Here is a 57671-nt window from a genome sequence, read left to right as displayed (position 1 = left end):
CTCGACTTCGATCTCAAAGGTTCCGGTGTAGACGCCCGGTGCCTGGTTGTTGCGGATCAAAAGGCGACCGCCGACGAAGAATTCGAACGCCCCGTCAGGGTCGGTGACGGTGAAGTCGAAGTTGCGATTGACACGCCGTATGAAGGCAAGACCGTCGCCCGCGCCGACTTCCATCCGGCGCAGGCGCAGGTTCTGTCCCGGCCCCGTGAGCTCGATGCGTCGACCCGCCGGGACTCGCACGCGGATCTGGAAGCCTGATCCCGCAACGCCTTCAAACCCCGCGCTCTGGCATCCGTCGAGGACTTCGAGCGCGTTGTTGGGCGTGCAGATCGCAACCTCGCTCGCGGTCATGTCGATGCGTCCGTTCCCCGGGGCGATAATCCGGCCGAAATCCATTTCGCGGGTGTTGATAAGGGTCACATCGTCATGGATCCGAGCGCTCGCGTTGGCGCTCTGCGTGTCGTTCGCCAGTGCGCTTTGCGAAACCAGCGCTAGCGACGCGGCGATTGCGATCATCACGCCTTTGCCCGCGACCGCGAGCGCATTGGGGAAGGTGGCACCACGTCTCATGACCGCGCTCGATAGCCGGAGAGACACGAAGCTTTGATCAAGTTCTATGGTTAAGCCTTTGCGCACTTGTGCGGCTTCTCTATGGCGACGCCATGCCCGAAAACAGCGCTCGCGAACCCGCCATAAGCATCGAGAATCTGACGAAGCGCTACGCGCCTCCCAAAGGCGCCACCGGTGCGGACGCCGAGGGAAAGCTGGCCTTGGGCGGCGTAAGCTTTGGCGTGCCGGAAGGGTCGATCTTCGGGCTGCTTGGCCCTAACGGTGCGGGCAAGTCCACCCTGATAAACATTCTCGCCGGCCTCGTTAACAAAACGGCAGGAACCGCGCAGATTTGGGGCTTCGACATCGATCGGCAGCGCCGCAACGCCAGCCGCGCGATCGGGATTGTCCCGCAGGAGATCGTCTTCGATCCCTTCTTCACCCCGTTCGAGGTGCTTGAGAACCAGGCGGGTTTTTACGGCGTTCCCGCCGCGCTGCGCCGAAGCGAGGAACTGCTCGAAGCGGTGCGTCTCGCCGACAAGCGCAACGCCTACGCGCGCACGCTTTCGGGCGGTATGAAACGGCGCCTGCTGGTCGCCAAGGCGATGGTGCATTCGCCGCCCATCCTTGTGCTCGACGAGCCGACGGCGGGCGTCGATGTCGAACTGCGCCGGCAACTGTGGGAACTGGTGACCGTGCTGAACCGCGAAGGCGTGACCGTGGTCCTGACCACCCACTATCTCGAGGAGGCCGAGGAATTGTGCGACCGGATCGCGATCATCAATCACGGCCAGCTCATCGCCAACAAGCCGACGCAGGAGTTGATCGAGATGGCGCGCGAGAAAGTGGTCGAGGTCACGGTCGACAAGGACCCGGCCAAAGCGGCCGACAGCGGCGCTTTCGATCGCGAATTCATCGCCCGCCACGAACTGCTCGAAGGCAATCGCATCTCGCTGACCTATGACCGCGACCAGGTCAGCGCGGGCCAGATGCTCAACCATGTGCAGGCCATGGGCTTTACGGTTGAAGATGTGACGACGCGCGAGGCGGACCTGGAGGATGTGTTTGTCCAGCTGACGGGATCGGGCGCGTGAGATACGCTGCGCATGGCTCGCCCCCGGCGGCGCGGCGGCGATCGCGCTGAACGAGGCGGGCGCTGCCGGAATCGCCGCGTCTCTTGGCCGTCTGTCGCTCCAGACGGCCAGCGGAAACCAGGCTTTGGAACCTCGTTCTCTTGCCTGCGAACCGATAGGCGTTCATGGAACGCGCCCTATGACTGAAACCCCCTCCACTCCCGGACAGGCCTTGGCCCACGATGTTATCGTCATCGGTTCGGGCGCGGCTGGCCTGACCGCAGCGCTCGAATTGGCCGAAACCAAACGCGTCCTTGTTCTTGCCAAGGGGTCGCTCACCGGTGGATCGACCGCCTGGGCGCAAGGGGGCATCGCAGCGGTGCTGGACGCGGGCGACACGTTCGAGAACCATGTGCGCGACACGATGGTCGCGGGAGCCGGGCTCAACGATCGTGAGACGGTGGAGTTCGTTATCGAGCGCGCTCCGGCAAGCGTTGATCGCCTGTGTGAGCTGGGCGTGCCCTTCAATCGCGACGAGGATGCGTTGCACCTGACGCGCGAAGGCGGGCATTCGCACCGCCGCATCGTTCACGTCGATGACGCGACGGGTTGGGCGGTGCAGGAGGCGCTGCTAAACGCCGCCGAAGCCTCGCCCAACATCACCATGCTGGGCGCTCGCACCGCTATCGATTTCATCACCGATCGCCACCGCGAGCAGTTCTCCGCTGCCGGTCGCGTGTGGGGCGTCTACGCGCTCAACGAGGAGACGGGCCGGGTTGAACGCCACGTCGCGCGCGCCACGGTCCTGGCTGCGGGCGGCGCGGGCCGCGTCTACCGCTTCTCGACCGCTCCGCGCGGCGCGACCGGCGATGGCATCGCGATGGCGTGGCGCGCGGGCGCGCGGGTCTCCAACATGGAGATGATGCAGTTCCACCCAACCTGCCTCTATAATCTTGAGGTCAAGAACTTCCTCATCACCGAGGCCGTGCGCGGGGAGGGCGGGCATCTCAAGCACCCCGAAACCGGTCATCGTTTCATGGTGGACTATGACGCACAGCGCATGGAGCTCGCCCCGCGCGATGTTGTGGCGCGCGCCATTGACGATCAGATCAAGCGCTATGGCCTCGACTACGTCCATCTCGATATCAGCCACCAGCCCGCCGACTTCGTGAAGGAGCATTTCCCGACAATCTACGACAAGCTGTTCGGGCTCGGGATCGACATGACGAGGGAGCCCATCCCGGTGGTCCCCGCGCAGCACTACACCTGCGGCGGGGTGGTGGTGGACCTCTACGCACGTACCGATCTGCCGGGCCTGTGGGCGGCGGGCGAATGCACCGAGAGCGGGCTGCACGGCGCCAATCGCCTCGCATCCAACTCGCTGCTCGAATGCTTCGTCTTTGGCGAAGCGGCGGCCTCCGACATTCTCACCATGTGGGATGAGCTCGAAGAACCGCCTGCGATCCTGCCATGGGATGAAAGCCGCGTGACCGATTCGGACGAAGAGGTCGTCATCAAGCAGAACTGGACCGAAATTCGACGCTTCATGTGGAACTATGTCGGCATCGTGCGCACCACCAAGCGGCTGGAACGCGCCAAGAACCGCATCGATCTGCTGATGAAGGAGGTGGACGATTATTACGGCGCCTTCCGCGTGACGACCGACCTGATCGAGCTACGCAACCTGCTGCAATCAGCCCAGCTGATCGTGCGCTCAGCGCTCGCGCGCAAGGAAAGCCGCGGGCTTCACTACACGCTCGATTATCCCGAGACGGATGAGACAGAAGAGCCACGCGATACGGTGTTGGTGCCGTGAGCGATCTCTCCGCTCCCCGTCATTCCCGCGCACGCGGGAACCCAGAGCGGTGAGCGCCAAACTCCAGCCTACGGTCTACCTCCTCGCCTCCCAGCGTAACGGCACCCTCTATGTCGGTGTCACGTCCGATCTGATTTCTCGCATCACCCATCATCGGAACGGGACCTTCCGCGGCTTCACTGCGGAATACTCCGTGAAACGCTTAGTCTGGTTTGAGTGCCACGCGACAATGGAGGCCGCAATTTTGCGCGAGAAACGGATCAAGAGATGGCGCCGCGCGTGGAAGCTTGAGTTGATAGAGGCCGAAAACCCGCAATGGTGCGACCTCGCAGAGCAGTTCGGATTTGAAACGCTGCCGCAGTGATGTACCACTCTGGGTTCCCGCGTGCGCGGGAATGACGATATTGGAATAAACGGCGCTTCAATGTTCACCCGTGATGCAAGTTTGTCGCGGTAAAACCTACCGCCATGATACATAAAATGCGAAGCCTTGGATTTGCTGTTCTCGCTGGTGCGTTCAGCATGGCATCCGTCGCTCAGGAACCGCCGCCCGAACCCCCCACTCAAAACTCCATCGTCGTCACAGCCCAGCGCTCCGGCGCGCCGATGTGGACGATCGATACCGACGAAGGCTCCACCGTCATCCTCGTCGGCGAAATCCGCAACGTGCCCGAGGTAACGCCCTGGTTCCCGGATCGCCTGAAAGAGGCGACCAGCGAAGCCGACCGCGTTATCATTCGCGCGCGGCCCAAATTCTCTCCGGGCGATTTCTTCCGCGTGATGTTTCGCAGCGGGCGCTTTCTCAAGCTTCCCGACAAGACCGTCGCCGGCGATTATCTCGACGAGGCGCAGCGCGCCCGGCTCGCTGCGCTTGAGGAGAAATACGACAAGGATTACGATCGCGGCTCGTTCCTGATCACCAGCTTCAACCTCCTCGCGCGCCAGCTCGATTTCGACGACGATACGCTCGACGACGATGCGACCGACATCGTGCGCAAGGCAGCCGACAAGGCGGACATTCCAATCACACGGCCCGAACGCTTTCGCGGTGAAGACCTGCTCGACGATCTCGCCGACGCCGATCCCGCCAGCCACATCCCCTGTCTTGAAGCCGCAATGACCGCGACCGAGGCGGGGCCACCGATCATCGAGGCGCGCGGGCTGTCCTGGACGAGGCTCGACGTGCCCGCTGTCATGGAAAACCCGCTCGAAATCGCGCTCGGCACCTGCTGGCCCTGGGCCGACCCCGAAGTCGGCACGCAAATCCGCGACAGCTGGACCGGCATGATTGCCGAAGCGACCGCGCAGCCCGGCGTCACCGTCGCGGTCGTCCCGCTGCGCGTCTTGGCCGAAGGCGATGGCGTGCTCGACCAGCTGGAAGAGAGCGGGTTCGCCATCGCCGGTCCGGAGTGGCGCAGCGGCTGAGGATCGCGTAGCCCCTCGTCGATGAGCGTTGTTCGTTTATCGCGAACGAAGGGTCGTTGAGCGACATATTACGTCGCAGGTCGACCTGCCATTGATAGAAAAGTACAAGCTGGCATCTTGGGTCCGACGTCACGGGTTTGGTCCTACACCGCCCCGGACGTTGGATCGACCAATTACGCCGACCGCTTGCGGACATGGGCTGATGCTCTGCTGCTCGACGCTAACCGGCCGATCATCCTGGAGGACGTTTTGGAAAGGATGATCCAATGACCCATTCGACGATAAAGACCGCGCGCCGCCTTGCGGCCCCTGCGCTTGCTCTCGCAGCGACACTATCGCTCGCTGCGACACCGGCAATGGCGGGCGAAGACACCCCTATCGAAGTCACTTCGCACAGCGAGATGAAGCGCTGGAAAAGCGATGTCTCCAAGCAGCTCGATCGCGCGCTGGTGCGCGCTCCGGGCCGGGTCACCGCGGTGCCGGGAAGCGGGATCGTGCAAATCGCATTCACGCTGGGTAAGGACGGTCGGCCTGACAATTTGAAGATCCACTCCAACAGCGCGGGCTGGATGGCAGAGCGCATGGCGAAACACGCCGTGAAGCGGATCGATACGATCGCCGATGCGCCTGTGACCGACGTAAGCAAGGCCCGGTTCCTCGCCAATATCATCTTTGCCGATGATCGAGCCGAGCATGAGGAGCTTACACGGGCCTTGGCTCAATCCGAGCGCACCCGGTTGGCGTCCGGCGGCGAGTCTGAGGACGAGGTGATCGTCCTCGGGGGTTAGCAGCCCCTATCCCCTTACCCGCTTGCCGTCGGTCCGAGCGACCGTCCCGCCTTCCGGCTCCCCTTTGCGCCCGGATGGTCGGGGCGGTCGTTCCCCGATCGCGCGCTTGCGATGGCCGAAGCCGCCCGATAGGCAGGCGCCAAGACATTCTTGGGAAGAAAATCGGCCATGCCAACCATCACCACGCCCAACACCGGGCTTAAGATCTGTTACGACGAAGCCGGGGACCGCGCGAATGAGACGATCCTGCTCATCATGGGGCTGGGCGTGCAGCTCACGCACTGGCCCGACGAGTTCATTGAGGCGCTGGTCGAGCGCGGGTATCATGTCGTGCGTTTCGACAACCGCGATATCGGGCTGAGCGAGAAGATGGGGGAGGCCAAGCCTCCGCACTTTGCCTGGCAGCTCCTCGCCTCCCGGATCGGGTGGAAGCCCAGGGTTCCCTATAAATTGGCCGAGATGGCCGCCGACGCCGCGGGGCTGCTGGACGCGCTCGAAATCGACAAGGCGCACGCCGTCGGCGCGTCGATGGGTGGGATGATCGGGCAATTGCTTGCGATCAATCACCGCGACAAGCTTCATTCGCTCACTTCGGTCATGTCGACCACGGGCAATCCGAAGGCACCGCGCGCGGAGAAAGAGGCGATGAGGGCGTTGACCTCCAAGCCCGCCTCGCTGGATGAGGATGTCCTGGTCGAACACGGCCTGATGATCGCGCGCGCCATCGGCAGCCCCGGTTTCCCGCGCGATGAACAACGCGCCCGCGAGCGCACGCGCGCGAACGTGCAGCGCAGCGTCTATCCGATGGGCCTCCCGCGCCAGCTCGCCGCGATTATCGACGATGGCGACCGCCGCAAGCGGCTGGCCGGCGTCACCACGCCCACGCTTGTCCTGCACGGTGAGGACGATCCGCTGGTGAAGGTGGGCGCGGGCGAGGACACGGCCAAAGCCATTCCCGGCGCGCGGCTGGTCACCATACCGGGATGGGGCCATGATTTCCCGTTGCAACTGGTCGAGCGGATCGCGGACGAGATTGCGGGGCATGCGAGCGGTGTGTCGGCAAAGGTAAGTGTAGCGGCTCAATAGAGCGGCGTCCGGCCGCGACGCTCTGGAATCGGTTGATCAGCGCGAAGCGCCTTTACGGCGCCGTTATAGGTGTGTTACTGACATAATACTCTCAATCAGAACACGAGTGTGATCATGTCTGCCAGGCCCGCGCTTTCCTCCATTCTCATCAAGACCATTGCTGTTTGTAGCGCCACCCTGGGCGTTTTGGTCACACCCGTTGCGGCGCCCGCCCAAACGGTTCCGGCTGATTTTGCCGAACGTGTGGACAGTCTTCTCGAACGCTCCTTCGAGGCGGATGGGCCAGGGGCTATGGTCGTGGTGACAAAGGATGGCGAAGTCATCTATCGCGGCGCGCGCGGAATGGCAGATGTCGAGGGGGAAACACCGATCAGAGCCGAAACGGTTTTCCGCTACGCCTCGATTACCAAGCAGTTTGCAGCCGCCACTATGCTTAAACTGGCCGAACAGGGCCGGGTGTCCCTCGATGATCCGTTGTCGAAGTACCTCCCGGACTTTCCGGCTCCGGGAAGCGATGTGACGCTTGCTCAGCTGCTGAACCACACGTCCGGGATCAAGTCCTACACCAACATTCCGGGATGGATGACCGAAGAAAACACCTCGCGTGCCTACACAACCGCGGAGCTGATCGCCGAGTTCGCCGACCAGCCCGCAGATTTCGAGGCGGGCACGGCCTATTCCTACAACAACAGCGCCTATGTGCTGGTGGGCGCTGTGATCGAGGCGGTGACGGGCAAGCCTTGGTACGAGGCGATGGTCGATGAAGTGACCGGGGCGATGGGAATTCCGACCATCACCGCTTTCATGGACGAAGCCTCGATCGCCAACATGGCCACCGGCTATACGCGCGGTGAAGATGAGAAGGTCACCCTCGCGCAGAAAATCCACGCCAGCGTGCCTGGGGCGGCGGGGGCGTTGCGCGGCACGGCGGACGATCTGATCCGCTGGACCGAAGCGCTCCACGCTGGCGACGTGCTGAAGGCGGGCTCGCTCAAGGCGATGACAACGCCGACTGCGCTGCCGCAGGGCAAGGTCGAGAATTACGGCTATGGCCTTGGTCTCAATCCCCTGCGGGGCCGTTCAGCGATCGGGCACTCCGGGGATATCTTCGGGTTTGCAACCGATGTGATGCACCTGCCCGAAGAACGGGTAAGCGTCGCCATGCTGGCCAACTCCGATACCACCTCGGCCCCGGTGTCGGGGCTCGTGGCCCGGATCGCCGCGCTGGCGATTGGCGATCCGTTTGAGGAATTCACCAAGGTCGAAACTGACCTCGCCTCGCTGGAGGCGTATTTCGGCGAATACGCCATTGGCGAGAACGATCGCCGCAAGTTCTACGCCCGCGACGGGAAACTCTACACTTTGCGCTCGGGCAATTCGGAAAGCGAAGTGTTCGCTGCGCAGGGCAACCGGTTCTTCTATGGCCCCGGCTCGCTGACCTGGTTCGAGTTCGGAGCCGAGGATGATGGCAGGCCGGTCATGCGCATGCACCAGAATGGAGCCAAGGAAGCCGAACTCGCCACTTATGCCGGCCCGATTGAGCCTGTCGTCGCCGTGACAGTGCCACGCACGACGCTCGCCAGTTACGCCGGAACCTATGCGACGCAGTATGGCAAGGCGGTCTTTACTCTCGGCGAATCGGACGATTTGCTTCTGACTTTCGCAGGCCAGCCCACCACGGCGCTCATCGCGCTGGATACGGACCGTTTCACCGCCGAAGGCGTGGATGTCACTATCATCTTCGCGCCGGTCGAAGGCTCGATGACCATGACGCTTATGCAGGGCGGGGTAACATTGGAGGCCGAGCGGCAGGCGGACTGAAACCGCGCAACATTCTTGCCGCCACATTGCGGAAAGATTCAGCGATTGATTCACATGATTCAATCACCAAATTTTTCTTCACAGATTCAATTTGGGGCTTGCGCACCGCGCGACTCAAGCTTTGTCCACGCGTCGCGGCGCGTGAGGTCTCCCATGCGGGGCCTCGAACCGGAGAATCGTGGTTAATACCCCGTTGACGAGATTCGCCGCGCGATTCATGATCTAGTGGTCAGGTTGTTGGGGACCCCACAAGGCTTGGTGATCTCTCCTGCGTTCAGGGCACGGGTGTCAGGGCGCAGCCGGGAGAGGAGTCACTGCATTTGGTGGGCAACCGCGAGACTTTACAAAGTTCGACGGGTGAGCCGGTCGACACGGTGGGCAACGCTCTGCGGTGTTGACGAAACAGGGGGCAAGGCTGTCGAAAGGGTGTTGAGAACAGATTTGGAACATTGGCGCTTACGCCGGGTTTCGATTCATGCGATGAATGGGTGCTGATAATGGATTTCAAGGCGAGTGACGGCGTGACCAGCGAAAACGATACAAACGACGTTCTGGACGACGTGGACACCGGTGAGACGCGCGCCGCGCCCGCCACGACGAAGAAGGCGATCGACATGAACAAGGCAGACGCGGGCAGCGAAGCCCTGATTGCGGCCAAGGGCGCCGAAGCGCTGGCGGGCGCCATGGCGGCAGCGGCCAAGGAGCAGGCTCAAGAACAGGCCGTGCCCGACAGCAAGAAAGTCAACGATCGCCGCTTCGACATTCAGATCGACCCATCGCGCGATGCGAACCTCACTGAGTTCGGCAAGGAAACGCTCACCGACCGCTACCTGCTTCCCGGCGAGCGCTACCAGGATCTCTTTGCGCGCGTCGCCGACGCCTACGCCGACGACGCCGAGCACGCCCAGCGACTCTACGACTACATCTCGAACCTGTGGTTCATGCCGGCCACGCCCGTCCTTTCGAACGGGGGCACCAGCCGCGGCCTGCCGATCAGCTGCTACCTCAACTCGGTCGAAGACAGCCTGGGCGGCATTGTCGGCACCTGGAACGAGAATGTCTGGCTCGCCTCGAAGGGCGGCGGCATTGGCACATATTGGGGCAATGTGCGCGGCATTGGCGAGCCGGTTGGCCTGAACGGCAAGACCAGCGGCATCATCCCCTTCGTGCGGGTGATGGACAGCCTGACGCTGGCGATCAGCCAGGGCTCACTGCGGCGCGGTTCGGCCGCATGCTATCTCGATATCAGCCACCCGGAAATCGAGGAATTCCTCGAAATCCGCAAACCGAGCGGTGACTTCAACCGCAAGGCGCTCAACCTGCACCACGGCGTGCTCTTGACCGACGATTTCATGGAAGCGGTCCGCAATGGTGACCGTTTCGAACTCAAATCGCCCAAGACCGGCGAGGTTCGCGGCGATGTTGACGCGCGCTCGCTGTTCCAGAAGCTTGTCGAGACCCGCCTTGCGACCGGAGAGCCCTATGTGATCTTCGCCGACACGGTGAACCGCATGATGCCCAAGCATCACCGCGATCTGGGCCTCAAGGTCTCGACCTCGAACCTGTGCTCGGAAATCACGCTACCCACCGGTATCGATCATCTGGGCAACGATCGCACGGCGGTGTGCTGCCTGTCTTCGCTCAACCTTGAAAAGTGGGACGAGTGGAACGGCGACAAGATGTTCATCGAGGATGTGATGCGCTTCCTCGACAACGTCCTGCAGGATTATATCGATCGCGCGCCGCCCGAAATGGAGCGCGCCCGTTATTCCGCCAGCCGCGAGCGTTCGGTCGGCCTTGGCGTCATGGGCTTTCACTCCTTCCTTCAGCAAAAGGGGCTCGGCTTCGAAAGCGCGATGGCCAAGGCGCACAATCTGAAGATGTTCCAGCACATTCAAGCGAAGGCCTCCGAAGCCTCGATGCTGCTCGCCCAAGAGCGCGGACCGTGCCCCGACGCCGCCGAAATGGGCGCGATGGAGCGCTTTTCCTGCAAGATGGCGATCGCGCCGACCGCGTCGATCAGCATCATTTGCGGCGGCACATCGGCGTGCATCGAGCCGATCCCGGCGAACATCTACACGCACAAAACGCTGTCGGGCAGCTTCATCGTCAAGAACCCGTATCTGGAAAAGCTGCTCGACAAGAAGTCGAAGAACTCGACCAATGTCTGGAACTCGATCCTCGAAAACGGCGGCTCGGTCCAGCACCTCGATTTCCTGAGCGCGGAAGAAAAGGCGAGCTTCAAGACCAGTTTCGAGATCGACCAGCGCTGGCTCCTCGAATTCGCCGCCGACCGCGCGCCCTATATCGATCAGGCGCAGTCGCTGAACCTGTTCATCCCGGCGGACGTCGACAAGTGGGACCTGATGATGCTGCACTTCCAGGCGTGGGAGAAGGGGATCAAGTCGCTCTATTACCTGCGCTCGAAATCGGTCCAGCGCGCCGGCTTCGCGGGCGGCGTCGAAGCCGACAACACCGGCGAAGCAGCGAAAATCGAGCTGAGCGCGACAGTGGGCGAACAGACTGACTATGAGGAATGTTTGAGCTGCCAGTAGACGGATAGAAACGGAACCAGGTCTATGCGTGCTGCTGGAATTTGGCTGGTCCTTAGCGTTCTTGGGCTTCTGCTGATCCCTTTAACAATGTGGGCCTACCCGCAATATCGACTGTATTCTCAGCGCCTTGCCGGTGAAGCGCGGTTGGCGGAGGCGCAGTCTTCACGGCGCATTGCCATCCTCGAAGCGGAAGCTCGAAGGGAGAGCGCGGTGGCCTTGGCCGAAGCCGAAGTCCTCCGCGCGAAGGGCGCTGCTGAGGCAAACCAAATCTTGCAGGACTCTCTCGGAGGTCCAGAAGGGTATCTGCGCTATCTTCAGATTCAAGCGCTCGAAGAAACGAAGGCTTCGTTGATTTATGTGCCGACCGAGGGCGGCTTGCCGATGACCGAAGCGCGGCGACTGAAGAACTGAAGCGCATTTGCGAATACAGAACTTGCACCATCTCCGAGCGAAGCCCCGAGACACCTAGTGCCCTTGGGGCTTCTTCTTAACCTTATTCCAACCCCCTCACGCTAGGCCTGCGCGCTATGCAGACGCGTAAGGACAACCGCATCTCCACCGCCACCGACGCGACCTATCGCACCAATCTTGGGCGCGAATGGGAAGTCGAGGTCGCCGATCTCTCGCGCGGCGGGTGCCGGGTGGATGATCCGCATGGCGGCCTCAAGCTTGGCGAATATGTCGAGATCTCCATCGGCGGCACCGGCCCGCACAAGGCCGAGGTAGCCTGGCGCCAGAGCGTGCGCGTGGGCCTCGAATTCGTCCAGCCGATCGCGCAAAGCGTGCTCGCGCGCATCGAGCAGAACGATTGGGACGGCGCGGCGAGCGAATTCAGCAAGACCCGCCATCAGGGCTTCGTGCGCCGCTTCTGCTGATCCCCTCCCGCACCCGACCAAGGTCGCCCTCGCGCTGGACGGCCAAGTGTGTCATACAGGCTGGACAGCGCGCGCAGTGTGGCGCTGTCGAAAGGGATGGGGAATTATGGATATGCCGTTATGGGCGGGCGTTTTCGGCCTGGTGACCTGCATGGTGTTCTTGGTTAACGCGGTGCGCGAATTGCGGCGCGGTGAGGAGGGGCACGCGCGCAACGCCGCGATGATCCATGTCGGTATGGTCTCTATGTTCCTGCCCTTTTCCGTGGTCGTCATTATCACCTCGCTGGTTTAGGTCAGGCGGGCTGGTGTAGGTCAGGCGGGCTGGTGTAGAGACACGGGCATGACCCGCACGAACCCATCCGCCCGCACCATCTCCCGCCCCCTTTACCGCATCGCTCCACGCGTTCTTGGCGCTGCCGCGCTGGCGCTGCTCGTCTCAGCCTGCGCGAACCAGATCGACGCCGGGGTCAGCCGCGAGGCGGGATCGCCCGGTTTCCTGTGGGGACTGTGGCACGGCTTCATCTTCCCCTGGGCCTGGATCGGGTCGCTGTTTTCCGACGACATCGCGGTCTACGCCGTGCCCAACAAGGGCGCCTGGTACGACTTCGGCTTCTTCCTCGGCATCACGGTGCTGGGAGGAGGCAGCTTCTTCGGGTCGAAAAAGGCGCGAGACTAAGGGGGCGCCCGGTCGCTTGCGCGCCATGCACGTTAAGATGGTGAGGCCCCTGCAAGGGCCAGCAATCTGTGCTATCCACAAGCTCAGCTCGACTCGGATTTTGCACGGTTTATCCCCGCCGAATCATACCCGCTTGCCTTCGTTTTCGTAGTTTGATTCCCTACATTGGTAAGCCAACTCGAAACCAAGGAACCACAAGATGTCGTTGCTAGAAGCCCGCAAGACCTACAAGCCGTTCGAATATCCGTGGGCTTACGACTTCTGGAAACGCCAGCAGCAGATCCACTGGATGCCCGAGGAAGTGCCGCTGGGCGAGGATTGCCGCGACTGGGCGCAAAACCTCACCGATCACGAGCGCAATCTGCTCACCCAGATCTTCCGTTTCTTCACCCAGGCCGATGTCGAAGTGCAGGATTGCTACCACGACAAATACGGCCGCGTGTTCAAGCCGACCGAGATCAAGATGATGCTCGCCGCCTTCTCCAACATGGAGACGGTGCACATCGCCGCCTACTCGCACCTGCTCGACACGATCGGCATGCCCGAAAGCGAATACTCCGCCTTCCTCGAATACGAGGAGATGGCCGACAAACACGATTACATGCACCAGTTCAGCGTCGACACCGACGAGGATATTGCGCGCACGCTCGCCATGTTCGGCGGCTTTACCGAAGGGCTTCAGCTGTTTGCGAGCTTTGCCATGCTGATGAACTTCCCGCGCCACAACAAGATGAAGGGTATGGGCCAGATCGTCAGCTGGTCGGTGCGCGATGAAAGCCTGCACTGCGAAGGCATCATCAAGATGTTCCACACCTTCTGCGCCGAGCGCGACTGCCTGACCAAGGCGGTGAAAGAAGACATCATCGACATCTGCCAGAAGACGGTGCGCCTCGAAGACGCGTTCATCGACCTCGCCTTCGAAATGGGCCCGGTCGAGGGCATGAGCGCGAAGGAGATCAAGAAGTACATCCGCTACATCGCCGACTGGCGCCTGAAGCAGCTGGGCCTGTCCGAGATCTACATGATCGACGACCACCCGCTGCCCTGGCTGACGCCGCTCCTCAACGGTGTCGAGCACGCCAACTTCTTCGAAACCCGCGCGACCGAGTATTCGAAGGGCGCCACCCGCGGCGACTGGAACGACGTGTGGTCCAGCTTCGACAAGCGCCAGAAGGCGAAAGCGGTCAACGAGGACTGCGAGGCCGACGGCGGCCCGGATATGTTTGGGGAAGTTCAGGCGGCGGAGTGATCCCCCCCCCCTCTGTACTTGCACACCTTGGAAGCGAATGAGAAGGTAATTACCATGAGTGGCACAGACTGATGTATACTGTATCAGTATTTATCAGCCATTCTTGGTCTTACTCTGGTCATTATGACAAACTCGCTGAATAGATTTTTGAAACTCCGTGGAGCTTAAGCGGCACTCCAATTCAATTCGGAAATGTCTCAGTTCCCAAGGAGAATCCAATCCATTACGCTCCAAATGAGCAAGCGCTTCGCGAGGCGATTTTCGAGCGTATCAATCAGGCAAACGTAGTGGTCATCCCTACCGGAATGTACGCGAACCACAGTAAGTGGATCCAAAAAGAGATTGATGGTGCAAATGCTTTTGGAAAGCCCATCCTAGCCGTAAACCCTTGGGGGCAGGAAAAGAAGTCAGCTCATGTGACTCTTGCAGCCCGGGAAACGGTAGGCTGGACCAGCGATAGTGTCATAAACGGCATTTGGAGACTTCGCAGTGGATGATGATCATGCACAGCTACTCGCTATGCATGCTACCCTTGTCGAAACTGCGTGCGCATCGGAGACAAAACGTCAAAATATCTCAGTGGTATCCATGACGGTAATCTCGGCTGGGATTGCCGTGTTCGCGTCCGATGCGAATTTTCCTTTTATCGCGATTGTGCCGCCGATTCTCATTGTTTCTTCGATTTGGTTTATCACTGTGCGCTACTACCAGCAGCTCGCTGCGGTCAAATGGCAAGTGATACACGAAATAGAAGAAAAACTAGTATTTCAGCCATTCAAGCGTGAATGGGATGAGTTTACTTCTCGAAAAGGGTGTCTGACTTTCGGGCCATCGACGCTCGAGCAGGTGGTGCCGGCGTGCATCTTTATCGCTGTCTTTGCCTACTCAGTTTATTGAGGCCAAACAGAGATTGTTCTTAAGAACTAGGCTCCCAGTCACCAAATTCTTTCGCACGACCATAAGTCTCGGCACGCATCCTGATTGTTCCAGAGCTTATTCTTGTCACCCCGGACTTGATCCGGGGTCCAGCTACCTCCCTAGCCGTCATTGCATTCCGCTCTGGATCCCCGCCTGCGCGGGGATGACGATGAACTTGGGGGCTGACGAAGAAACACCCGCGCCCCTGTCACCGGAAACGCGGGTGTTTCATTCAGCCCACACAAAGTCGGGCTTCGCTACAACTTGCCAGTCGTCTCGATAAAGCAACTGGCCCGGTTCGCGGGTCCAGTTGCGGGTTACGGGCACGCCGCAATCTTCAAGCAGCGAGACCATCACTTCCATATGCGCGATCGGCTCGCGCGCGCTGTCACGAAACCAGCACACGCCATCCGACCACCAGCGACCACGCGCCTTCACGCCAAACCGCTTGGGCACCGGAAGCTCGGCGTTGAACCAGTCGAGTTCCTGACGGATCGCGGCCAGCACCGGATTGGTCTCTGGGTCGCCATCCCAGTACAACTCACTGGCGGTGCGGAAGGGCCCCGGCGCCAGATTAGCGCGCGTGACCGTCCCTGCGTGCTGCTTGGGCACGGTGAAACGCAGGTACATTTTGGAATTTCCCTTGCAGGAGAGATTACGAGCGAGCCGGGGGCGCGCTCGCTTCTCTCAGGAAGGGACAGGGGTGCCTCTAGCGGTTCGCCGGTTTCGCGCAGCGCTCAGCGCGTAGGCTGGCTGCGTGGTCTGATCTGCTCGGTGGCAGGAAGTGTGCAAACATGTCTTGCCTCCATTCGCGCGTCGGGAGGCGCGCTCCTAGATTGACGTTACGGAAGGCGCAAGGCCTTCTTGCCCGTGCGCTAAATTGACTCTCATCAAATACGCCGCCCCCGCTCCGGCCTAATCCTCTCCCACACGACCCAAGGGAGGACCGCCAGCCATGTCACAGCACACGCCCAACGAGCTTACCGAAGTCTTCAAGCGCGACCGCGATCTTATCACGCGGCTCAAGGGAACAGACGCGCATTTTGCGCGGCTTGCGGATGAATATCACGAGATCAACCGCCAGGTGCACCGGATCGAGTGCGAGACCGAGGCGGCGAGCGATGAGCGCGCCGAAGCGCTCAAGAAGCAGCGGCTGGGCCTGCTCGACGAAATCACCGCGATTGTCACGAGGGAGCGCGCCGCTCCCGCCTGACCGAGGCCCTAAACCCCAGCCAGCAGCGCCTTCGAATACCACACATGCGCGCCCTGGAACTTCTTCCAGCGCGACTCGTCGAGGTTGCCGACCCACGATCCAAAGTAAAGTCGTGTGTGTCCTACCGCTGCGCTGCCTGAGGACGGGCGCGTGCCGTCCTCGATCGGCTCGGCCCCGAACCAGCTGGCGGTGTTGGTGTCCGCGGATTCGAGCAGGATCTCATCGTCGTCGCGCTCGACCACGCGCCAGGCGGCAAACCGGTCGCTGATACCGCGCGCCACCGCCCGTGCGTGCTCGTTCGAGGCGCGGCGGGTGATGAGGCCGAGCAGCAGGCGTTCGGGCAGGAACGCCTTGCTGGTGTAGAAGCTCTCGACAAAGACGCTGAGCGACACCTCGCCCGGCACGTCCTTGTAATAGCAATCGCGATAGTCTTTCGGCCCGCCATACAAGGACAACAGGCTGCGCTCAGGCACTTTGCACGGCTTTACCGCGGACATTCATCCCCCCGTTTCAACTTTCAGCGACCCGCCACCCTCACCGCAACCAGCGGCATCGCTCCGAACGCGAGCTGACCAAGAAACCCGTAAAGGTGCGGCGGGCGCGTCAGGCTGGCGAGCCAGACGGCAGGACTTGCGCCCATGGCCGCCGTCAAGGCGATCTCGGCCAGCATCAGCAGCGCAAAGGCGAGCGCCCCCATCGCGAGCGCCGCACCGGTGCTCGCGACCCTGAACCGGCGGGTAAGCCAGCGCGCCGCAAGCCAGCTCGCGCCCAGCATGATCGGCAGTTCGATAAGGATGAAGGTTCCCTCTCCCAGCGCCGCCGCGCCCCACATCACCCGCACGGTCCCAAGGGCAAAGCCAAGCGCGAAGATCAGGCTCCAATAGGCCAGGCCCGCCGCGATCGGTCGGCCCCCGCGCGCTTCGTCGTGACGCCAGGTTGACGTGTTAGTCATGTGGATAACTTTAGGACATCGCTTGGCTGAGCGGCAAGATCGTAAAAAATACCGTAAATCAGAGTCTTTGTGATTCATGCCTAACGCTTTGATCGTCTCGACTAGGGAGAATCACCAGGGAATCGGTTAGGACAAGGTTAGTCATGTTTGAGGTGTTCGCCCCGGGTGGCCGCGATCGTCGGCAACACAAACGCGCTCGCAACCCAAGCGCGCGCAATCCAGGCGCGCAAAACCCAGGCGCGCACAATTCACGCCGCGTTTTCCTACCTGCCCGCGCCTCTGCTAGTTTTGTACGCGATGGCACGCGCGTCGGATCGTCCCGCTTTTTCCCCTCTTCCCGCAGCAAGACCCGTTTGTCCCGCGCTCGTTTTTTCAGTGCAGGACTGTGTTCCATGTGTTCCAACCGTTCTCCACGTGCGACGAACCGCCGTCCGCCGGGGTCCCGCGCGACGTGTTCATCAGCAGCTGGGCCAAGAGCGGCACCACGATGACGCAGCCGATGTTCCACCAGATCCGCACGGCACACACGGCGGTGCCAGCGTGGGCCACTGTCGGCGGCCTGCGAAAGCGCAGATCGGCGGCGGACGGTTGCTTGCGCCGCGGCTCTTGCGACGACGCTTTCCTACTCCGGTCCGCTGCGCCAGAGGCCTTGCTTGGATAGCAAGCCGCTCTCCAGACCAATGCGCGCCAGACTAAAGCGCGCACAGCCCGGGCAGTGGGGCGGGCAAAGGTGGCTGCGGGATCGGGTATTGTTGACGATGGGGCCGCATCATCGCCTACCGACACCAATCGGTTTCGCTCGCCCCCCAACCGGTGTCATCGGCAAGGCCGGCCTCAATGAGGGCCTGCGAAAGGTATTCGGGGGCACCGTCGGATCGAAGGCGCCGGATCTCGCGCAATTCCCGGCCGTACTGATCGTGGGGCGGATCCTCGGCGCCGCTCCATTCGAACGGGCCCCGATTGAGCCAATCAAGCAGCGCCTCGCGCGCTTCGGCGGCGAGCTCGCGTTCCGGTGCGCACGCCGCGTTGAGCTCAGGCGCATCAAAGCCGGTCAGGCGAACCCGGCGGGGACGTGCCCCGCGCTCGCTTATGAAAAGGGTGTCGCCATCGACGACGCAGCCGCGCGTGCGATCGGCCCCGCCGCACAGGCTGAAGCGCTCGTCGACCGGCACCCAGCCTTGCTCGTCGGTGACCGGGCGAACGCCGAACCACCAGATCGCGGCGACGATGGTCACAAGCGTGGGCACGCGCCAAAGGTTCCACCAGCTGAGCAGACCGTTGCGCGGCGAGCGACGGGGACGCGGGCGAAAGCGACCCTTGGATGGGGTGCGGAAACGGGCCATACCACAACACCCTTAACACGCTGGGGCGCTAATCCCATGGCTACGGGTCGAACAAATCGACCAAGGGGGTTACCGATACGCAAATGGCCGCCGGATAACTCCCGACGGCCATTGGATGCGCGTTGCGGCAAGCGATCAGGCTTCGATTTCGCTCAACGAACCGAAGGAGCCGTCGCCGCGCTCAATTGTTTCGCAGGTGCCCGCGTCGACATAGGTCCACGCATTGCCCTGATAGTCGACCGTGCTGGTGCCGGCGCAACTGGTGCCAGGCCCGGCCGCGCAATCGTTCTTGCCAGCGAGGCTGATGCCGTAGCACTTCTCCTTTTCACCCCCACCAGCGGCGGCCAGCGCTTCGGCTTCGGTGGTGGCGGCGCCCGCTTCGGTTGGCGCGTCGGCTCCGCCCGAACAGGCCGCAGCAAGCCCCGCAGCGGCGGCAACGGCGATCGAGCCTGAAAGACGTGACGTGTTCATGAGTATTCCTCCTGTGCAATCTGGCTGGTGCGCGCGCAAATCCCGCATCACACCCACCAAACGATTCGCAGTGAACACGCCTTTGGTTACACAGCCAAGTGCAAATCCCTCATGCTGCACCGCAGAAGCGATATGGAACGCGGCGCTTTCCTAACGCACGGCAACAAGCTAGGCGCTCGGCAACGGCGTCCTTGAGGAGACCGCGCGCGTGAACAATCGGCCTGAAAATGGCTCTGCAGCCGGCTCGAATGCCATTCGCTCGAGCGCTGAACTGGGGCGCTCGGCGCATGAGAAAGCCGAAGTGCTGATCGAGGCGCTGCCGTACTTTCAGACCTATGCCGGTCGCACCCTGGTGGTGAAGTATGGCGGCCACGCCATGGGCGATGAGCGCGCGGCGCGCGACTTTGCGGAGGATATCGTCTTGCTGAAAGCGGTCGGCATCAATCCGGTCGTGGTGCACGGAGGCGGCCCGCAGATCGGCGATATGCTGGAGCGCCTTGGTCTGGAGAGCACCTTTGTCGACGGCCTGCGTGTGACCGATGAGGCAACGGCAAAGGTGGCCGAAATGGTCCTGTCGGGCGCGATCAACAAACAGCTTGTCGGATGGCTCGCCAGCGCGGGTGGCAGGGCGATCGGGGTTTCGGGCAAAGACGGTGGTCTGGTGACGGCGCGCAAAGTGTCGCGGACTACGCGCGATCCGGAAAGCCTCATTGAAAAGGCTGTGGACCTTGGCTTTGTCGGAGAGCCGGCAAGCGTCGACACAAGCGTGATCGAAACCGCGGTTGCTGCGGGGATGATCCCGGTGATCGCACCTATTGCAGCGGACGAAGACGGACAGACCTACAACATCAACGCCGACACCATGGCCGGTGCCATAGCCGCAGCGCTTGGCGCGGCGCGTCTGTTCCTGTTGACCGATGTGGCCGGTGTCCTCGACAAGAAGGGGGAGCTTCTCTCCGATCTCGATCCTCCGGCCATCGAGAAGCTGCGCGAAGATGGCACGATTATCGGCGGCATGGTGCCCAAGCTGGAGACCTGCGTGAACGCGGTCAAGGCGGGCTGCGAGGCGGCGGTGATCCTTGATGGACGCGTACCGCACGCCATGCTGCTGGAATTCTTCACCGCGCGCGGCGCGGGCACGCTGGTGCGCGCGTGAGCGGCCTGCTACGGGCTTGCGCAAACGGCTTTGACCAAGCGGCCTTGACCAAGCAGCAGGGCGTATTAGGTAAGTAATACGGCAGGGACGGCGATTGCGCGCCAGCGAGCGTGCGAAAGAACAGGAAAGCACCGAAGAATGGCAGGCTTAGTAGCCCTTTATCAGATTATCGACATGCTCGCGGGCATCCTTGTCATGCTGATCATCATCCAGTTCGTGATCAGCCTGCTATTTGCGTTCAACGTCGTAAGCCCATCCAATCAATTCCTGATGCAGGTCTACAATTCGGTCGGCCTTGTCCTCGATCCGCTTTTGCGACCGATCCGGCGTATCATGCCCGATACGGGCGCCATCGACTTTTCGCCCATCGTTCTGATCATTCTCCTGCGCGTCATGCTGATCGTGTTGAGCGCCGTCATGTTCTCGAACTGACCCGCTGCGCAGAAATGACCGCCACACGTATTGACGGGAAAGCCTTCGCTGCGCGCTTGCGTGAACGAGTGGGCGAGGCCGCGCTCAGCTTTGCGCAAAAGGCTGGGCGAAAGCCCGGGCTGGCCGTGGTGTTGGTGGGGGAGGACCCGGCCAGCCAGGTCTATGTTCGCAACAAGGGCAAGGCGACGCTGGCTGCCAATATGGAGAGCTTCGAGCACCGCCTGCCCGCTGATACGAGCGAGGCCGATCTGCTCGCGCTGGTCGAGACCCTCAATGCCGATCCGGCGGTGGATGGCATTCTCGTCCAGCTCCCGCTGCCATCGCATCTCGACGAGCAGAGCGTCATCGCCTCGATCAGCCCGGACAAGGATGTCGACGGGTTTCACGTGATCAACGCCGGACGGTTGTCGGTCGGCCAGTCGGGCTTCGTGCCGTGCACACCGCTTGGTTGCATGATGCTGTTGACCGACCAGCTCGGCGACCTCTCCGGTCTCGAAGCGGTCGTCATCGGCCGCTCGAACATTGTCGGCAAACCGATGGCGCAGCTCCTTCTCGACGCCAACGCCACCGTGACCATCGCCCACAGCCGCACGCGCGATCTCAAATCCGTGGTCTCGCGCGCGGACGTCGTCGTAGCGGCGGTGGGCCGGCCCGAGATGATCGGCAAGGACTGGCTCAAACCCGGCGCGACGGTCATCGATGTCGGGATCAACCGCCTTCCGCCGGAGCCGGGCGCTGGGAAAGGGCGGCTTGTGGGCGATGTGGCGTTTGGCGAAGCGAGCGAGGTGGCGGGTGCGATTACCCCGGTGCCAGGCGGCGTCGGCCCGATGACGATTGCGGTGCTCCTGCGCAACACCGCCATCGCCGCGCATCGCAACGAAGGGCTTGACCCTCCCGAAGGGCTTTGACTTCACCCGGTTCACACGTGAGAAGGGTGCCCTTGCCGTCGCTCTCAATGGAACAAGTCCCGATGCGTTCATCTTCTCTCGTCGTACTCACTTGCGTCGCTCTCACGCTCAGCGCCTGCGCGGGCGGGCAGGCGCGCAGGGGCCCTCCGACCAAGGTGATCAACCGAGTGCTGGCGACAGCTCCGGGCGCGGCGCAGCCAAGCGTTATCGTCAAGACCGAGATCGCCTACTTCAAGGCCGCCCAGGCGCAGGGGCAATACTCCGCGGGCGTCGAGTTCGGCACGCCCGAGGCTGTTCTTCATGGCCGCAACGGTCCCGTTCCCTTCGCCACCCTCGCCCAAGCGCTGCCCAACCCGGACAAGGCCACCGAATGGGGGCCGCGAACTGTCGTGATGAGCTGCGATGGCGCGCTTGCGCTCTCACAGGGGCGCTTTCGCGACGCAGACGGGCTCGTTGGAAACTATGTGACCGCATGGCTGCGCCAGAAGGACAACACTTACAAATGGTCCTACGATGTGGCGGGGCGCGACAACCCGCAGCCTCCCCCGCGTCCCGAATTCGAGGACGGCGATATCGTCGTGACAGCGATCAGTTCGATCCGGGGCCTGGTCGCCACCTGTCCGCAAAGCGGGCTGGGCGTGCCTCCGCCTCCGCCCATGGCGATTGGCGAGGATGGGAAGTCGCAGGCGCAGCTTTCGAGCGATGGCACCTTGCGCTGGCAATGGGAGCACCGTGCGGATGGCACGAAATACGTGAAGGCGGAGTATTTCTACGAGGGCGCGTGGGAGACCGCGATTGAAGAGTCGCTCGAATCCCCCTCTTGAATTCTGCCGCAAAAGCGTGTTGAGGCGCGCGGCTCCGCTTCAACTCGCTGCGTAAAGTCCGAACCGACATGATTCCTGAGATCTTCGTCTCTGCTTTCATTACCCTTTTCGTGGTCATCGACCCGCCCGGATGCGCGCCGATCTACGCCGGGCTGACCAAGGAGGCGACCGCCGCGCAAGCGCGCAGCATGGCGTTGCGAGCGGTTGCGATTGCAGGGGCAATCCTGCTCGTGTTTGCCTTCTTCGGCGAAGCGCTTCTCGGTGCGCTTCACATTCAGCTCGACGCCTTTCGCATCGCGGGCGGGCTGATGCTGTTCTTCATCGCCTTCGAGATGGTGTTCGAAAAGCGCACCCAGCGCCGCGAGGAGCGCGCGGACAAGGTGAGCGCCAGCGAGGTCGAGGATGTATCGGTCTTTCCGATGGCGATGCCGATGCTCGCGGGGCCAGGTGCGATTGCGGCGGTCATGCTGCTGATGAACGAAGCCAAGGGCTGGGTCGAGCGCGCGGAGGTGTTTGCCGCACTTGGTCTCGTGCTCGCGATGACGGGCGCGGCGTTGGTTGCGGCGGGCCCGCTGATCCGCCTGCTTGGCGACAAGGTGGAGGCGGTTATCACGCGCCTGCTTGGCGTGCTGCTGGCGGCTTTGGCGGCGCAGTATGTGATCGACGGATTGCGCGGAGCCTTCGGCATCGGCGCCTGACGCGGCCTCTGGCCGGATCGCCACGCAGCCCCTAGGGTCGCGCGCCATGGCACAAGGAACCCACGACTTCGCGCCCGATCCGCGTAACGAGGCCATCCTCATCAACATCAACGGCGCGATGACCCCGCGCGCCGAGGCCAGCGTGTCGGTCTTCGACAGCGGTTTCATGCTCGGTGACGGCGTGTGGGAGGGTCTGCGGCTTCACCGCGGGCGCATCGCCTTCCTCTCCGCGCATCTCGACCGGCTGTATGAGGGCGCGAAGGCCATTGCGATGAATATTGGCCTCTCGCGGGAGGAACTGATTGCGCGGCTGGATGAAACGATCGACGCAAATGCGATGCGCGATGAGGAAGGCATTCACATCCGCCTGATGGTGACGCGCGGTATCCGCTCAACGCCGTATCAGGATCCGCGCGTCGTTATCAGCCCGGCGACCATCGTGATCGTCCCGGAATACAAAGCGCCTTCTCCCCAGACGATCAAGACCGGCATCCGGCTGTTCACCGTGCATGTGCGCCGCGGCGATCCGGCGGTGCAGGACCAGAAGCTCAACTCGCACTCAAAGCTCAACTGCATCACCGCCTGCATTCAGGCGACGCGAGCCGGAGCGGACGAGGCGCTGATGCTGGACCCGCACGGCTTTGTTGCAACGTGCAATTCGACCCACTTCTTCATCGTTCGCAAGGGCGAGGTGTGGACCTCAACCGGCGACTACTGCCTCGGCGGGATCACCCGCTCGAACGTCATTCGGGTGTGCCGCGAGGCCGGTATTCCGGTGTTCGAGAAGAACTTCTCGCTGACCGATGTCTACGGCGCGGATGAAGCCTTCGTGACGGGTACCTTTGCCGGCGTCGTTCCGGTTACCGAGGTCGACGGTCGGTCGCTCACGCCGGCGCGCGGGGCCATGGTCGAACGGCTGCAGGGGCTCTACCGGGATCTGATGGACGAGGATGTTGCAGCGTGAGCGCGCCGGTCCGCATTGCGATGTGGTCGGGCCCGCGCAACATCTCGACCGCAATGATGCGCAGCTTTGGTGCAAGAAACGATTGCGCGGTCTCGGATGAGCCGTTCTACGGCGCCTTTCTCAAGGACACGCGCGAACCACACCCGATGGCGGCTGAGACCGTGGCCGAGATGGACTGCGACTGGAACCGCGTCACCGCAGCGCTCAACGGCTCCATCCCAGACGGCAAGACGGTCTGGTACCAAAAGCATATGCCGCATCACATGGTCGGCCCGATCGGCATCGCAGATTTCCCCGAGCACCGGCATGCTTTTCTCATCCGCGCGCCCGAGCGTGTGGTGGCTAGCTACGCCGCAAAGAACGAGCTGCGACGCCCCGAGTTGCTCGGCTTCGCCAAGCTGCGGGCGTATTTCGAGACCGAAGCTCAGCGCACCGGAAGCGCGCCTGTGGTGGTGGACAGCGATCTGGTGCTCCAAGATCCAGCCGGTGTGCTTGAAGGGCTGTGCAATGCGCTGGGCATCGCGTGGGATGCATCCATGCTTGAATGGGAGCGCGGACCCCATCCGCAAGACGGTGTGTGGGGCGCGCATTGGTACGACAAGGTCAACGCATCGACGCGCTTCGGTCCCGCGCCTGGCCCCCTGCCTGAGCTGAAAGATGAGTATCTCGCGGTCGCGCAGGCGTGCCGCGCCGATTATGATGCGCTGCGGCGCCACGCGCTCACTGCAGCGTCATGATTTCGTCGCCGCCATCGCCGCGGCTGAAGAACTGCATAAGCTGCACCAGCAGCTCGCAGCGCGCGGACAGCGTCTTCGCTTCCAACAGCGCTTGCTTTGATGCGGGATCGAAGGGCGCGATTTGCGAGACGCCGTTGATGAGCGATTGATCATCGAGCCGTTCGACCGAATCCCAGTCTACCCGGTATCCTTGCGAATCCGCGAAGGCGCGCGCCTCGGCTTCGAACCCGCCGCGCTGCGCATGGCTTAGCGTCTCGTCCGTGTCATCCTCGATCAACTCGCCTTCAACCTGGCGAAAAGCGGTCGCGACATCGAGTTCGCGCAAGAGCTTGAAGCGGGCTTCGCCTTCAAGGATCAGGTTGTAGCGCCCGTCATCCATCGCCTCGATTTCCCCGATCCGACCGACGCACCCGACCGAATAGAGCGGCGCCCCCTCGATCGAGCGTTGCGGCTGGATCATTGCAATCCGGCGATCGCGCACCAGCGCGTCGCCGACCAGCGCGCGGTAGCGCGGTTCGAAGATATGAAGCGGCAATTGCAGCCCTGGAAACAGAACCGCACCGGGCAAAGGAAAGATGGAAAGGCGAGTGGACATCACACTTAACCAAACAGGATCTTGGACAGGCTGCGCCGTGTCGAGACCACCCACGGATCTTCAAGGCCAACCGCTTCAAAGATTTGTAGCAGTTTGGTGCGCGCGGCGCCTTCCTTCCATTCACGATCGGTTTCGATCATGGTGAGCAAGGTGTCGGCCGCCGCTTCGCGTTGGCCGGCAGCAAAGGCGGCTTCCGCATAGGCAAGCCCGGCTTCCATATCGGTCGGGTTCGCGTCAGCGGCAGCCTTCAGGCTGGCCAGCTCGCTGTCGTCAACCTGCGTGCCAGCAAGCTCGAGCGCTGTTTTGGCCGCGGAGAGGGCCGGGTCGTTTGCAAGCTTGGGGTCCGCATCGACAGCGGCTAGCGCCTGGCGCGCTTCGTCAAGCTGGTTCATGGCAATCAGGGCGCGGATGAGACCGGCGTGCGCAGCGGCGTTGTCGGGGGCGAATTGCGTCACCTGCGCAAAGACGCCGGCGGCGCGCTGCGCGTCCCCATCGTCAAGCGACTGCTCGCCCATGGCCACGAACTGCGCGATCTCTTCGGGCGACGGGCCAGCCTCGGCCCCTCCATCTGTGCCGCCCTTGATCGGCAATTGGCCAAGCAATTGATCAAGGATTTGCTTGAACTGGGATTCGCTGCGCGCGCTGGTGAGATCCGCGACCGGCTGGCCCTGGAACATGGCGTAGACTGTAGGGATCGATTTGACCTGAAACTGGCCGGCGATGAACTGTTCTTCGTCGACATTGATCTTGGCAAGAACCACACCCTTGTCCGCGTATTCTGCGCATACCTTTTCAAGCATGGGTGCCAGCGCCTTGCACGGTCCGCACCATTCCGCCCAGAAGTCCAGGATTACGAGTTTTGTCTGGCTCGGCTCGACCACATCCTTGCGAAAGCGCTCGACAGCTTTTTGTTCATCTATGTTGAGACCCATGCTGGCCAAGGGATTGTTCCTCTCATCTGAGTGCGCGGGAAATGGTCGTGAGCATGACCCGACGCGCCATCGTTAAAGGGTGAGCAAGGGGATGTCCGCTCGTTTCCGCTCTAATGTGGGGCACATCGGGCGCGATGTGAAGCGCTCGTGTTGCTCGGCAATGGTTTGAGTTCCCGTGAGGCGAATTTTTGCTTGCATTTCCTCTTGCGAAGCGCGGGGCTCGCTGTTAGTTGGCGCGCCTCCCCGGCAGGGACGTGCGCCTATGCGCGTCCCGAAAGGCGTCAATGAGCGGGCGTAGCTCAGGGGTAGAGCACAACCTTGCCAAGGTTGGGGTCGGGCGTTCGAATCGCCTCGCCCGCTCCATCGACAGCCTACATACCGACCGATCGATTTTCGCCAGTATCAAGAGCGAGGATAGAGGCAAGTCTGCCGGAAACCTCGATGTCTACCCCGCGCTCCGCTTCACGAGGCGTGAATTGTTATTTAGCTGATCAAGCCGCGGATGGTCCATTGGGGCTGCAGCTTTGTCTCCTCGTGGCTTTCAAAGCTTCGACGAGTTTACGCGCCTCATCTCGGTACCTCTCGGCGGTTCGAGGATGTCGCGTGGACCCAGACAGGTCGGGTGCTTCACAGGCTCTGTAGAGAGCGAAAAATTCAGGGTCACCGCAGCCTGAAATTTGGCTGGAAAATCGGTCCGATCGCGGATATTTTTCCGTTTGGAAAATCAACGCCAGAGACCAGATGTCCGAAAATTCCTGTCCCGTTTTGTGCTTTGGGGAAGTCCTATTGAGGGTTTCCGCTGCGCCGGGTCACCCTTTTGCAAGCGCCGACAAAGTCGATTTGACGGTAGGCGGAGCAGAAGCAAATGTGGCGGCAGCGCTGGGTCAGCTCGGTGTCCCTGCCAAGATGGTTTCCACCGTGCCGGATAACCCTCTTGGCAACCGGGCTGTGCGCGGGCTGGCCGCCTCTCGGGTCGATGTCAGCGGCATCGCGCGAATGCCCGGCCGAATGGGACTGTATTTTTATCAACCTCCCGTCGGATCGCGCGCCGGCGAGGTTATCTATGACCGAGCTGGCAGCGCATTCTCCAACTCCGATAGTTGCTTTTATGATTTCGCCGGCCTGCTCGGGAGCGCAAGCTTGCTGCATATCTCGGGCATTACCCCTGCCTTAGGTCCGCACGGGGTGACGCTGGTGCAGGCGGCGGCGGCGGCGGCGCGTAAGGCCGCTGTGCCTGTGTCGCTGGACGGGAATTTTCGGGCCAGTCTATGGCGGGAATGGGGCGGTGATCCGGCTGCAATTATGCGGGAGCTGGCTGCATCGGCAACGATCCTGTTCGGGAATTACAAGGACATCGGTATGATGCTTGGTGAGAAATTTTCGAGCGAAACCGAAGGGGACCGCGCCGCCGCAGCGCAAGCCGCTTTCGATCAGTTCCCCGGTCTCAAGCTCATCGCGTCGACTCAGCGCACTGTTCATTCAGCGAGTGCGCATTCGATCAGCGCCCGGATCGATACGCCCGAGGCGCACTGGGAATCCCGTCCAGTCCTGATCGAAGATGTCGTCGATCGCATCGGTACAGGCGATGCTTTTGCTGCGGGCGTCTTGATGCGTTGGCGCGAAGACGCCACACTCTATGCAATTGGAAGCGCGGGACTTGCGCTGAGTGCGCTGAAGCACGGCCAGCATGGTGACATGTTGACCATATCTCGCAGCGAACTCGAAAGGTTTGATGCAAACGCGGGCGACGTGGCGCGTTAGTTTCATGGGTATCCATGGCCATACATTGACCCGGCGGCGCTGGATCGCCGGTGCGGCTGCCGCTATTGGCACGCCGATGCTGGCGGCTTGTGAGCGCACGCTTGGTGGCTTGTTCACCGCTGCCGATGCTCATCCAGCGGATTATCCCACCGTGCGTGCGGTCGAATATGTTGGAAGACTCCTGGCCGAGCGCAGCGGCGGGCGGCTGGGTGTGAAGGTCTATTCTGGCGGGCAGCTCGGCGGCGAGATCGATACCCTGGAAATTACTAGCTTCGGGGGCCTCGATTTCACTCGCGTCAATCTCGCGCCGCTCAATTCGATTGCCCCGCTGACCATCCCCGCCTCGCTCCCGTTTGTATTCCGCTCGACCGAGCATATGCGGAGGGCGCTTGACGGCGAGATCGGCGAAGAGATCCTTGCCTCGCTAGCGCCACACGGCCTCATCGGCCTGTGCTTCTATGATTCGGGTGCACGCAGCTTCTACAACACCACTCGGCCAATCCGTACGCCCGAGGACATGCGCGGCCTCAAACTGCGGGTGCCCGCATCGGATCTCTATGTCAGCATGGTCAATGCGCTGGGCGCCAATGCCGTGCCGATCCCATATGGCGAGGTATATCAGGCGCTGGCGCAGGGCGTGATCGATGGGGCCGAGAACAACTGGCCCTCCTTCGAAAGCGCACGGCATTACGAGGTGGCAGGGTATTACAGCCTGTCGCGGCACCTGCTCACGCCTGAGGTGTTGGTGATGAGCAAGCACAGCTGGGACAGGCTGAGCGAAGGGGAGCGGACGCTTATCCGCACCGCCGCGCGCGACAGCGTCTCATATATGCGTAAACTGTGGGATGAGCGCGTCGCCCAATCGCGCGCGCAGATCGTTGCCTCAGGTGTTGAGGTGAACGAACTCGATACCGCCGGATTTGCAGCGCGGATGAAGTCGGTCTGGCAGGCCCATGTGACCACCGCAGCGCAAGCACGATTGGTAGAGCAGATCGTAGCGCTTGAAGAGCCACAGCCATGACGCGCTGGCTTTCGATGGCCCTGATCCGGTTGGCGGCGCTCGGCCTGGTGGCGATGACCGCGATTATCGGTTGGCAGGTGTTTGGGCGATTCGTGCTCGATTCAAGCCCATCATGGACCGAACAGGCCGCGCTTGCGCTGATGATCTGGTACGTCATGTTGGCGGCCGCAGCCGGGGTCTACGAACGGTTCCATATCCGCATTGCGCTGCTCGAAGGCCGCCTCGGAGAACGCGCGACGATCCTGCGCCGCGTCGTGGCTGCGATTACGCTTTTCCTTGGCGTTATGCTGGCGATCTATGGGACGCAGCTGTGCTGGGCTGTGCGTGGCAACACCATCCCCTCGCTTGGGCTCAGCCGGGCGGTGGCCTATTTCCCTTTACCCTTGGCGGGTCTGCTGATGGCCTGGTTTGCCTTACCCCAGACATGGCAGGCCAAGTCGCCAGAGAGCGCAGGGGACTGATGGAACTCGCGGTCCTGCTGGGCGCGCTCGCGCTGCTGCTCGTTATCGGCGTCCCGGTGGGCTTTGCGCTGTTCGGGTCGGCGCTGGCTTGCTTCGCCGTCATCGGTATTCCCCCGACCGTGGCGGTGCAGCGTATCGCTTCGGGGATCAGCGTGTTTGCGCTCATGGCGATACCCTTCTTCATCTTTGCCGGAGACCTGATGTACCGCGCGGGGATCGCCGGGCGGCTGGTGCGAGTCGCCGATGCCGCGCTGGGCCGGGTGCGGGGCGGTCTCGGGCTGGTCGATGTCGGCGCCTCGATGATGTTTGGCGCGGTGTCGGGCTCGGCCATTGCCAGCGCTTCGGCGATCGGATCGACCATGATCCCACTCATGGAGGAGAAGGGCTATCCCAAGGACTACGCGGTGAATGTCACGGTCACCGCCGCCATCGTCGGCCTGCTGATCCCGCCATCGCATAACATGATCATCTATTCCGCCGCCTCGGGAATGGGCCTTTCGGTGGGTGATCTGTTCCTTGCAGGGATCGTCCCGGGCCTCGTGACCGGCGCGATGCTCATGGTCACGGCCTGGCTGGTCGCGCGCAGAAGAGATCTGCCGCGCGGGCGCTTTCCGGGCTGGCGCGCGCTGGTAAAGGCCGCGATCTATGCGGTGCCCGGCCTGATGACCGCGGTGATCATTATGGGCGGCATCTTGAGTGGATTTTTCACCCCGACCGAAAGCTCGGCGATCGCAGTCATCTACACGGTATTGGTGGGCGTTCTTGTTTACCGCGCGCTGGGCTGGAGCGAATTCTGGCAGGCGGCGCAGCAATCGGTGCGCACCGCTTCCATGGTGCTGTTCATCATCGCCGCCGCGACGGCGTTCGGGTTTGCGCTGGCGTTGCTTGAAGTGCCCGCGGCGCTTGGCGCGATGATCGGCTTCATGACCGACAATCCGCTCCTGACTTTGCTCATCCTCAACGTGATGCTTCTGGCGCTCGGAACCTTCATGGATATGGCGCCGCTGATCGTGATCACGACACCGATCTTCCTGCCCGTGGCGATGGATGCGGGTGTCGACCCTGTCCATTTCGGCGTGATCCTGATGCTCAATCTGGGCGTCGGTCTGGTTACCCCGCCGGTCGGGTCGGTGCTCTTCGTCGGCTCGGCCGTGGGCAAATTGCCGGTAACCAGCCTCATGGCGACTATCTGGCCATTCTATCTGACGCTGATCGCCGCGCTGGCCCTGATAACTTTTGTGCCTGCATTGTCGCTGGCCCCTGTCGAATTCTTTGCTTCGGAGACTCCGTAATGCCCCGCCCGCTTGACCTTCACCCCGACCGACTTTTGCCCGCCGATCCCGCGACACGAACCATCGCGCGTGAGCTTTACGCGAGCGTGGCCGACTTGCCGATCATCAGCCCGCACGGCCACACCGACCCGAGCTGGTTTGCGCTCAACGAGCCGTTCGGCAATGCGACCGAGTTGCTGCTGGTGCCGGATCACTACCTGTTTCGCATGCTCTATTCGCAAGGGATCGCGCTCGAACAGCTAGGCATCGGCGGGCACAAGGCCAACCCGCGGGAAGCCTGGCGGATCCTCGCCGAGAATTACCATCTGTTCAGAGGCACTCCGTCGCGCATGTGGCTCGACTGGGTGTTTGCCGAAGCGTTCGGGATAGATGTTCAGCTCGATGGGGAGACCGCCGATCTCTATTTCGACACCATATCCGACAAGTTGCAGCGTGATGATTTCCACCCGCGAGCATTGTTTGATCGCTACGGTATCGAAGTCATCGCGACGACGGAGAGTCCACTCGATACGCTCGATCATCACCGCACGATCCAGGCATGCGATTGGAACGGTCGCGTCATCACCGCCTATCGTCCCGACCCCGTGGTCGATCCCGAATTCGAAGGGTTCACCGACAACCTCGCCCGGTTTTCCGAGATCAGCGGCGAAGACTGTTTTACATGGCCTGGTTATCTTGCCGCGCACCGCCAGCAGCGTGAGGTGTTCAAGCAGGTTGGGGCCACATCGACCGATCATGGCCATCCAACCGCAGCGACAGCAAACCTCTCGCCCGTTGAGGCGGAGGCGCTGTTTGACCGTGTGAAGGGTGGAGCAGCATCGCCCGAAGATGCGGAGCTCTTTCGTGCCCAGATGCTCACCGAAATGGCGGGAATGTGCCTTGAAGACGGACTGGTAATGCAGATCCACCCCGGCAGCCTGCGCAATCACAATCAGCGCCTGTTCGAGACCTTCGGGCGCGACAAAGGCGCAGATATTCCGACGCGCACCGATTATGTTCACGCATTGAAGCCACTGCTCGACAAATACGGCAACGCGGCAGACCTTTCGATCATCCTCTTCACGCTCGATGAAAGCAGTTATGCGCGCGAGTTGGCGCCGCTCGCCGGGCATTATCCGTGCCTCAAGCTGGGGCCGGCCTGGTGGTTCCATGACAGCCCCGAAGGAATGCGGCGGTTCCGGCTGATGACGACCGAGACCGCAGGGTTCTATAACACGGTCGGCTTCAATGACGACACGCGCGCCTTCCTTTCGATCCCGGCGCGACATGACGTCGCGCGGCGGATCGATTGCGGGTTCCTCGCGCAGCTCGTCGCCGAGCATCGGATCGAGGATTGGGAGGCCGCGGAACTGGCGCAGGATCTTGCGTACAACCTCGCCAAGAAAGCCTATCGGCTGTGAGGCTTTCGCCATCGGCACTGACGCAATTGCCACAAGATGTGACGCGGTTCGGCTATGATCGCGATGCGCAGAGCATTGGCATCGTCCATTTCGGGATCGGTGCGTTTCACCGCGCGCATCAGGCCTGGTACACAGATCTGGCGATGGATGCAGGCGATCGAGGCTGGGCGATCAGCGGCGTCTCGCTGCGTTCCGCCGCCGTCGCCGACCAGTTGAACCCCCAGCACGGGCTTTACACTCTGACCGAACGCTCGGGCGAGAACGCAGCAACGCGGGTGATCGCCGCGGTGCGAGAGGTGCTGGTGGCAGCGCGCGATCGCGATGCAATCATCGCGCGGGTCGCTTCGCCCGATTGCCACATCGTCAGTTTCACAGTGACTGAAAAGGGCTATGCCCGCAGTGGGGCGGGGACGCTCGATCTTTCCCTTGCGCAGAAGAGTTTCTATCCGCTGCTGTCAGAAGCGCTCGAACGGCGGCGCGGTGCGGGCCTCCCCGGTGTGACGCTGCTGTGCTGCGACAACCTGCCGGATAACGGTCGCACGCTCGAACAGCTTATGGCGCAATGGACTGCAGCGCGCGCGCCCGACCTTGACGAGTGGATCGCACAGCATTGCACCTTCCCCTCCAGCATGGTCGACCGCATCGTTCCGCGCTCGACCGGTGAAGACCGCACCTGGCTGGCAGAACGCCTTGGCGTGGAGGACGATGGCGCCATCTTCACCGAGCGCTTCAGCCAATGGGTGATCGAGGATCGTTTCGCCGGGCCTCGTCCCGCTTGGGAGCAGCACGGCGCGCAATTGGTGTCCGATGTTGCACCCTACGAGACCGCCAAGTTGCGCATGCTCAACGGCGCGCATTCCTTCCTCGCCTATTGCGGTCTCCAGCGGGGTCATGCCTATGTGCACGAAGCGATGGCGGATGCGGAGCTTGGCGCGATGGCCAGATCGCTGATGCTCGAAGAAGCCGCGCCGACGGTCGATGCCGCTCCCGACCAGGATCTGAACGGCTACGCAGCCGAATTGCTAGAGCGGTTTCGCGACCCTGCCTTGCGCCACCGGCTCGATCAGATCGCCATGGATGGCACCCAGAAAATCCCGCAGCGCTGGCTCGACACGATCGCCTGGCACGCATCGCGTGGGAGCGATGCGCCCGCTATCCGCCAAGCGTTTGCGGCGTGGCTTTGGCACCTTCACGATGGCCGCTTTGTCGACGATCCAATGGGCGACGAACTGCAGGCCCTTGTGCGAAAGGGCGGGGCCGAGGCGGTCCTTGACCGCTGCTTCGGATGTGATGGCATGAGAAGCGCCCTTTGGCAGGACCATGGAAAGCTACGTAGCTGGTTTGAGACGTAACCGGTTCGGGGCCCGGCGTTGGCTCGCGGCAAGCTTCTAAATCGAAAGCTCTTTTCCCATCAAAATGGAGCGCCTGCCGGCACTCCTGCCCGATCCGTGCCCGCATGAAGGCCACGCAAGAAAGTAATAATAAAACGACGTCTGACGAATAATTTGACAGACGTCTGATTAATTGCGATCCTGATTGTGTTGAGGGACTGAGGTAAGGGGGAACGGCGAGGCAGGCTGGGCGCGGTCTTGGGACCGAATTTCTGAGCAAGAGATGCCAGCCCACGAACTCTTCCAACAAGCCTTCCAGATTGGGGAATCAAGAAGACAACGATCAAAGGGGAGAGATGATGCGTTGGCAATTGCTCAAGTGTGGCGGCTGGCTTCTGGGAGCGTCGTTGGTCGCCATGGGATCCGGGCTTCAGGCCCAGCAAACACAAGACGATACAGGGGAGACGCAATCCGAGCAGGAGAATGAAGGGATCGTCGTCACCGGCACGTTGCTGGGGCAACGCGAGTTCGGCGCAACGCCAATCAATGTCATCTCGCGAGAAGACATCGAGACCCAACCGCGCAGTTCCGTTGGCGAACTGCTCAATCTGGTTCCTGCCTTTGCCGGCAGCGCAGTGTTCACGGATGCGCAAGCCAATGGTCAGTCCGGCGCGGCAACGATCAACCTTCGCGGCCTCGGACCACGCGCTACTCTGGTGCTGCTGAACGGCCGCCGGATCGTGGATAGCGCGGAGGCAAACAACGCCAACACGGTCGCGGTTGACGTCAGCACGATCCTGCCGGCGATCATGATCGAACGGCTGGAAGTCCTCAAAGACGGGGCGTCAGCTACCTACGGAGCCGACGCTGTCGCCGGTGTTGTCAACTTCATCACGCGTGACGATTTCGAAGGTGTCGCGTTGGACGTTACACACAACAACCTTGATGGGGTGTCGCATGAAGAGACCGTTATCGGCGCGATCATCGGGCAACGCTTCGGCGATGTGCACTTCGTGGCCGCCGCCGACTACATGAACCGAACGTCGTTCGATTTTCGCGGCTATAACGAGGTCGATGAATTCCTGACGCAGAACAATTTCGAGAACGGTTCGCTCTCCAGTTTCGGCAATCCTTCGAGCTATCGGCTGATCCCAGGCGAAACCTACAATGCCTCGGTGCCCGCCAGCTCGCTCCCCGACCGCTTCATCCGCGATCCGCTGTGCGAGGATGAGAGCCTGGGCGGGCCTGGTCCGGCAGGGATCGCGGGCTTTCTTGGACCGCCGTCGAACAATAATCAGATCTGTCGGACGGACCTTCTGCTTGCGCGAGATTCAATCGCCGCATCGGAGCGGATCAATTCGTACGCCGCGATCACGATTGACGCCAGCGCGTCGCTTAAGCTCGGGGTTGAGGGCACATTTTCGAAGAACGAGCTGTCGCGCGCCGGTGGCTTCGCGTTCCCTGTGTTTGGCTCGATACTCGTGCCTGAGGAAAACCCTGGAAACACGTTCGGCGGCGATGTCCTGTATCGCGGTCGGCCCAACGGTCCTCCGAGCGGTGAGCCGTTCATCTCGCTCGCCGACACGGAAACCTGGCGCATCACGGGATGGGCCGATGGCGACATCGGCGCAAGCGATTGGTCTTGGAGCGCCAACCTTACCTATTCCGAGAACAGCACCGTATCGAGCACGCGCGACACGCATGTGGAACGGCTGACGAACGCCCTGGTGGGGCTGGGTGGACCCGACTGCGATACTGTAAACGGCACTCCCGGTGTGGGCGATTGTCAGTACTTCAACCCGTTTGGAAACGCCTATCTGGCTTCCGAGGGCGATCCGCAGTTCAATGATCCCGAACTGGTCGAATACATCACCCCGCGCGCGATCAACTTTGCGGATTCGGACCTTCTGGTTGGCACCGCAGTGGTCCGGGGGAGTCTATTCGAGCTGCCTGCCGGAGCCGTCGAAGTGGCCGTGGGTTACGAGTACCGCGACACTTCTCTCTCACGCACGTTCAACGATCTCAAACTTGATGGCGCTTTCGGTTTTGTCTCCAGCGAAGTGCCTTTTTCGGGCTCTATCGACAGCCATTCGGGCTTCTTCGAAGCGAAGGCGCCGATCTTCGAAGGGTTCGATCTGAACCTTTCGGGCAGGTACGAGGACTACGATGCCTACAGCAGTTTCAACCCGAAGGTCGGCGCATTCTGGACGATCAACGACGTTTTGGCTGTCCGCGCTTCCTGGGGAACTTCCTTCCGCGCGCCGGGGCTGATCCAGCTATTCGGCACCCAGACCGGAACTCAGCAAGTGAACCAGCCAGGTTTCGGTATTCTGCAACCTCTGCTTCTGACGCAACCAACCCCCGACCTTGATCCGGAAGAGGCCGATGTCATCAACGCCGGGCTGGTCCTAACACCCGCTCCGGGTCTCAACATTGCGTTGGACTATTGGAACATCGATTTCACTGGCTTGATCGTGCTCGAGAACGCCCAGGACGTGGTGGACGATTTCGTCGCCTCGGGCGGCGTGACGAACGCCGACCGCGTAACGACCTTGCCCGGTGGGGAGATCGTCGCGATCGATGTGAACTGGATCAACGCATCCTCGCTCAAAACCGACGGGTTCGATTTCTCCGTCAACTGGGACGTTGACACCGCCGCGATACCGGGCGCGCTCTCTTTTTTCGCCGGAGGATCCTGGACGAACAGCTATGACTTCAAGGCGAACGCCAACGCTCCCGTGGTAGACGGCGTCGGTCGCACCAATGACATCGCAGCCGGGGGATCGGACTTCGGGATTCCGGAGTGGCGCGGCAATTTCGGCGCCTCATGGGGGCTCGATGGACACTTCATCCAAGCGGTCTATCGCGTTACGGCAGGCCTCACCAACGATCTGATCCCGGATGATGACCCGCGCCAGGACACCTCTGACGATCAACGGGTGGACGTGCTTTACAGCTACTCTTTCGAAGCCGGTCGCAGCCCCATCACACTGCGCGCCGGGGTGAACAACCTGTTCAATCAACTTCCACCCTTCCAGTCGGGTGCCAGCTTCATTCCGATCAATGCGGGCTCTTATGATCCACGTGGGCGGCAGTTCTTTCTCGGGCTGAGCGTAGCGTACGAATGAAGCTGGGGGGAGAGGGCAGGCCCGCCCATAGCAGGGATGGGTCTGCCCTCGACTTTCGCTCGGCAAATCGTGGGGCGGTGGATGTCCTTGCAGTTTCCGAGAATCCGATTGTAATCCGCCCGTGAGGGCACCGCTCATGGAGCCTAAAGCGCTCTTCCCCACCAGAGCCGAAAGTGTCTTTCGTAAGCGCGATCGATGATCAGCAAGTGGTCGCGCTCAAACGAGGCGACCACGACGGCGGTCTGTCCCATCCGCGTTCGGGCGCAACGGCCATCATCGAATGCGTCCGCCGGCAGTCCGGTGAGCCCGCTAAGAATATCCGGGTCACGCGCGAGGCGAAGGCGCACTAGCCGGTCGCTTGCGTCGCTTAGCGCATGGGCGATGCCTGCTGGTGCGCCTTCAATTCGCGACCTCCAACCCCCGACATCGCCGTCGCAGAAAAGAAGCCATTCCGCCGGTCCGATCGCCATGGCGCTCTCGGTCGCCAGCCCCATTTCCGGCAGGCGAAGTTTCGCTGTCAGCTCCTTGTCCGCCCTGGCGAGCTTCAGGTGCAAGACAGCACCGCCTGTGCAGGCCGTGAGCACCGGCTCCGTTCCGCCCCAGTCGACTTCGGTCGTTTCTTCGAACGCTATCCGGGCCAGATCATGCATTCAGGCGATCTCCTTTCGGATCAAGCGCGACCGGCGAGGTGATGGTCGCGCGAAGGCGTTTTCCCATGTCATAGAGTTCGATCTCCTCGCCCAATCGCGCCTGCCCCGCGCGGACCAGAGCAAGCGCAATCGGTCTGCGAAGCGTTGGGCTGAAATACGAAGAGGTGACATGCCCGTCAGTCGGCCCGGGCACCTGTCCTTCGGGCGCGAGCACCTGCGCGCCAACATTGAGAAATGCATCGCCGCTATTCAAACCGACAAGCTGCAAACGATCGGCTCTTCGCCCATCCTCGCGCAGCAGCGAGCGCCGGCCGACAAAATCGGATGTCTTTCGCTTGAGCGGCCCGGCCATCCCCACATCCTGCGGCTGCGTGGTGCCATCGGTATCCACGCCGACGTGGAGATAGCCTTTCTCGGTGCGCAGGATCATCAACGCTTCGATCCCGATGGGACGCGCGCCCAGCGTCAGGATCTTTTCGGCCAACGTGCTTGCATGGCTGGCAGGCACATTGATCTCATAGCTCGCCTCCCCGGTGAAGCTGGCGCGCAGGATCCGCGTCGGCAGGCCGGCGATTGTGCCTTCGCGCCACTGCATGTGTTTGAAGTCTGTAAGGTCAATATCCGTGTCTAGCTGATGGACGATATTGCGGGCCTCCGGACCGCTCACCGTCATGACCGCCCATTGATTTGTGACCGGCAGGATCGCGACGTCCAGATCGGGCCACTCGCATTGGTGCCATTCCTCCAAATGCGCCGCGATCCGGTCCGCTCCTCCGCTCGTCGTGTGCACAAGGAAGCGCTGTTCATCGATCCGCACGAAAACGCCATCATCCATGATGATCCCATGTTCGTCGAGCATCAGGCCGTAGCGCGCGCGCCCTGGCTTCAGGCTCGACGCCGTGCCGACATAGAAACGATCGAGGAAGGCACCGGCGTCCGGGCCGCACACTTCGATTTTGCCGAGCGGCGAGCCATCGAAAAGCGCCGCGCCGGTGCGTGCATGGATCGCTTCGCTTTGGGCTGCTGTTTGCCAGTCTTCGCCACCGCGTGGGTAGGCGGCGGGCCGCAGCCATGGTCCATGCTCTTCCATCAGCGCGCCCTGCTCAAGGTGCCAGCCATACGCGGGCAGATAGCGGATAGGCGCGAAAGTCATCCCGCTATCCGGCCCGGCGAGGGTGCCCAGTGTGACCGGACTGTATGGTGGACGGAAGCGTGTGGTGCCGACCTCGCCGGGCGCGCGCTGCGTGTGCTCGCCCATGATCGCGAGCCCGTTGACATTCGAGGTCCGACCCTGATCGATCCCCATCCCTAGCGTTGTGTAGCGCTTCAGATGCTCGACCGAGCGGTAGTCCTCGCGCGCCGCGATAGCGATGTCCTGCGCAGTGACATCGTTGGCGAGGTCGACGAATTTCTTACCCGGACCTGGGACCTCCCAGATGGGGTCGATGTTGTAGTCGCCCCATTCGCCTGCCGCTGCTCCGACAAGGCTGATTTGGCCATCATCCTGCTGCGGGACGAAGGCGGCGAGATCTGCGGTATAATGCAGCTTGCCCCCCATCTGGGAATAGAGGTGTGCAGTTGGTGTCCACCCGCCCGAAACCGCCAGCAGGTCGCAGTCGAGAGCGCCAGCACTTGCGCCTGATCTTGAGAGGAGGTCCACAGCCTTCACACGGCGTCGACCTTTTGCGCGGTGCACCAATGTACCGGCCTTAAGCGCGACGCCTTCCGGCGGCTCGGCTGGATCTGAGCGGGCATCGACGATGGTGACCTCAGCGCCAGCATCCCGCAAGACCTCGGCCACCGGCCAGACGCTGCTGTTGTTGGTTGCTAGCACCACCCTTTGACCGGGCAGCACGCCAAACCGTACGACATATGCATGAACGGCGCTCGCGAGCATGACGCCGGGCCGATCATTGTCCGCAAAGACCATTGGTCGTTCGATCGCACCGGTTGCAAGGACGGTCTTCCCGGCTCGGATGAGCCAAAGGCGCTCGGCATATGTGCCATCAAGGCAATGCTCGACTGCGGCGAACATTCCATGCTCGTAGGCACCGAACACACATGTCCTCGTAAGGATGCGGACATTGCCCATCGCGCGCAACTCGTGCTCGATGGCTCGGCAGGTGTCGGTGTCGCCGCGCCAGAGCGCCGAGCCACCCAAAACGAAATCAGTTTCGGCCAGGATGACATCGCGGCCCTGTAATGCCGCCTCGCGCGCCGCTGCGAGGCCACTCATGCCGCCCCCGATCACCAGCACATCGCAATGCGCGCGTCGGTGCTGATAGCGGTCAGGGTCGGGGCCGGTCGGTGCTTCTCCAAGGCCGGCGGCGTTGCGGATCGGTCCTTCGAACAGGTGCCAATGCGGCCATTTGAAAGTCTTGTAGTAGAAGCCCGCACCCAGCAAGGGCCCCGCCAATTGGTTGACGCTGCGCCAATCCCATTCGGGCGAAGGAGCGCAATTGACGCTGTGGGCCTCCATTCCGTCGGCGAGTTCGATCTCGGTCAGCTTGAGGTTTGGCCGCGCTGACGCGCCTGCGCCGAGTGTGACCAACCCGTTGGGCTCTTCCAGCCCGGCGGCGTAGAGCCCGCGCGGGCGATGATACTTGAAGCTTCGCCCGACCAGATCGACGCCCGCTGCAAGCAGGGCCGAGGCCATGGTGTCACCCGGATGCCCCGAATATTCACGGCCGTTGAAACGAAAGGTCACAGTGCGGTTGCGGTCGATCACGCCGCCGGTGGGCAGGCGACGGCTCACAGGTCTGGCCGTTGCGCGTCGATGAGGTAGCTCATCTCGATTGTGTGGGTTGCCGTGTTGCGGACAAGGTTGAACCACTGGCCGCATCCAAAGCGGTGGTGCCAGCGCTCGAATGCAATCCCCTTCGGATTGTCGCGGTAGAAGAGGTATTGCGCCCACTCCTCTGCGCTGCAATCGAGGCGGGGGCGCACGAGATGCGCTTCGCCGCCCCACACGAATTCATCTTCGTCGCGCAGGCCGCAATGGGGGCAGGGAATGCTCAGCACGTCGCGCCCCTTCTAATGCGCGATGCCGGATGCGGCGGCTTCGTCGATCAGCGCGCCCTTCTCGAACCGGTCGAGTGCGAAAGGCGCGGTGAGGGGATGGTGTTCGCCGGTCGCGATCGTATGGGCAAAGCACCAGCCGCCGCCCGGGATTGCCTTGAACCCGCCAGTTCCCCAGCCACAATTCAGGAACACATTGGGGATTGGAGAGCGACCGAAGATCGGGCTGGAATCCTTCACCACATCCACCGTGCCCGCCCATTGGCGCAACAGCCGAAGGCGCGAGAAGGACGGGAACAGCGTGAGCACACCCGCGAGGATCCGCTGCGCGGTTGGAAGGTTTCCGCGTTGTCCGTACGAGGTGTACAGATCCAGTCCTCCGCCGATCACCAATTCACCCTTATCCGATTGGCTGACATAGACCGCAGCGGCGGGCGAGAGCACGACCGTGTCGAGCACCGGTTTGACCGGCTCGGTCACCATCGCCTGCAAGGATAAAGAATCGATCGGCAAACGCAGGCCGAGTTGTTTTGCGAGTAAGCTTGAGTTGCCCGCAACGGCGAGGCCAACGGCCCCGGTTTTAATGCGTCCGCGGCTTGTCTGTACCGCTGTGGGCCCTTCTGGTCCGATCTCGAAGCCTTCAACCTCGCAATTCTCGATGATATCGACACCCATCGAAGAAGCCGCGCGGGCATAGGCCCAGGCCACCGCGTCGTGCCGGGCGGTGCCGCCGCGCTTCTGTACGAACCCGCCGAGGATCGGAAACCGGGCTTCCTCAGAAAAGTCGAGCGCCGGGGCCAGCGATCGCACGCCTTCGCGATCGAGCAACTCGCTGTCGACCCCGTTCAATCGCATAGCGTTGGCCCAGCGCCGTTGCGCTTCGAGATCGTGTCGACTGTGGGCCAGCGTTACCATCCCGCGTTGGCTGAACATGATGTTGAAGTTGAGTTCGCGCGAAAGCCCTTCGTAAAGCTTGACCGAGTGGTCATAGAAGCGCGCGCTTTCGGGGAAGAGATAGTTCGATCTTACGACCGTGGTGTTTCGTCCAGTGTTGCCGCCGCCGATCCAGCCCTTTTCGAGCACGGCAACGTCGGTGATGCCATGGTTCTTGGCGAGGTAGTATGCCGTGGCTAGGCCATGCCCGCCTCCCCCAACGATCAGCACACTGTAACGCGCTTTGGGACTGGTACTCCGCCATGCGGCCGGCCAACCTTTTTGGTCCGTCATCGCCTGTCTCAGCAATGTGGCCGCCGAATAGCGATACATTTGCGACGCGTCCTTCATGCCTGCCGAGCCGCACCCTTCAATCGCCCGGCACGACCGCTGTATAGACGCGATTTTCCAAATGGAAATTTTTTCGTATACTCCCGGTCGTATCTTCGCCCGCTTGCCTAAGGGATTCCATGGTTGAGACACTTTTCCGTGAGCAGAGTTCGGCGAACGACCTACTAGCCGATGCGATAGTGTGGGATAATCACGCCTGCATGCCCATGGACATGCATGACAATCTGGCCTTTCTCCCCAAGCTGGAGGAGGTGTGCGAAGCAGGCGTTACCGTGCTCAGCATCAATATCGGCTATGGCGAAGTCTCGCTTTCCGATCACTTCGCCTTGGCCGAGCAGATGCGGGCCTGGATCACCGCGCATCCCGACCGTTTTATGATGATCGATAAGGCCCGCGATGTGGCGGAGGCGAAGCGCAGCGGTCGACTGGGCATTGTCTTCGACATCGAGGGTGCGGCACCGCTCGCGGGCGATCTCAGCCTGGTCGAACAGTTTTATCGGCGCGGAGTTCGGTGGATGCTGCTCGCATATAATCGGCGCAATTGGGCTGCGTCAGGCGTTCATGATGACGACGTTGGCCTCTCGCAGGATGGCTATGATCTTATCCGCGAAATGGAGCGGGTCGGCATGGTTGTGTGCCTCAGCCACACAGCGCCGAGATCGGCGTTTGATGCCCTGCGCTACGCCAAGAAGCCGATGATCTTCTCTCATTCGAACCTTGCGCGCCTCGCACCGCATCCGCGCAATATTTCCGACGATCTCGCTCGGGCTTGCGCGGACACGGGCGGGGTCATCGGCGTGAACGGGCTCGAAATCTTTCTGAATGGGGGCGTTACAGCCGAGCGTCTCGCAGACCATGTCGAGGCGCTGGCGCAGGTCGTTGGTATCGATCACGTCGGGATCGGATTAGACCACGTATTCGACATTCCAGGCCTCGAGCGTGAGAAGCAGTCGATGATCGGGGCCTTCCCACCTGACTGCGGGTATGAGACGCCAACCCGATGCTTCCCTCCAACCAGGATCGATGAGATCGTGGAAGTGCTGCTCCAGCGTGGATGGCATGGTGATGATCTGCACAAACTGCTCGGCGGCAATTGGCTGCGCGTCGCGCAGAAGTGCTGGGCGACATAAGCCCGCGACCGTTTCTGTCAGTTTGCCGGAAACGGCCCGATCGGTGGCTCCTCCACTTTCGGCCAATAGTCGAGCTTACGCTTCGTGTATGGCATCGACATGAAATCCGCGCGCAACGCGCCGGGGGTGTTGATATAGACCACCTCATCGGCGATCGGTTTGAATTCGGCGTGAAAATGCTCGATCGATTTGACCACACACAGCCGCTTTGTTGACAGGTCGATCCCATGGTCGGTGAACGCCGCCGGATGGAAGGTCTGGTTGCGCAGGCTGCTGATGATGACGTCAACGCCTTCGAACTCGATCCATACGCTGGTCCCGAACGGGCCCGGGATGCCGCCGAGACCGGGGGGACAATGATCTTCGATGATGCTGCGGATGATGGCGCGGCCGTCGACGGGATCGCCCGAGGCGGTGGAGCATTTGCCGCCAACGCGAAGGTCGAGTTCTGCGCCCACTCCCGCGTTTCGGCAGATATCGACCGCTGTCATGTCCCAGACCACGCCGACGGCTGCGTCTTTCACCCCGCGACGCACCAGACCTTCAAGCACAAAGCTGCTGTCGGACGGCGCGCCGCCGCCGGCGTTGTCGGCCATATCGGCGCCCACGATCAATCCCTCGGGTGCCTTGGGCAAATAGTCCACCAGTTCGTCGACAGTCAGCTGCGGAATGCAGCCCGCTTCCCGCAGACCCAACGCTGCGCGGCGCCCCCATTCTTCCGCGAGCCTTTCCGCAGCTTCGGCATCGCCGTCGGTCGTCACCCACAGTTTCGCACCGACCGTGGGGACGTCAGCCCATGGGAAACCGTGCACGAACGAGATGTTGAGCGCGGTCCCGTCTTGCTCGGCCGCCATCATGTCATCGACAAAGGCGCGTACGTCTTCCTGCCCGGTTCGCCATTGGCCCATCATGTTGCAGTCATAGGCGCGCGTGACCGGCTTTATCTCGCCCATGGCCGCCCGGACCGCGAGTTGGAACAACTCGGCCGCGCGCGCACCGGTATCAGTATGCGGATATTCCTTATAGGCGACGAGAAGATCGGAGTGGTCGAGTATTTCTTCGGTGAGGTGCAGATGCAGGTCCAATTCAACTCCGATAATGCAATCCGGGCCTACGATCTCGCGCACCGCCGCCAGCAAATCGCCTTCGCAATCATCGACGCTGTCCGATGCCATCGCTCCGTGTAGGCACAACAGCGCGATATCGAGCGGCATCGCGGCCTTGAGGTCCTCAATTATCATGGCCTTGAATTCCTCGTATACGACGTCGAGCGTGCGCCCGCCCGGCGCGCAGAAGGCGCAAAGGCTTTCGTGAAATTCCGCGCCCGCCTGCTCCGCCATTCCTTTCCAGAGCGCGAGAAGGGGGCCGAAAAGCGTTCCAGAGTCAGGATCGGACCCTGTTCCGCGTGCTATGACGTAGTCTTCCCATGCAGATCTACCGCAGGGGAGTGGCGCGAAAGTATTCGTCTCAGTAACCAGAGCGGCGCCAAAGATGCGCATCGTCTTTCTCCTGCAAGAAGTGCTCTAAATGATCCCGGCGACCATCCGGGCGACCGCGAGCCCCCAATAGGTGCCAACAGCGTAACCGATTAAAGACGCGGCGACGCCTGGAACACGCAGATCATGCCGCCCGATAGCCTCTGCCACGGCGAGCGCGGTCGGCGGACCGCCAATGGCTGCTTGAGAGGCGACCACCATGACGTCGCTATCGGCCTTCATGAACCGACCGGTGACATAAAGGAACACAGCGTGGGTTGTGAACATCACGGTGACGAGAACAATCAACGCGACAGCGAGGTCTTGCGCAGCCGCGACCGCCGCGATCGAAATGTCGGCCCCGATCGCCGCGATGAACAGGTAAAGTGCGACAATCGCAAGCGGCTCAACCTTGATGGCAAGCTTGCCCAACGGAGTCTGCGCGGCGGCAAGCGCGACGGCAGTCAGCCATAGCAGCGGATGCCCCCATGGCATCAACTGGGCGAGGAAGTCCGAAAGCGCTATCGCCGCAACCAGGCAGGCTCCGACGATGGCCAGTTCCAGCGGCGTCGCTGCTGGAGCTTCGGCCGACAGGCCGTCATCATCAGCGATCCCGTTCTTGCGTTTGCTCCAGCTCATGCGCCTCAAATAAGGGGCGGCGGCGACCGATACGATTAGCCAAAGGGCCGTCATGGCGGCGTCGACTGCGAGCGCTACCGGATAAATGCCACCATCGCGATTTACATCATAGACCGCAGCGAGCGAATTGAAGTTAACGCTGCCGCCATTGTACGTTCCGGTGAACATTCCGGCGAGAGGGATAAGGTTCTTTCCGGTAGGTGCAACGACAAAGGGAAACAAAGCCGCGACCAGCGCACCGATCCCGATCGCGAAACATCCTCCCAGGAAGAATAAGAGCATCGGGCCACCAGCGCGCTTGAATACCCCCAGATCGACCTGCAACAGCATCAGGAAGATCGCCGCCTGCAACAGTGGGCCAGAGACCAAACCGTACGCACCGGTCTCGCTGCTTGAGGGCATCAGTCCAATATTGACGAGCAGGGCAACCAGAAACAGCGCAACCACTGGCGGGCTCAACCATGCCATCGACTTGAAGCGGCCCGAACCGAAGGCAATGGCCATAACCGCGAATAGGCCACCGATCGCCCAGAGCCCCGTCCAATCGTCCATAAATCGCTGTCGCCTCCTCAGAGAACGGTTGCGGCAGGCGAGGCCGAGTGTAAAGTATTTTTCGTATCAGAGAATATGACCAGACAGAGTGTCGGTCGGTTGGAGGTCATCCGTGCAAAGAGTTTTGCTGGCGCTCGCCCTGTTCCTGTTCCCGGTGGCGAGCATCGCTGCGCCGCCAGAGGACATCGCGCAACGGATCGAGATGATCCGGGCGGCAACTGGAACACCGGGCGCTTCGGTGGTCATTGTGGAAGGGGATCAGACCGTCTTCCTAGAGGGCTTCGGTGTGGAACGGATCGATCGAGACACCCCCGCTGATGCTAATACGCTCTTCCCGATCGGCTCGAACACCAAGGCGATGACAGCGGTCACGCTGGCGCTTCTGGTGCAGGACGGAGTTATAAATTGGGACGACCGGGTGATCGATCACATCCCTTGGTTCCTGATGCATGATCCCTACGTCACGCGTGAAATGCGCGTGCGTGACCTGCTAATCCATTCGAGCGGGCTTTCGCTCGGAGCCGGAGACCTAGCATTTTACCCCCCCACCGACTTTACGCGCCGCGAATTTGTCGAAGTGTTGCGGCACCTTGAGCCCCAATACGGTTTCCGGAGCCAGTTCGCCTACGACAACATCCTTTATGTTGTCGCTGGCCAACTGGTCGAGGAAGTAACGGGGAAGACGTGGGAAGCCTTCGTTCGCGAACGCCTGTTTACACCGCTCGGCATGGGGCGCACGGTCGCGAACAGTGACATGCTTCCGGCGACCAACCACGCCTCTCTGCACGCCCGTTTCGGCTCGGGAATGCGGGGCGAAGGCCCGATGCGCTTGCTGTTCGAGGCGGCGGGAAATGACAGCGTCTCGGCTCCGGCGGGAGATGCATGGTCGTCGGCCGGAGATTATGCCGCGTGGCTCAAGCTGGTGCTCAACGATGGCAAACTGGAAGACGGCACACAGCTTTTGGCTCCGGGAACGATCCGGACGCTGATGGCGCCGCACACGCCGATGCGAACGTGGCAATGGACCGGGCCGGAATCAGTCGCCAGCCCGCGCTACCGGTTCTACGCGCTGGGCTGGATCGTCTACGATTATCGGGGCGCGCTGATCGCCAATCACGGGGGCGGGGTCGATGGCGGACGGTCGCGTCAGGTCGTCATTCCGGAAAAGAATGTCGCCTTCATGATCATGACCAACGCCGAGGAGGGCGTTCTGATCGATGCGGTCACGAACACACTGCTTGATCATTACATCGGTGCCGAGCCACGCGACTGGCTGAGCATATTTCAGCGACGGCAGGCCGAATGGCTTGCCTCGGCCAAGGCCGAAGTAGAAGCGGCTCAGGCTAACCGGCCAGAAGGCGGCACGCCCGCGCTCCCGCTCAGCGCCTATGCCGGGACCTATCGCGACAAGTGGTACGGCACGGTGACCATCTCAGAAGACGCCTCCGGCCTATCGATCTCCTTCGATCGCACTCCGCGGCTCAAAGGGCGTCTTGAATACTGGCAAAACGGAACGTTCATCACCGACTGGACCGATCCCGACAGCGAAGAGGCCTATCTCACCTTCATCCTGTCGCCCGAAGGGAAAGTGGAGCGGATTAAGGCCCGCGCGGTGTCACCGATTGCAGACTTCAGTTACGACTACCATCACCTTGATTTGCGACCAGTTGCAGCTGACTAGGTGCCGAACTCGATCGGCTCTAACCGTTCAACTTCGTTGGATCGGGAGCGCTGTCACCGAAGGCATTGACGAACAGGATTCTGGCCGGCTCGTCGCTCACGCTGAGGAAGGCGTGTCCCATGCCGCTATCGACATAGAGGCCTTCCCCGGCTTCCAGTGTTTCGGGACTGTAGAGTTCGGTGTGCACTTCGACCGTGCCTGAGAGCACCATCACAAACTCTTCGCCATCGTGGCGCGAAAGCGGTCCGAACTCTTCCAGTGTCCTGGCTTTGAGCTCGGCCAGAACCGGCGTCATCACTTTGCTACGCAGATTGCTGCACAGATATTCGTAATTGTAATTGCTGTTTTCCATCCGCTCGCCGCTACCCGGGCGCGCGAGGCTGAAGCGACCGCGCACCATGTTCGGTCCGTCGGGTCTGCTCTCATGAACGTCGGTGATGAATTCGGACAGGCTCAATCCAAAAGCCTGAGCGACCTTGATAAGCCTGTCATAGCTGAGCGCCAGCGTTCCATTCTCGATCTTGGAAAGGGTGGAAATCGCGATACCCGATCGTTCCGAGAGGTCTTTCAGATTCCAGTCGCGGTCATGTCGCATAACCCGCAATCTGCGGCCCAGCTTGCGCGATTCTTCCTTTTCCGCTTGCGACGAAACGGCGTCTGCTGTGGTCTCCTTCTGGCCCGAACCGGACACGGACTTTTTGCGTCGTACGGTCGTCATATGGGCCCTATAAATCCAGACCCTGGTGGCTGTCGAGTTCTCGTTTGGGCACAGCCCTCAACGAGCCCGCAATTGCCAAGCTCCCGCAACGTCGATATTCTCGGATTGGAAAATGGAGCTGTGGGGCCAGTATGTCATCAAGTGAAAGCGGGGCTTCCTCGAACATTCGGCTGTTCTGGATTAGCTGCGCTTCGCTGACGGCGGTTGCGTTCAATTTTGCGGCGATTGGCGCGGCGATGTTCTCCTTTCGGCAAGATTTCGGTCTCACCAACGCCGAAACCGGCTGGATTGGCGGTGCCGGAATATGGGGCATCGCGGTTGCGCAACTGGTTTTCGCCCCGTTCTGCGACGCCTTCGGCCCGAAACGGCTCCTATGGTTTGCGTTGGCCGGACACCTGGCTGGCGCGGCGACAATGATCGGGGCCGATGGCTTTGCGATGTTGTTTGTCGGCGCCCTCGTTCTCTCGGTTGCCAACGGCCTTGTGGAGGCGGCCTGCAATCCACTGGTTGCCACTATCTATCCCGAGCGCAAGGCGGTGATGCTCAACCGCTTCCATTTGTTCTTCCCGGGCGGGATCGCTGCGGGCGGCCTGCTGATCCACATACTGGCGCAAATGGATGTCGGCGGGTGGCGCGGTGCGATCGCCGTCACGCTGGTGCCGACCCTCTTCTATGGAGCGTTGCTGATCGGGACCCGCTTCCCGCAAACCGAGGTCAAGAGCGCAGGTCTGACGGTCGGCGACACTTTGCGAGCCCTGGCGAAATCGCGATTGCTCTGGATTCTGCTCTGCCTGATGGCGATCACCGCGAGCCTTGAGCTTGCGCCCAACCGCTGGATCCCTGCTGTGCTCGAAGCCGGCGGCATGGCCGGCATTCTCGTCCTCGTTTTAATCAACGGCATCATGGCGGTGCTGCGCGCGGTGGCGCCGGGCGCGATCTTCGCCCGTGTGCCGCCGACGCTCTTTATGGGCGTATCATGCCTGGTGACGGCGTTGGGTCTGTGGCTGCTCAGCTCCGCTGATGGCACGGCCGCCGTCCTGACCGCCGCCGTTATCTTCGCCTTCGGTATAGCGCTCATGTGGCCGACCATGATCGGGCTGGTATCGGAGCGCGTGCCGCAATCGGGAGCGGTTGGCCTCGGCCTCATGGCGACGGTTGGCTCCGCTGTCGTAGGGCTCATCGCGACGCCTCTACTCGGTGGTCTCGTCGATGCTCGGATGGCGACAGCTGACGCGCTCGATCCGATTGCAGAGAGTCGCGCCGGGTTGGAGGCCATCGGAGTGCTCGTTCCGTTCGCGATCTTTGCCAGCTTCGTGTTCTTGTCGATCTATTGGCGTGACCGGACGCGGGGCGGTTATCAGGCGGCGGTCGATCAGGCCCGCTTGAAAGCTATGGCTTCCTCTGCGCCATAGTAAGCCGTTCAATCCCCTTCCTGGAGACATTTGTGCCTGTGACCCGCAACCTCTTCCTGCCTTTGGTTTCAGCCGTCCTGTTATGGATTGGCTTTTCGACCTCAGCGCTCGCAGCTGAGCCTGAGCTTGAAGATAGTCGCATCTCCGACGGCGCGAATGGCGATGGTCCCTTGCGTGCTGAGGATATCGCGCAGTGGGTCGAAGAGCGCATCGCCAGACCACTGGATGAGCGCAACGCGTCCGCGGCTATGGCGGTGATCGTCGAAGATGGCGACGTTCGTTTGGCGCAGCAATACGGTGCGCGTGATGCGATCAAGGGTGAACCGATCGGACCGGATGACCAGTTCATCATCGCATCGGTTACCAAGACCTTCACCGGGCTGGCGATCCTCAAGCTGATCGAGGAAGGCAAGATCGCCGCGCTGGACGATCCGGCCAATCGCTATTTGGAACGCTGGAAGATCCCGGCACCCTATGGCGATGAAGTTACGATCGGCCAATTGGCGGCGCATAATGCGGGCTTCGAGGGACCCGGCTTTGGCTCTGCGACCGGCACCCAGAAGAATGTTCCTGCCTCGCCCCAGTTTCTGAACAGGATGATGCCCACCGTCGTGCGTCGACCGGGGAGGGATGTGAGCTATGCCAATTACGGGATCGTGGCCCTGGGTATCCTGATCGAAGACGTCAGTGGGATGACCTATGCCGACTATGTCCGCACCCGCTTGCTCGAACCGCTCGGCATGGACAATACCATCGTCAATTACGATCCGACCGGTGGGCCCGCGCTGCTCCATCCGGTGATCTGGGACGAAGACGGCGAACGCTATCCGCCGCGCGTGATCAACGATCCCTACAATGGCCCGGCGGGCTCTATCCAGACCACCGCGAACGATATGGCGACGTATCTCCAGGCCCTCCTGGGGCACCGGCCCGATGTTCTTTCACCGGAATTGCTCGCCGCGCAACGTGCCCCGTTGGCCACCAATGACGTCCGTTTGGAAGAGGCGGGACCGGGCGTCTTTGCGACCAACTTCAACGGGACGAAAGTATACGCTCATGGGGGGCTGTTCGTTGGCTTCCGGACCAGTCTCGCTTGGGCACCTGACAAAGATGTTGGCGTCTTCATCGCCTATGCCGGCGGGACGGATGCGTTCGGCAGCACCGATTCCAATCCCGGCATTGCCACCGACGTGTTCATGGAACTGGTGACGGGAAAGCGGCAACCGCTCAAGCCGCTGGCTAAGCCGCTGACGGACGTCCAATCGCTGGTTGGCGACTATCAGGGCGCGCTGCGCGCCATTACGACGCGCGAGGCGATCTACGGCATGACGCGCGCGACCAAGGTGCGCGTGGGCGACGACGGCCGTCTCACGATCAACGGCGATCCATACGATGAGGTCGCTCCCGGACTCTTCCAGGGCCCACCGCGCGGCGAGCGCCCACCGTGGTTGATCAGCTTCCAAGAGGGGCGAATGAACTTCACCAAGTTCGTCGATTACAAGGTCGAGGGCCTGGCCAACCCGAATGTGTTCATGCCGACAGCGCTTGCCTTGCTGGCGCTAGCAGCCACTGGCCTTGCCGGCCTCGTCGGACGTGGCCCATCACGTTGGGCTTCGACTGGCATCGGCCTTGCCGCCATCGTCGTGGCGGCAGTGCTCGTCTGGCCGCTTTACACCGACTTCAATCCCACCTTCGAGCTTTTCGCCGGATCGACCTGGCGATGGGATATCGGGAGCGTTGCGGCGTGGATATGGTTGATCGCAGGGTTCTTCGGCCTTGGGCTAAGTGTGGTCGATCGCCGACGAGGATCGATCGGCAGCCTAGCACTTGTGCATCGGCTTTTGGTGAGCGTTGCGGCACTCGGATTGGCGTGGTTCGCAGCCGGCCTCAATTTCCTCTGGTGATCCCAGCCCTGTGCGGCGCGTTCAGTCCTCGGCGGCAAGGTGCGCTTCGAGCCACTCGGCACTGCGCGTCAGAACACGCAGCCAGTTATCGTGGCGCAGGAAGCCGTGTCCTTCTCCAGGCAGCATCATGGTCTCGGCCGGGACGCCCTGGTCTTGCAGAGCGCGGTGGAGCCAAATGCTCTCCTCGGCGAGCACCTGCCTGTCATCGTCGCCGACGATCAGAAGTACCGGGGACTGCCAGGTATCGACGTTCCATAGCGCCGAACTCTCGCGTGCCAGCTCCAGCGTTTCCTCGGTGATGCCCCACGGTGTGTAGTTAAGGTCGGGTTTGTCGTCGCGGCGGATCCAATTGGTCCAGTCGGCGACCGGGTGCCAGACCACAGCCGTCTTGAACCTATCGCTATGCCGCGCGAGCGCGAGGGCCGAGAGGTGCCCGCCATATGAGCCGCCATAGACGCCGATGCGCGCGGCATCGACATCGGCGCGGCTAAGCAAATATTCCTCCGCCGCCAGCACATCCTGCAGTTCCGCAGCGCCATGCGGACCATAGCCCGGCGCATTCCGAAACGCCTGGCCAAAGCCGATGCCGGTGCGGAAGTTGACGGCGAGGACATTCATTCCCCTCTGCGCGAGCACCTGATTCATCGCGTAGGTGTAGCTGTAATAACTTGTCCGGTGCCATGTCGGCATCATTTGGCGAGGCGGACCACCGTGCAAGAAGATTGCAGTGGGCGCGGGACCGTTCACTCCCTGAGCCTTGAACAGTGTTCCAGAAACTTCTGTCCCATCTGCTGCGGTGAAAGTGACGACTTCGGGGACCTGGAATCCTCTGGCGGGCGTGGCAAGCGAGAGGATCTCGACACCGCCTCCCTCCTTCCACGATGCAACCCGGTAAGGAATTGCCGCATCGGCGAACCGGAACAGCACTTGCCCTGTATTGCCTATCGCGGTGCCATCGACCGCCGCCGCTTGAGGGGGGCTGATCCGTCGAAACTCGCCCTCGCTATCCAATAGCGCGACATCACGGCGGTAGATGTCATTACAATTCGACGAGACAATCAGTGTCTCCGGGCCCCTATCAATCTTCTCGACATCGCATTTGCCAAAGGTAAGCTGGCGCTTGTTGCCTTGCGCATCGGCTTTCCAGACATGGCTATACCCGGTTTCATCAGACAGGAAGGCCACTTCGGTCTCGCTCAGCCAGAGCGGCGCCTTCCCATACTGTTCGGAGCCGTCGCGCGCGGGTGTGCGGTATGCCTCATTCGCCGAGAGCGTTTCGACATCGCCGATCCACACCGAATATGGGAAACCGGTCATCACGTCGTGCACTTCACCGCGTCGCATTTGCGGTCTGCGAAGAAAGGCGATGCGGCTGCCGTCCGGTGAGAAGGAGGGGTTTCCGTCCCGCCCGAAGCTTGGCGCGAGCCAACGCACGCGCTCATCGCCGATCCGCCAGATGCCGATGAAGCTGGTTGCGCGCCGATACGATGTGAAGGCAAGGGCCTTGCCATCGGGCGACCAAGCGACCTCGGCCAAGCCTGGAATACCGGGTAGGGGAGATTGCTCTTCGCCCAGTGTTCCGTCCCCGCCCAAGCTACGCAGCCGCAGCTGTCCGCCTGCGCGGTACGCGACCATCGTCGATTGCGGTGAAAACGATACCCCGCTGCCGCCTTGTGCCAGCAAGATCGGCGATCCGCCTTCGACTCGCGCAATCCAGAGCTGCTGGATCAAGGGCTTTGCAAGGGCGGCGGGATTGGGGGTCTTGCCATTGGGCACGTCGCTCGGCCCCGTCCGCCAGGAAATCCAGCGCCCATCAGGCGAGAGCCTCGGGTCGCGGATCGTGTCCCCAGTGTCTCCCACCAGCACCGCAATGCGTCGCGGCGTGTCCCCGGGCTGTTTAACTACCCATAGCGCCTCCGACCCTTTTTCGCGCGTGGTCCAGGCGACGGCAGCGGAGGCGGAGGATGCAGCGATGCGACTGGTAAAGACGCTACCTGTCGCCGCTTCGATCATTCGAGCGACTTCGGAAGTTCCAGTCCTCGTTTTATGCCCCGTTGCCGCCTGAGCCATCACTTTCTCCGACCCTGCGAGCAGAGGCGTAAAAGCCAAAAAAGCGACAAGAGCCAATCGGCTGGCAGGCATGGCTTATCTCCCGTAGCGTGCGGGCAGGATAGGTGCTATTTTCGGATCGGAAAGTAAAGATCGGAGTCGGAAAAATGGGGTCGCGGCGCACGCTTGAAATCAAAAGGCGCGAGGCGTTGATCGGGATTGCTGGTGCGGCGGCGGTCCCTCTTTTGCCGTCCGATTCCGTCCTCGCGGCGAATGACGGGGCGCTTGCCAATGCTGATCCGCGCAAGAGTTTCGATCCGTGGGTCGAAGTCAGTCGCACGCGGCTCGAGAGCAACGCAAACTCGATCTTAAGCCGGTCGAAAGGCGCTAAGCTGATGCCGGTGATTAAGGCCAATGGTTACGGCTTGGGCGCTGCAACTGTTGCGCGAATGTATGATTCCATGCCCGGTGTGCAGGGATATATGGTGGTGCGCCCGCACGAGGCCTTTGAGCTTGCCGAGCTGGGTCTGCGCAAGCCCATCCTACTGATGGCACCGGCCAGCCAGAACGACAGTATAGCGCTTGCGCGCGCGGGTGTGCATCTGGCGATGACGCTCAAGGATACACCGGAAACGGTGAGCGAGATTGCGCGCGCGGTGGGCCGCCCGATTTCCGTGCATCTGGAGGTCGATACCGGCATTAATCGTCAGGGCATCCCATGGCGGATCGCGGGCGAACGCGCGAAGGAGTTGGCCGCTTCGGGAGCGGTTCGGATCACTGGCACGGCGAGCTATTTCGTCACCCCGCCGGGCGATCGCCCTCAGACCGAGGCCTGGCAGCCGGAATTGGAGCAGATCGAGCGTTTCGAAGGCGTGCTCGCGGCGATGCGAACGGCGGGGATCGACCCGGGGGTACGGCACATGGTGAGTTCGCGCAGCCTGTTCCAATATCCGCAGGCTTATTATGACGCGGTTCGGCTCGGCATTCTGCCCACCGGCAGCTATCCGACTGCCGAAGCGCGGGCCAGCGGAAGGGTGGATATCGAGCAATCCTTCGAAGTGAAATGCCGTGTTGCCCAAGTGAGTTGGGTGCCACCCGGCGACACAGTCGGTTTCCAGAAGCGCCATGATCAGCCGAACGGGACTTGGGTCGCGACGGTCCTTTCAGGATCGCCCGGAGGATTGCCAAGCGACCGGCAGGTCTGGGTTAACGGGCACTTGCGGCCGCTGTTGATGACCGGGCCGCGGCTCTACACTCTGGTCGATCTCGGGCCCGAACCGATCGCCAAGATCGGCGACGAAGTGATCATGACCGGCCGGGCCGATCCTTCGATAACCGCCGAGGCTCTCGGCAATCCCTGGTATCTCTATGTTCTGGCGGATCGTTTGCCATCGGTGGCCGTGGCCTAGGCAAGGGCCGCGCGCGCTTCGACGAAGGCGGCAACTGCCTGGTCGATCTGGCCGGGCGTGTGGGCTGCCGAAAGCTGCACCCTGATCCGGGCCTGACCGCGAGGCACAACGGGAAACGAAAACCCCGTCACAAAGATGCCGTTTTCAACGAGGCGTGCGGCCATGCGCTGCGCCTGTGCGGCATCGCCGAGCAGGACCGGCACGATCGCATGATCGGCGCCGAGCAGTTCGAACCCTTCCCGATCCATCGCGCCGCGGAAATGGGCTGCGTTTTCGGCAAGTTGTGATCGCAGCGCGTCGCCTTCGTCGCTTGCGGCGATCTCGATAGCTTTCAGCGCGCTGCCACACACCGCCGGGGCCAATGCGTTGGAGAACAGATACGGCCGCGCTCGTTGGCGCAGCAGATCGATCACGGGCTGTGCTGCGCAGATGAACCCGCCCATCGCGCCGCCCAGAGCCTTGCCATAGGTGCCGGTGAGGATGTCAATCTTGTCCCCCACGCCCTTGAACGGGCCACTGCCTCGCCCGCCCGGACCGATCAGGCCAGTCGCATGGCAATCATCGACCATGACCAGCGCCCCGTAGCGTTCGCCCAGTGCCGCAATTTCATCCAGTGGCGCGATTATCCCGTCCATGGAAAACACGCCGTCGGTCGCGATCAGGACGGTACGCGCGCCGTCTTCACGGGCCGCCTTCAACTGCGCTTCGAGGTCGACCATATCGGCGTTCGCGAAACGATAGCGCTTTGCCTTCGATAGTCTAACGCCATCGATGATCGAGGCGTGATTGAGACTGTCGGACACGATTGCGTCCTGCGCGCCCAGCAGCGGTTCGAACACCCCGCCATTGGCGTCGAACGCGGCGGCGAACAGGATCGCGTCATCGTAACCAAGCCAGTCCGCCGTTGCGCGCTCAAGGCGCTTATGGAGGTCAAGCGTGCCACAGATGAACCTGACGGACGCCAAGCCACTACCGCGCTCTTCGATCGCCTCGATTGCGGCCTGAGCCACGCGCGGATCGCCCGCGAGGCCGAGATAATTGTTGGCGCAGAAGTTGAGCGCCGCCTCTCCATCGACGATCACCTCCGGTCCCTGATGGCTGGAGATTACGCGCTCAGGCTTGGTCAAACCCTCGCTTTCGATGCCTGATAGCTCGTACCGGATGCGGTCGATGAACTCGGCGTGCGAGCTGTGCTTCGAGCGGGCTTCGGTTTTCGTCATACGCGCCTTTCCTTTCGGAAAACTATGCGCCATTATTCCCCAATCGGAAAGAAGGGAAGTGGATGACGTTTGCCGGACAGGTTGCGTTGGTAACGGGAGGGGCGCGCGGCATTGGCAAAGCGATTGCGGCGCAGCTCGCTGCCAGTGGCGCAACGGTTGTCTTGGCCGATCTCGACGGCGACGCTGTCGAAATCGCCGCGCGCGAGGTGGGGGCGAGCGACGGCATCGCGGTCGATGTCTCCAATTCGAGTGCCGTCGATGCGATGGTCGAACGTATGGTTGCAGGCCATGGCAAGATCGACATCCTCGTTCACAGCGCGGGTATCGGCCTTGAGCGCTCGTTCCTCGAAACAAGCGATGAGGAGTGGCATCGCCTGATAGAGGTCGATCTGTCGGGCACGTTCTACACGATGAGAGCGGTCGGGCAGGTCATGGCCACGGCGGGCTATGGTCGGATCGTCACGCTGGCATCGACTGCGGGCGAGCGCGGCGGCACCGGGCGCGCGGCTTATGGCGCGGCCAAGGGCGGCGTGATCATGCTAACCCGAGTGCTCGCGGTTGAGCTGGCCGAGAGCGGGGTCACTGTGAACACACTCGCGCCGGGCGCGATTGAGACCGAACTGGTCCAGCGCATGCATTCGGATGCGACGCGAGTGAATTATCGCCGCTCGATCCCTGCAGACCGCTACGGCACGCCTGAGGAGGTGGCTGAGGCTGCGCTTTTTCTCGTGAGTAAAGGCGCAAGCTATGTGACAGGGCATGTGCTTGCGGTGGACGGAGGGTTTCTCGCCGCAGGCGTGCTCAATCGCGCAGGGTGGGATCAGTGAGGCATAGTATCATCTGGGCGTTCGGTTTGCTGGCGTTCGCCGCTGCGCCGGCGTCGGCGCAGCTCGACGAACCGATTGCAACGACCATCGAGGAATCGAGGGCTATCCTCGCGGCGGAGAGAGCTGGCCTGGTGGGCGCACAGGCGAGGCCGGTCGCGATCGATGGCGGCGAATTCTTGCTCATGAACGACCCGTTGCATGAACCCACAGTCTGGCTCGTCGAGCCCGCCACGGGACGGGTCGAAACGCTGATCGTGGGGCAGGACCTGGCGGCGGCACTCGCTAAAGCCGGGCTGGATGCCGCTCCAAGCGTGCAGAGCTTGGACGCTTCTCGCAATGCGGTGTGGCTTCAGGTCGGTGGAGAGAGTTACCGTTGGGACATAGCGGCCCGAACCCTGTCACCCGCACCGGAGCGTGACCGCGCGCTCCAACTGACGCAGCCGCAGGTGCTGTCCGATCAGTTTCCTACCACATTCGGCAGGCTGAGCGAGGTGGCTTCTCCCGACGGCTCGCGTTTTGTGACCCTCGTCGAGAATGACCTCGCGATCCGGACGGGAGACGAGGTACGACGTCTCACGGATGACGGCGCGCCGCGATATGGCTGGCGCAATGCCGAGGAGTTCTCGCCGGGCTTCAACGTCAAATGGTCGCCCGATGGCAAAACGATTGCTGCGGTCAAGCTCGATGAGCGCGATGTCCCGCACGAGCCGCTGTATCGCCCGCTTACCCGCGGCCCGACGATCCTGGAATGGCCCTATCCGCGCGCAGGCGAACCTATTGCACGGTTCGAACTGTGGCTGATCGACGCCGAAACCGGCGTGCGCACTCCGATAGATACGGGCGAGACCGAAGACCACTATGTCAGTCTGGTCGGTTGGGGCGATGACGGCGCAATCGTGTGGTGGCAGAAGGTTTCGCGCGACCAGAAGCGGCTTAGACTATTCGCCGCCGATCCTGCGACGGGCGAGAGCCGGCTGGTCTACCGGCAAGAGGTCGCGACCTATTTCGACACGCCAATGACGCTGGGACCGCCCAACATAACCCCACTGTCCGCTAGCGACGATCTGCTAGTGATGAACGAATGCAGCGGCACGCGTCAACTCTACCTGATCGATGGCAATAATGGGGTTGAGCTCCATCGGATCAGCGACGGCGCAGCACTGGTGCAAGGCATCCTCAAGCTCGACGAAGCGCGCGGTGAAGTCTGGCTGTCGGTTTCCGCTGATCCGGGGCACCCTTATCACCGTCAGATT

General features: G+C 61.9%; 54 protein-coding genes and 1 tRNA gene (2 of these 55 cut by a window edge). 38 read left to right on the top strand and 17 right to left on the bottom strand.

Annotation, left to right across the window (positions count from 1 at the left end; genetic code table 11):
• Nucleotides 1–570, bottom strand: the 5' portion of a protein-coding gene (locus tag QNI87_RS06780) for a DUF4402 domain-containing protein (protein ID WP_300595429.1). 9 nt of this gene lie to the left of the window's left edge; 570 of the gene's 579 nt are visible here — the first part of the coding sequence; the start codon lies at nt 568–570; the stop codon falls past the left edge of the window.
• Nucleotides 571–662: 92 nt separating this feature from the next.
• On the opposite strand from QNI87_RS06780, the gene QNI87_RS06775 reads away from it, so the two are divergent.
• The 15 genes from QNI87_RS06775 (at nt 663) to QNI87_RS06710 (ending at nt 14810) form a co-directional block, all read left to right on the top strand.
• The gene (locus QNI87_RS06775; protein ID WP_300595428.1) at nt 663–1643 is read left to right on the top strand and encodes an ABC transporter ATP-binding protein; all 981 of its coding nucleotides are present in this window, start codon (nt 663–665) and stop codon (nt 1641–1643) included.
• A gap of 178 nt (nt 1644–1821) precedes the next feature.
• Complete coding sequence (gene nadB, locus QNI87_RS06770) at nt 1822–3438, top strand: L-aspartate oxidase (protein ID WP_300595427.1); 1617 nt, start codon at nt 1822–1824, stop codon at nt 3436–3438.
• Nucleotides 3439–3487: 49 nt separating this feature from the next.
• The gene (locus tag QNI87_RS06765; protein ID WP_300595426.1) at nt 3488–3802 is read left to right on the top strand and encodes a GIY-YIG nuclease family protein; all 315 of its coding nucleotides are present in this window, start codon (nt 3488–3490) and stop codon (nt 3800–3802) included.
• 158 nt (nt 3803–3960) lie between these two features.
• Entirely contained in the window at nt 3961–4863 is a 903-nt protein-coding gene (locus tag QNI87_RS06760) for a TraB/GumN family protein (RefSeq protein ID WP_300595425.1), read from the top strand.
• A 266-nt stretch (nt 4864–5129) separates the two neighbouring features.
• Nucleotides 5130–5651 (top strand): hypothetical protein, encoded by a 522-nt coding sequence (locus QNI87_RS06755; protein ID WP_300595424.1) that lies wholly within the window; start codon nt 5130–5132, stop codon nt 5649–5651.
• A gap of 168 nt (nt 5652–5819) precedes the next feature.
• Nucleotides 5820–6737, top strand: a complete 918-nt coding sequence (locus QNI87_RS06750; protein WP_300595423.1) for an alpha/beta hydrolase — start codon at nt 5820–5822, stop codon at nt 6735–6737.
• A 114-nt stretch (nt 6738–6851) separates the two neighbouring features.
• On the top strand, nt 6852–8558 hold the full coding sequence (locus QNI87_RS06745) for a serine hydrolase domain-containing protein (RefSeq protein ID WP_300595422.1): 1707 nt from the start codon (nt 6852–6854) through the stop codon (nt 8556–8558).
• Nucleotides 8559–9055: 497 nt separating this feature from the next.
• Nucleotides 9056–11113 carry a ribonucleoside-diphosphate reductase subunit alpha gene (locus QNI87_RS06740; RefSeq protein ID WP_300595421.1) on the top strand — a complete coding sequence of 686 codons (2058 nt, stop codon included), beginning with the start codon at nt 9056–9058 and terminating at the stop codon, nt 11111–11113.
• 210 nt (nt 11114–11323) lie between these two features.
• Complete coding sequence (locus tag QNI87_RS06735; protein WP_300595420.1) at nt 11324–11524, top strand: hypothetical protein; 201 nt, start codon at nt 11324–11326, stop codon at nt 11522–11524.
• A 116-nt stretch (nt 11525–11640) separates the two neighbouring features.
• On the top strand, nt 11641–11988 hold the full coding sequence (locus QNI87_RS06730) for a PilZ domain-containing protein (RefSeq protein ID WP_300595419.1): 348 nt from the start codon (nt 11641–11643) through the stop codon (nt 11986–11988).
• Nucleotides 11989–12094: 106 nt separating this feature from the next.
• On the top strand, nt 12095–12280 hold the full coding sequence (locus QNI87_RS06725; protein ID WP_300595418.1) for a hypothetical protein: 186 nt from the start codon (nt 12095–12097) through the stop codon (nt 12278–12280).
• A gap of 48 nt (nt 12281–12328) precedes the next feature.
• Nucleotides 12329–12664 carry a hypothetical protein gene (locus QNI87_RS06720; protein WP_300595417.1) on the top strand — a complete coding sequence of 112 codons (336 nt, stop codon included), beginning with the start codon at nt 12329–12331 and terminating at the stop codon, nt 12662–12664.
• 199 nt (nt 12665–12863) lie between these two features.
• The gene (locus QNI87_RS06715) at nt 12864–13913 is read left to right on the top strand and encodes a ribonucleotide-diphosphate reductase subunit beta (protein WP_300595416.1); all 1050 of its coding nucleotides are present in this window, start codon (nt 12864–12866) and stop codon (nt 13911–13913) included.
• A gap of 143 nt (nt 13914–14056) precedes the next feature.
• Nucleotides 14057–14410: a TIR domain-containing protein gene (locus QNI87_RS15730; RefSeq protein ID WP_366146174.1), complete on the top strand. Its 354-nt coding sequence runs from the start codon at nt 14057–14059 to the stop codon at nt 14408–14410.
• Nucleotides 14403–14810: a hypothetical protein gene (locus QNI87_RS06710; RefSeq protein WP_300595415.1), complete on the top strand. Its 408-nt coding sequence runs from the start codon at nt 14403–14405 to the stop codon at nt 14808–14810. Before QNI87_RS15730 ends, QNI87_RS06710 begins: the two co-directional genes overlap by 8 nt.
• A gap of 249 nt (nt 14811–15059) precedes the next feature.
• Here the strand turns inward: QNI87_RS06710 and QNI87_RS06705 are convergent, their stop codons facing one another.
• A complete protein-coding gene (locus QNI87_RS06705; RefSeq protein WP_300595414.1) occupies nt 15060–15461 on the bottom strand; it encodes a hypothetical protein in 402 nt (133 codons plus the stop codon).
• A 325-nt stretch (nt 15462–15786) separates the two neighbouring features.
• Between QNI87_RS06705 and QNI87_RS06700 the strand changes: the two genes are divergently transcribed.
• Nucleotides 15787–16044, top strand: coding sequence for a DUF465 domain-containing protein (locus QNI87_RS06700; RefSeq protein WP_300595413.1), 258 nt, complete (start codon nt 15787–15789; stop codon nt 16042–16044).
• Nucleotides 16045–16052: 8 nt separating this feature from the next.
• On the opposite strand, the gene QNI87_RS06695 is transcribed toward QNI87_RS06700, so the two are convergent.
• The 4 genes from QNI87_RS06695 to QNI87_RS06680 form a co-directional block, all read right to left on the bottom strand.
• On the bottom strand, nt 16053–16541 hold the full coding sequence (locus QNI87_RS06695) for a hypothetical protein (protein WP_300595412.1): 489 nt from the start codon (nt 16539–16541) through the stop codon (nt 16053–16055).
• A 20-nt stretch (nt 16542–16561) separates the two neighbouring features.
• Nucleotides 16562–16996, bottom strand: coding sequence for a hypothetical protein (locus QNI87_RS06690; protein WP_300595411.1), 435 nt, complete (start codon nt 16994–16996; stop codon nt 16562–16564).
• Between the two features lie 776 nt (nt 16997–17772).
• Entirely contained in the window at nt 17773–18339 is a 567-nt protein-coding gene (locus tag QNI87_RS06685) for a hypothetical protein (protein WP_300595410.1), read from the bottom strand.
• Between the two features lie 135 nt (nt 18340–18474).
• Entirely contained in the window at nt 18475–18810 is a 336-nt protein-coding gene (locus QNI87_RS06680) for a DUF2282 domain-containing protein (RefSeq protein ID WP_300595409.1), read from the bottom strand.
• Nucleotides 18811–19063: 253 nt separating this feature from the next.
• Here QNI87_RS06680 and argB point away from each other — a divergent pair, with 253 nt between their 5' ends.
• The 7 genes from argB to QNI87_RS06645 all read left to right on the top strand — a co-directional run bounded on the left by argB (nt 19064) and on the right by QNI87_RS06645 (nt 24529).
• Nucleotides 19064–19966 carry an acetylglutamate kinase gene (gene argB / locus QNI87_RS06675; protein ID WP_300595757.1) on the top strand — a complete coding sequence of 301 codons (903 nt, stop codon included), beginning with the start codon at nt 19064–19066 and terminating at the stop codon, nt 19964–19966.
• 138 nt (nt 19967–20104) lie between these two features.
• Nucleotides 20105–20398 (top strand): YggT family protein, encoded by a 294-nt coding sequence (locus QNI87_RS06670; protein ID WP_300595408.1) that lies wholly within the window; start codon nt 20105–20107, stop codon nt 20396–20398.
• A 14-nt stretch (nt 20399–20412) separates the two neighbouring features.
• A complete protein-coding gene (gene folD / locus QNI87_RS06665) occupies nt 20413–21306 on the top strand; it encodes a bifunctional methylenetetrahydrofolate dehydrogenase/methenyltetrahydrofolate cyclohydrolase FolD (protein ID WP_300595407.1) in 894 nt (297 codons plus the stop codon).
• A 62-nt stretch (nt 21307–21368) separates the two neighbouring features.
• Nucleotides 21369–22130, top strand: a complete 762-nt coding sequence (locus QNI87_RS06660; protein ID WP_300595406.1) for a hypothetical protein — start codon at nt 21369–21371, stop codon at nt 22128–22130.
• Nucleotides 22131–22201: 71 nt separating this feature from the next.
• Nucleotides 22202–22828, top strand: coding sequence for a MarC family protein (locus QNI87_RS06655; protein ID WP_300595756.1), 627 nt, complete (start codon nt 22202–22204; stop codon nt 22826–22828).
• A gap of 46 nt (nt 22829–22874) precedes the next feature.
• Nucleotides 22875–23792, top strand: coding sequence for an aminotransferase class IV (locus tag QNI87_RS06650; protein WP_300595405.1), 918 nt, complete (start codon nt 22875–22877; stop codon nt 23790–23792).
• Nucleotides 23789–24529: an HAD family hydrolase gene (locus QNI87_RS06645; protein ID WP_300595404.1), complete on the top strand. Its 741-nt coding sequence runs from the start codon at nt 23789–23791 to the stop codon at nt 24527–24529. The genes QNI87_RS06650 and QNI87_RS06645 overlap by 4 nt, the downstream gene beginning before the upstream one ends.
• On the opposite strand, the gene QNI87_RS06640 is transcribed toward QNI87_RS06645, so the two are convergent.
• Both QNI87_RS06640 and QNI87_RS06635 read right to left on the bottom strand, forming a co-directional pair.
• Complete coding sequence (locus QNI87_RS06640) at nt 24513–25124, bottom strand: LON peptidase substrate-binding domain-containing protein (protein WP_300595403.1); 612 nt, start codon at nt 25122–25124, stop codon at nt 24513–24515. The two genes, QNI87_RS06645 and QNI87_RS06640, sit on opposite strands and share 17 nt — an antisense overlap.
• Nucleotides 25125–25129: 5 nt before the next feature.
• On the bottom strand, nt 25130–26056 hold the full coding sequence (locus QNI87_RS06635; RefSeq protein ID WP_300595755.1) for a tetratricopeptide repeat protein: 927 nt from the start codon (nt 26054–26056) through the stop codon (nt 25130–25132).
• A gap of 288 nt (nt 26057–26344) precedes the next feature.
• Between QNI87_RS06635 and QNI87_RS06630 the strand changes: the two genes are divergently transcribed.
• From QNI87_RS06630 to QNI87_RS06595, 8 genes are all read left to right on the top strand, one after another.
• Nucleotides 26345–26419 (top strand) — tRNA-Gly (locus QNI87_RS06630).
• Between the two features lie 378 nt (nt 26420–26797).
• Nucleotides 26798–27817: a sugar kinase gene (locus QNI87_RS06625; protein ID WP_300595402.1), complete on the top strand. Its 1020-nt coding sequence runs from the start codon at nt 26798–26800 to the stop codon at nt 27815–27817.
• Nucleotides 27818–27821: 4 nt separating this feature from the next.
• Nucleotides 27822–28838 (top strand): TRAP transporter substrate-binding protein, encoded by a 1017-nt coding sequence (locus QNI87_RS06620; RefSeq protein ID WP_300595401.1) that lies wholly within the window; start codon nt 27822–27824, stop codon nt 28836–28838.
• Nucleotides 28835–29299 (top strand): TRAP transporter small permease, encoded by a 465-nt coding sequence (locus tag QNI87_RS06615; protein ID WP_300595400.1) that lies wholly within the window; start codon nt 28835–28837, stop codon nt 29297–29299. The genes QNI87_RS06620 and QNI87_RS06615 overlap by 4 nt, the downstream gene beginning before the upstream one ends.
• Nucleotides 29299–30591, top strand: a complete 1293-nt coding sequence (locus QNI87_RS06610; protein ID WP_300595399.1) for a TRAP transporter large permease — start codon at nt 29299–29301, stop codon at nt 30589–30591. Before QNI87_RS06615 ends, QNI87_RS06610 begins: the two co-directional genes overlap by 1 nt.
• Nucleotides 30591–31991, top strand: coding sequence for a glucuronate isomerase (uxaC, locus tag QNI87_RS06605; RefSeq protein WP_300595398.1), 1401 nt, complete (start codon nt 30591–30593; stop codon nt 31989–31991). The genes QNI87_RS06610 and uxaC overlap by 1 nt, the downstream gene beginning before the upstream one ends.
• The gene (locus tag QNI87_RS06600) at nt 31988–33343 is read left to right on the top strand and encodes a mannitol dehydrogenase family protein (RefSeq protein WP_300595397.1); all 1356 of its coding nucleotides are present in this window, start codon (nt 31988–31990) and stop codon (nt 33341–33343) included. Before uxaC ends, QNI87_RS06600 begins: the two co-directional genes overlap by 4 nt.
• Before the next feature lie 335 nt (nt 33344–33678).
• Nucleotides 33679–36450, top strand: coding sequence for a TonB-dependent receptor (locus tag QNI87_RS06595; protein ID WP_300595396.1), 2772 nt, complete (start codon nt 33679–33681; stop codon nt 36448–36450).
• Nucleotides 36451–36593: 143 nt separating this feature from the next.
• Here the strand turns inward: QNI87_RS06595 and QNI87_RS06590 are convergent, their stop codons facing one another.
• Genes QNI87_RS06590 through QNI87_RS06575 form a run of 4 tightly spaced genes read right to left on the bottom strand, consistent with a single transcriptional unit; the run spans nt 36594 to nt 41384 of the window.
• Entirely contained in the window at nt 36594–37100 is a 507-nt protein-coding gene (locus tag QNI87_RS06590) for a hypothetical protein (RefSeq protein ID WP_300595395.1), read from the bottom strand.
• The gene (locus QNI87_RS06585) at nt 37093–39855 is read right to left on the bottom strand and encodes a 2Fe-2S iron-sulfur cluster-binding protein (RefSeq protein WP_300595394.1); all 2763 of its coding nucleotides are present in this window, start codon (nt 39853–39855) and stop codon (nt 37093–37095) included. Before QNI87_RS06585 ends, QNI87_RS06590 begins: the two co-directional genes overlap by 8 nt.
• Entirely contained in the window at nt 39852–40121 is a 270-nt protein-coding gene (locus QNI87_RS06580; RefSeq protein WP_300595393.1) for a sarcosine oxidase subunit delta, read from the bottom strand. The genes QNI87_RS06585 and QNI87_RS06580 overlap by 4 nt, the downstream gene beginning before the upstream one ends.
• 12 nt (nt 40122–40133) lie before the next feature.
• Nucleotides 40134–41384 carry a sarcosine oxidase subunit beta family protein gene (locus QNI87_RS06575; RefSeq protein WP_300595754.1) on the bottom strand — a complete coding sequence of 417 codons (1251 nt, stop codon included), beginning with the start codon at nt 41382–41384 and terminating at the stop codon, nt 40134–40136.
• Between the two features lie 137 nt (nt 41385–41521).
• On the opposite strand from QNI87_RS06575, the gene QNI87_RS06570 reads away from it, so the two are divergent.
• A complete protein-coding gene (locus QNI87_RS06570; protein ID WP_300595392.1) occupies nt 41522–42532 on the top strand; it encodes a membrane dipeptidase in 1011 nt (336 codons plus the stop codon).
• Between the two features lie 17 nt (nt 42533–42549).
• Here QNI87_RS06570 and QNI87_RS06565 read toward each other — a convergent pair whose 3' ends face one another.
• Together QNI87_RS06565 and QNI87_RS06560 are read right to left on the bottom strand one after the other, a co-directional pair.
• Nucleotides 42550–44031, bottom strand: a complete 1482-nt coding sequence (locus QNI87_RS06565) for a M81 family metallopeptidase (protein ID WP_300595391.1) — start codon at nt 44029–44031, stop codon at nt 42550–42552.
• A gap of 24 nt (nt 44032–44055) precedes the next feature.
• Nucleotides 44056–45198 (bottom strand): DUF819 family protein, encoded by a 1143-nt coding sequence (locus QNI87_RS06560; RefSeq protein WP_300595390.1) that lies wholly within the window; start codon nt 45196–45198, stop codon nt 44056–44058.
• 112 nt (nt 45199–45310) lie between these two features.
• On the opposite strand from QNI87_RS06560, the gene QNI87_RS06555 reads away from it, so the two are divergent.
• The gene (locus QNI87_RS06555) at nt 45311–46879 is read left to right on the top strand and encodes a serine hydrolase (RefSeq protein WP_300595389.1); all 1569 of its coding nucleotides are present in this window, start codon (nt 45311–45313) and stop codon (nt 46877–46879) included.
• A 19-nt stretch (nt 46880–46898) separates the two neighbouring features.
• Here QNI87_RS06555 and QNI87_RS06550 read toward each other — a convergent pair whose 3' ends face one another.
• On the bottom strand, nt 46899–47597 hold the full coding sequence (locus QNI87_RS06550; protein WP_300595388.1) for an XRE family transcriptional regulator: 699 nt from the start codon (nt 47595–47597) through the stop codon (nt 46899–46901).
• Nucleotides 47598–47728: 131 nt separating this feature from the next.
• On the opposite strand from QNI87_RS06550, the gene QNI87_RS06545 reads away from it, so the two are divergent.
• Both QNI87_RS06545 and QNI87_RS06540 read left to right on the top strand, forming a co-directional pair.
• Nucleotides 47729–49009, top strand: coding sequence for an MFS transporter (locus QNI87_RS06545; protein WP_300595387.1), 1281 nt, complete (start codon nt 47729–47731; stop codon nt 49007–49009).
• Nucleotides 49010–49047: 38 nt separating this feature from the next.
• Nucleotides 49048–50913 carry a serine hydrolase domain-containing protein gene (locus QNI87_RS06540; RefSeq protein ID WP_300595386.1) on the top strand — a complete coding sequence of 622 codons (1866 nt, stop codon included), beginning with the start codon at nt 49048–49050 and terminating at the stop codon, nt 50911–50913.
• A gap of 21 nt (nt 50914–50934) precedes the next feature.
• On the opposite strand, the gene QNI87_RS06535 is transcribed toward QNI87_RS06540, so the two are convergent.
• Nucleotides 50935–52773, bottom strand: a complete 1839-nt coding sequence (locus QNI87_RS06535; protein WP_300595385.1) for a prolyl oligopeptidase family serine peptidase — start codon at nt 52771–52773, stop codon at nt 50935–50937.
• Nucleotides 52774–53129: 356 nt separating this feature from the next.
• Here QNI87_RS06535 and QNI87_RS06530 point away from each other — a divergent pair, with 356 nt between their 5' ends.
• A complete protein-coding gene (locus QNI87_RS06530; protein WP_300595384.1) occupies nt 53130–54371 on the top strand; it encodes an alanine racemase in 1242 nt (413 codons plus the stop codon).
• Here QNI87_RS06530 and QNI87_RS06525 read toward each other — a convergent pair.
• Complete coding sequence (locus QNI87_RS06525; RefSeq protein ID WP_300595383.1) at nt 54368–55591, bottom strand: glycine C-acetyltransferase; 1224 nt, start codon at nt 55589–55591, stop codon at nt 54368–54370. The two genes, QNI87_RS06530 and QNI87_RS06525, sit on opposite strands and share 4 nt — an antisense overlap.
• A 62-nt stretch (nt 55592–55653) precedes the next feature.
• Here QNI87_RS06525 and QNI87_RS06520 point away from each other — a divergent pair, with 62 nt between their 5' ends.
• Both QNI87_RS06520 and QNI87_RS06515 read left to right on the top strand, forming a co-directional pair.
• Nucleotides 55654–56418, top strand: a complete 765-nt coding sequence (locus QNI87_RS06520; RefSeq protein ID WP_300595382.1) for an SDR family NAD(P)-dependent oxidoreductase — start codon at nt 55654–55656, stop codon at nt 56416–56418.
• Nucleotides 56415–57671, top strand: the 5' portion of a protein-coding gene (locus QNI87_RS06515; RefSeq protein WP_300595381.1) for a DPP IV N-terminal domain-containing protein. 1017 nt of this gene lie beyond the right edge of the window; only the first 1257 of its 2274 coding nucleotides appear in the window; it begins with the start codon at nt 56415–56417; the stop codon falls past the right edge of the window. Before QNI87_RS06520 ends, QNI87_RS06515 begins: the two co-directional genes overlap by 4 nt.

Origin of the sequence: Erythrobacter sp., assembly GCF_030066995.1 — a bacterium.
GTDB lineage: Bacteria > Pseudomonadota > Alphaproteobacteria > Sphingomonadales > Sphingomonadaceae > Erythrobacter.
This window is presented reverse-complemented; position numbering and strand designations above follow the sequence as displayed.

Coding starts and splice junctions, on each gene's coding strand:
- QNI87_RS06775 (WP_300595428.1), top strand. CDS start 663: ATGCCCGAAAACAGCGCTCGCGAACCCGCCATAAGCATCGAGAATCTG.
- nadB (WP_300595427.1), top strand. CDS start 1,822: ATGACTGAAACCCCCTCCACTCCCGGACAGGCCTTGGCCCACGATGTT.
- QNI87_RS06760 (WP_300595425.1), top strand. CDS start 3,961: ATGGCATCCGTCGCTCAGGAACCGCCGCCCGAACCCCCCACTCAAAAC.
- QNI87_RS06755 (WP_300595424.1), top strand. CDS start 5,130: ATGACCCATTCGACGATAAAGACCGCGCGCCGCCTTGCGGCCCCTGCG.
- QNI87_RS06750 (WP_300595423.1), top strand. CDS start 5,820: ATGCCAACCATCACCACGCCCAACACCGGGCTTAAGATCTGTTACGAC.
- QNI87_RS06745 (WP_300595422.1), top strand. CDS start 6,852: ATGTCTGCCAGGCCCGCGCTTTCCTCCATTCTCATCAAGACCATTGCT.
- QNI87_RS06740 (WP_300595421.1), top strand. CDS start 9,056: ATGGATTTCAAGGCGAGTGACGGCGTGACCAGCGAAAACGATACAAAC.
- QNI87_RS06730 (WP_300595419.1), top strand. CDS start 11,641: ATGCAGACGCGTAAGGACAACCGCATCTCCACCGCCACCGACGCGACC.
- QNI87_RS06725 (WP_300595418.1), top strand. CDS start 12,095: ATGGATATGCCGTTATGGGCGGGCGTTTTCGGCCTGGTGACCTGCATG.
- QNI87_RS06720 (WP_300595417.1), top strand. CDS start 12,329: ATGACCCGCACGAACCCATCCGCCCGCACCATCTCCCGCCCCCTTTAC.
- QNI87_RS06715 (WP_300595416.1), top strand. CDS start 12,864: ATGTCGTTGCTAGAAGCCCGCAAGACCTACAAGCCGTTCGAATATCCG.
- QNI87_RS06705 (WP_300595414.1), bottom strand. CDS start 15,461: ATGTACCTGCGTTTCACCGTGCCCAAGCAGCACGCAGGGACGGTCACG.
- QNI87_RS06700 (WP_300595413.1), top strand. CDS start 15,787: ATGTCACAGCACACGCCCAACGAGCTTACCGAAGTCTTCAAGCGCGAC.
- QNI87_RS06695 (WP_300595412.1), bottom strand. CDS start 16,541: ATGTCCGCGGTAAAGCCGTGCAAAGTGCCTGAGCGCAGCCTGTTGTCC.
- QNI87_RS06690 (WP_300595411.1), bottom strand. CDS start 16,996: ATGACTAACACGTCAACCTGGCGTCACGACGAAGCGCGCGGGGGCCGA.
- QNI87_RS06685 (WP_300595410.1), bottom strand. CDS start 18,339: ATGGCCCGTTTCCGCACCCCATCCAAGGGTCGCTTTCGCCCGCGTCCC.
- QNI87_RS06680 (WP_300595409.1), bottom strand. CDS start 18,810: ATGAACACGTCACGTCTTTCAGGCTCGATCGCCGTTGCCGCCGCTGCG.
- QNI87_RS06670 (WP_300595408.1), top strand. CDS start 20,105: ATGGCAGGCTTAGTAGCCCTTTATCAGATTATCGACATGCTCGCGGGC.
- folD (WP_300595407.1), top strand. CDS start 20,413: ATGACCGCCACACGTATTGACGGGAAAGCCTTCGCTGCGCGCTTGCGT.
- QNI87_RS06660 (WP_300595406.1), top strand. CDS start 21,369: ATGCGTTCATCTTCTCTCGTCGTACTCACTTGCGTCGCTCTCACGCTC.
- QNI87_RS06650 (WP_300595405.1), top strand. CDS start 22,875: ATGGCACAAGGAACCCACGACTTCGCGCCCGATCCGCGTAACGAGGCC.
- QNI87_RS06640 (WP_300595403.1), bottom strand. CDS start 25,124: ATGTCCACTCGCCTTTCCATCTTTCCTTTGCCCGGTGCGGTTCTGTTT.
- QNI87_RS06635 (WP_300595755.1), bottom strand. CDS start 26,056: ATGGGTCTCAACATAGATGAACAAAAAGCTGTCGAGCGCTTTCGCAAG.
- QNI87_RS06625 (WP_300595402.1), top strand. CDS start 26,798: ATGTCCGAAAATTCCTGTCCCGTTTTGTGCTTTGGGGAAGTCCTATTG.
- QNI87_RS06620 (WP_300595401.1), top strand. CDS start 27,822: ATGGGTATCCATGGCCATACATTGACCCGGCGGCGCTGGATCGCCGGT.
- QNI87_RS06615 (WP_300595400.1), top strand. CDS start 28,835: ATGACGCGCTGGCTTTCGATGGCCCTGATCCGGTTGGCGGCGCTCGGC.
- QNI87_RS06610 (WP_300595399.1), top strand. CDS start 29,299: ATGGAACTCGCGGTCCTGCTGGGCGCGCTCGCGCTGCTGCTCGTTATC.
- uxaC (WP_300595398.1), top strand. CDS start 30,591: ATGCCCCGCCCGCTTGACCTTCACCCCGACCGACTTTTGCCCGCCGAT.
- QNI87_RS06595 (WP_300595396.1), top strand. CDS start 33,679: ATGATGCGTTGGCAATTGCTCAAGTGTGGCGGCTGGCTTCTGGGAGCG.
- QNI87_RS06590 (WP_300595395.1), bottom strand. CDS start 37,100: ATGCATGATCTGGCCCGGATAGCGTTCGAAGAAACGACCGAAGTCGAC.
- QNI87_RS06575 (WP_300595754.1), bottom strand. CDS start 41,384: ATGTATCGCTATTCGGCGGCCACATTGCTGAGACAGGCGATGACGGAC.
- QNI87_RS06570 (WP_300595392.1), top strand. CDS start 41,522: ATGGTTGAGACACTTTTCCGTGAGCAGAGTTCGGCGAACGACCTACTA.
- QNI87_RS06565 (WP_300595391.1), bottom strand. CDS start 44,031: ATGCGCATCTTTGGCGCCGCTCTGGTTACTGAGACGAATACTTTCGCG.
- QNI87_RS06560 (WP_300595390.1), bottom strand. CDS start 45,198: ATGGACGATTGGACGGGGCTCTGGGCGATCGGTGGCCTATTCGCGGTT.
- QNI87_RS06550 (WP_300595388.1), bottom strand. CDS start 47,597: ATGACGACCGTACGACGCAAAAAGTCCGTGTCCGGTTCGGGCCAGAAG.
- QNI87_RS06545 (WP_300595387.1), top strand. CDS start 47,729: ATGTCATCAAGTGAAAGCGGGGCTTCCTCGAACATTCGGCTGTTCTGG.
- QNI87_RS06530 (WP_300595384.1), top strand. CDS start 53,130: ATGGGGTCGCGGCGCACGCTTGAAATCAAAAGGCGCGAGGCGTTGATC.
- QNI87_RS06525 (WP_300595383.1), bottom strand. CDS start 55,591: ATGACGAAAACCGAAGCCCGCTCGAAGCACAGCTCGCACGCCGAGTTC.
- QNI87_RS06520 (WP_300595382.1), top strand. CDS start 55,654: ATGACGTTTGCCGGACAGGTTGCGTTGGTAACGGGAGGGGCGCGCGGC.